General features: G+C 64.9%; 46 protein-coding genes. 26 read left to right on the top strand and 20 right to left on the bottom strand.

The genetic code is table 11. The features are described 5' to 3' along the window. Positions 1-169: 169 nt before the first annotated feature. The 3 genes from AC0L3C_RS32045 to AC0L3C_RS32035 all read right to left on the bottom strand — a co-directional run bounded on the left by AC0L3C_RS32045 (position 170) and on the right by AC0L3C_RS32035 (position 5,495). Positions 170-1,786, bottom strand: coding sequence for a phosphoenolpyruvate carboxykinase (locus AC0L3C_RS32045; protein WP_473409941.1), 1,617 nt, complete (start codon positions 1,784-1,786; stop codon positions 170-172). Positions 1,787-2,087: 301 nt separating this feature from the next. Continuing rightward, entirely contained in the window at positions 2,088-4,682 is a 2,595-nt protein-coding gene (locus tag AC0L3C_RS32040; RefSeq protein WP_473409940.1) for a CHAT domain-containing protein, read from the bottom strand. Between the two features lie 63 nt (positions 4,683-4,745). Further along, entirely contained in the window at positions 4,746-5,495 is a 750-nt protein-coding gene (locus tag AC0L3C_RS32035) for a HugZ family pyridoxamine 5'-phosphate oxidase (protein ID WP_473409939.1), read from the bottom strand. Positions 5,496-5,737: 242 nt separating this feature from the next. Between AC0L3C_RS32035 and AC0L3C_RS32030 the strand changes: the two genes are divergently transcribed. From AC0L3C_RS32030 to AC0L3C_RS32010, 5 genes are all read left to right on the top strand, one after another. After that, positions 5,738-6,439, top strand: coding sequence for a response regulator transcription factor (locus AC0L3C_RS32030; protein ID WP_007597749.1), 702 nt, complete (start codon positions 5,738-5,740; stop codon positions 6,437-6,439). Between the two features lie 116 nt (positions 6,440-6,555). Beyond that, positions 6,556-8,361 carry a stimulus-sensing domain-containing protein gene (locus tag AC0L3C_RS32025; protein WP_473409938.1) on the top strand — a complete coding sequence of 602 codons (1,806 nt, stop codon included), beginning with the start codon at positions 6,556-6,558 and terminating at the stop codon, positions 8,359-8,361. Next, positions 8,358-8,882, top strand: a complete 525-nt coding sequence (locus AC0L3C_RS32020) for an HPr kinase/phosphorylase (RefSeq protein WP_473409937.1) — start codon at positions 8,358-8,360, stop codon at positions 8,880-8,882. The genes AC0L3C_RS32025 and AC0L3C_RS32020 overlap by 4 nt, the downstream gene beginning before the upstream one ends. 133 nt (positions 8,883-9,015) lie before the next feature. Beyond that, entirely contained in the window at positions 9,016-9,417 is a 402-nt protein-coding gene (locus AC0L3C_RS32015; RefSeq protein WP_007597752.1) for a PTS sugar transporter subunit IIA, read from the top strand. Further along, on the top strand, positions 9,414-9,731 hold the full coding sequence (locus AC0L3C_RS32010; protein ID WP_007604995.1) for an HPr family phosphocarrier protein: 318 nt from the start codon (positions 9,414-9,416) through the stop codon (positions 9,729-9,731). Before AC0L3C_RS32015 ends, AC0L3C_RS32010 begins: the two co-directional genes overlap by 4 nt. A gap of 15 nt (positions 9,732-9,746) precedes the next feature. Here the strand turns inward: AC0L3C_RS32010 and AC0L3C_RS32005 are convergent, their stop codons facing one another. The 3 genes from AC0L3C_RS32005 to AC0L3C_RS31995 form a co-directional block, all read right to left on the bottom strand. Then, positions 9,747-11,372 (bottom strand): glycosyltransferase family 39 protein, encoded by a 1,626-nt coding sequence (locus tag AC0L3C_RS32005; protein ID WP_473409936.1) that lies wholly within the window; start codon positions 11,370-11,372, stop codon positions 9,747-9,749. 86 nt (positions 11,373-11,458) lie between these two features. Further along, a complete protein-coding gene (locus tag AC0L3C_RS32000) occupies positions 11,459-12,229 on the bottom strand; it encodes a M15 family metallopeptidase (protein ID WP_473265106.1) in 771 nt (256 codons plus the stop codon). After that, on the bottom strand, positions 12,226-13,584 hold the full coding sequence (locus AC0L3C_RS31995; protein WP_473409935.1) for a caspase family protein: 1,359 nt from the start codon (positions 13,582-13,584) through the stop codon (positions 12,226-12,228). The genes AC0L3C_RS32000 and AC0L3C_RS31995 overlap by 4 nt, the downstream gene beginning before the upstream one ends. A 240-nt stretch (positions 13,585-13,824) precedes the next feature. On the opposite strand from AC0L3C_RS31995, the gene lepA reads away from it, so the two are divergent. Next, positions 13,825-15,636, top strand: a complete 1,812-nt coding sequence (gene lepA, locus AC0L3C_RS31990) for a translation elongation factor 4 (RefSeq protein ID WP_473282149.1) — start codon at positions 13,825-13,827, stop codon at positions 15,634-15,636. A 266-nt stretch (positions 15,637-15,902) separates the two neighbouring features. On the opposite strand, the gene AC0L3C_RS31985 is transcribed toward lepA, so the two are convergent. After that, positions 15,903-16,676 (bottom strand): SDR family NAD(P)-dependent oxidoreductase, encoded by a 774-nt coding sequence (locus AC0L3C_RS31985; protein ID WP_473409934.1) that lies wholly within the window; start codon positions 16,674-16,676, stop codon positions 15,903-15,905. A 167-nt stretch (positions 16,677-16,843) separates the two neighbouring features. On the opposite strand from AC0L3C_RS31985, the gene AC0L3C_RS31980 reads away from it, so the two are divergent. Beyond that, on the top strand, positions 16,844-17,182 hold the full coding sequence (locus AC0L3C_RS31980) for a response regulator (protein WP_473282145.1): 339 nt from the start codon (positions 16,844-16,846) through the stop codon (positions 17,180-17,182). A gap of 20 nt (positions 17,183-17,202) precedes the next feature. Here the strand turns inward: AC0L3C_RS31980 and AC0L3C_RS31975 are convergent, their stop codons facing one another. Continuing rightward, positions 17,203-17,412: a hypothetical protein gene (locus AC0L3C_RS31975; protein ID WP_027514367.1), complete on the bottom strand. Its 210-nt coding sequence runs from the start codon at positions 17,410-17,412 to the stop codon at positions 17,203-17,205. 14 nt (positions 17,413-17,426) lie between these two features. Further along, entirely contained in the window at positions 17,427-17,600 is a 174-nt protein-coding gene (locus AC0L3C_RS31970) for a hypothetical protein (protein WP_219679146.1), read from the bottom strand. A gap of 470 nt (positions 17,601-18,070) precedes the next feature. Between AC0L3C_RS31970 and AC0L3C_RS31965 the strand changes: the two genes are divergently transcribed. The 4 genes from AC0L3C_RS31965 (at position 18,071) to AC0L3C_RS31950 (ending at position 22,240) form a co-directional block, all read left to right on the top strand. After that, positions 18,071-18,577 (top strand): GNAT family N-acetyltransferase, encoded by a 507-nt coding sequence (locus tag AC0L3C_RS31965; RefSeq protein ID WP_473409933.1) that lies wholly within the window; start codon positions 18,071-18,073, stop codon positions 18,575-18,577. 305 nt (positions 18,578-18,882) lie between these two features. After that, positions 18,883-20,118: an MFS transporter gene (locus AC0L3C_RS31960; RefSeq protein ID WP_473409932.1), complete on the top strand. Its 1,236-nt coding sequence runs from the start codon at positions 18,883-18,885 to the stop codon at positions 20,116-20,118. Further along, a complete protein-coding gene (locus tag AC0L3C_RS31955; protein WP_473265099.1) occupies positions 20,115-21,281 on the top strand; it encodes an acyl-CoA dehydrogenase family protein in 1,167 nt (388 codons plus the stop codon). Before AC0L3C_RS31960 ends, AC0L3C_RS31955 begins: the two co-directional genes overlap by 4 nt. 206 nt (positions 21,282-21,487) lie before the next feature. Then, entirely contained in the window at positions 21,488-22,240 is a 753-nt protein-coding gene (locus AC0L3C_RS31950) for a hypothetical protein (protein ID WP_473409931.1), read from the top strand. A 46-nt stretch (positions 22,241-22,286) separates the two neighbouring features. On the opposite strand, the gene AC0L3C_RS31945 is transcribed toward AC0L3C_RS31950, so the two are convergent. Continuing rightward, on the bottom strand, positions 22,287-24,446 hold the full coding sequence (locus AC0L3C_RS31945) for a putative bifunctional diguanylate cyclase/phosphodiesterase (RefSeq protein ID WP_473409949.1): 2,160 nt from the start codon (positions 24,444-24,446) through the stop codon (positions 22,287-22,289). Positions 24,447-24,914: 468 nt separating this feature from the next. On the opposite strand from AC0L3C_RS31945, the gene mepA reads away from it, so the two are divergent. The 4 genes from mepA to modC all read left to right on the top strand — a co-directional run bounded on the left by mepA (position 24,915) and on the right by modC (position 28,232). Continuing rightward, entirely contained in the window at positions 24,915-25,859 is a 945-nt protein-coding gene (mepA, locus tag AC0L3C_RS31940; RefSeq protein ID WP_473409930.1) for a penicillin-insensitive murein endopeptidase, read from the top strand. Between the two features lie 217 nt (positions 25,860-26,076). Further along, positions 26,077-26,859, top strand: coding sequence for a molybdate ABC transporter substrate-binding protein (gene modA / locus AC0L3C_RS31935; RefSeq protein WP_473409929.1), 783 nt, complete (start codon positions 26,077-26,079; stop codon positions 26,857-26,859). Between the two features lie 12 nt (positions 26,860-26,871). Continuing rightward, complete coding sequence (gene modB, locus AC0L3C_RS31930) at positions 26,872-27,567, top strand: molybdate ABC transporter permease subunit (protein ID WP_473265094.1); 696 nt, start codon at positions 26,872-26,874, stop codon at positions 27,565-27,567. A 2-nt stretch (positions 27,568-27,569) separates the two neighbouring features. Continuing rightward, positions 27,570-28,232: a molybdenum ABC transporter ATP-binding protein gene (gene modC / locus AC0L3C_RS31925; protein WP_473265093.1), complete on the top strand. Its 663-nt coding sequence runs from the start codon at positions 27,570-27,572 to the stop codon at positions 28,230-28,232. Between the two features lie 154 nt (positions 28,233-28,386). Here the strand turns inward: modC and AC0L3C_RS31920 are convergent, their stop codons facing one another. Then, entirely contained in the window at positions 28,387-29,142 is a 756-nt protein-coding gene (locus AC0L3C_RS31920) for a GntR family transcriptional regulator (RefSeq protein ID WP_473265092.1), read from the bottom strand. 207 nt (positions 29,143-29,349) lie between these two features. Here AC0L3C_RS31920 and AC0L3C_RS31915 point away from each other — a divergent pair, with 207 nt between their 5' ends. From AC0L3C_RS31915 to AC0L3C_RS31895, 5 genes are read left to right on the top strand one after another with little or no spacing between them, the layout of a single operon-like run. Continuing rightward, on the top strand, positions 29,350-30,384 hold the full coding sequence (locus AC0L3C_RS31915; protein ID WP_473409928.1) for an extracellular solute-binding protein: 1,035 nt from the start codon (positions 29,350-29,352) through the stop codon (positions 30,382-30,384). After that, positions 30,381-31,460: an ABC transporter ATP-binding protein gene (locus AC0L3C_RS31910; RefSeq protein ID WP_473282133.1), complete on the top strand. Its 1,080-nt coding sequence runs from the start codon at positions 30,381-30,383 to the stop codon at positions 31,458-31,460. Before AC0L3C_RS31915 ends, AC0L3C_RS31910 begins: the two co-directional genes overlap by 4 nt. After that, on the top strand, positions 31,457-32,320 hold the full coding sequence (locus AC0L3C_RS31905; RefSeq protein WP_473282131.1) for an ABC transporter permease: 864 nt from the start codon (positions 31,457-31,459) through the stop codon (positions 32,318-32,320). The genes AC0L3C_RS31910 and AC0L3C_RS31905 overlap by 4 nt, the downstream gene beginning before the upstream one ends. Then, a complete protein-coding gene (locus AC0L3C_RS31900; RefSeq protein WP_473409927.1) occupies positions 32,317-33,117 on the top strand; it encodes an ABC transporter permease in 801 nt (266 codons plus the stop codon). Before AC0L3C_RS31905 ends, AC0L3C_RS31900 begins: the two co-directional genes overlap by 4 nt. A gap of 4 nt (positions 33,118-33,121) precedes the next feature. Further along, complete coding sequence (locus tag AC0L3C_RS31895) at positions 33,122-34,030, top strand: polysaccharide deacetylase family protein (RefSeq protein ID WP_473282127.1); 909 nt, start codon at positions 33,122-33,124, stop codon at positions 34,028-34,030. A 31-nt stretch (positions 34,031-34,061) separates the two neighbouring features. On the opposite strand, the gene AC0L3C_RS31890 is transcribed toward AC0L3C_RS31895, so the two are convergent. Further along, on the bottom strand, positions 34,062-34,322 hold the full coding sequence (locus AC0L3C_RS31890) for a PepSY domain-containing protein (RefSeq protein ID WP_473265086.1): 261 nt from the start codon (positions 34,320-34,322) through the stop codon (positions 34,062-34,064). Between the two features lie 324 nt (positions 34,323-34,646). After that, on the bottom strand, positions 34,647-36,440 hold the full coding sequence (locus AC0L3C_RS31885; protein WP_473409926.1) for a potassium/proton antiporter: 1,794 nt from the start codon (positions 36,438-36,440) through the stop codon (positions 34,647-34,649). A gap of 211 nt (positions 36,441-36,651) precedes the next feature. Between AC0L3C_RS31885 and AC0L3C_RS31880 the strand changes: the two genes are divergently transcribed. From AC0L3C_RS31880 to radC, 3 genes are all read left to right on the top strand, one after another. Further along, positions 36,652-37,968, top strand: coding sequence for a mechanosensitive ion channel family protein (locus tag AC0L3C_RS31880; protein ID WP_473265084.1), 1,317 nt, complete (start codon positions 36,652-36,654; stop codon positions 37,966-37,968). A 128-nt stretch (positions 37,969-38,096) separates the two neighbouring features. Next, positions 38,097-38,915, top strand: a complete 819-nt coding sequence (map, locus tag AC0L3C_RS31875) for a type I methionyl aminopeptidase (protein WP_007597786.1) — start codon at positions 38,097-38,099, stop codon at positions 38,913-38,915. 104 nt (positions 38,916-39,019) lie between these two features. Next, positions 39,020-39,733 carry a RadC family protein gene (gene radC / locus AC0L3C_RS31870; RefSeq protein WP_473265083.1) on the top strand — a complete coding sequence of 238 codons (714 nt, stop codon included), beginning with the start codon at positions 39,020-39,022 and terminating at the stop codon, positions 39,731-39,733. Here radC and AC0L3C_RS31865 read toward each other — a convergent pair. Together AC0L3C_RS31865 and AC0L3C_RS31860 are read right to left on the bottom strand one after the other, a co-directional pair. Continuing rightward, positions 39,730-40,047 (bottom strand): glycine zipper domain-containing protein, encoded by a 318-nt coding sequence (locus AC0L3C_RS31865; RefSeq protein WP_473265082.1) that lies wholly within the window; start codon positions 40,045-40,047, stop codon positions 39,730-39,732. The two genes, radC and AC0L3C_RS31865, sit on opposite strands and share 4 nt — an antisense overlap. Positions 40,048-40,210: 163 nt before the next feature. Beyond that, complete coding sequence (locus tag AC0L3C_RS31860) at positions 40,211-40,585, bottom strand: hypothetical protein (protein ID WP_204513176.1); 375 nt, start codon at positions 40,583-40,585, stop codon at positions 40,211-40,213. Positions 40,586-40,837: 252 nt separating this feature from the next. Here AC0L3C_RS31860 and AC0L3C_RS31855 point away from each other — a divergent pair, with 252 nt between their 5' ends. After that, positions 40,838-42,241: a peptidoglycan-binding protein gene (locus AC0L3C_RS31855; RefSeq protein WP_473409925.1), complete on the top strand. Its 1,404-nt coding sequence runs from the start codon at positions 40,838-40,840 to the stop codon at positions 42,239-42,241. Positions 42,242-42,308: 67 nt separating this feature from the next. On the opposite strand, the gene AC0L3C_RS31850 is transcribed toward AC0L3C_RS31855, so the two are convergent. The 5 genes from AC0L3C_RS31850 to AC0L3C_RS31830 are packed head-to-tail and all read right to left on the bottom strand — an operon-like array spanning position 42,309 to position 46,683. Further along, positions 42,309-43,001 carry an AprI/Inh family metalloprotease inhibitor gene (locus tag AC0L3C_RS31850; protein WP_473282119.1) on the bottom strand — a complete coding sequence of 231 codons (693 nt, stop codon included), beginning with the start codon at positions 42,999-43,001 and terminating at the stop codon, positions 42,309-42,311. Then, positions 43,001-43,990 carry a 2-hydroxyacid dehydrogenase gene (locus AC0L3C_RS31845; RefSeq protein WP_473265079.1) on the bottom strand — a complete coding sequence of 330 codons (990 nt, stop codon included), beginning with the start codon at positions 43,988-43,990 and terminating at the stop codon, positions 43,001-43,003. The genes AC0L3C_RS31850 and AC0L3C_RS31845 overlap by 1 nt, the downstream gene beginning before the upstream one ends. Further along, the gene (locus tag AC0L3C_RS31840; RefSeq protein WP_473409924.1) at positions 43,990-44,808 is read right to left on the bottom strand and encodes an ABC transporter permease; all 819 of its coding nucleotides are present in this window, start codon (positions 44,806-44,808) and stop codon (positions 43,990-43,992) included. Before AC0L3C_RS31840 ends, AC0L3C_RS31845 begins: the two co-directional genes overlap by 1 nt. Beyond that, on the bottom strand, positions 44,805-45,650 hold the full coding sequence (locus AC0L3C_RS31835) for an ABC transporter ATP-binding protein (protein WP_473409923.1): 846 nt from the start codon (positions 45,648-45,650) through the stop codon (positions 44,805-44,807). Before AC0L3C_RS31835 ends, AC0L3C_RS31840 begins: the two co-directional genes overlap by 4 nt. Positions 45,651-45,660: 10 nt before the next feature. After that, positions 45,661-46,683, bottom strand: a complete 1,023-nt coding sequence (locus AC0L3C_RS31830) for an ABC transporter substrate-binding protein (protein WP_473265076.1) — start codon at positions 46,681-46,683, stop codon at positions 45,661-45,663. A gap of 138 nt (positions 46,684-46,821) precedes the next feature. On the opposite strand from AC0L3C_RS31830, the gene AC0L3C_RS31825 reads away from it, so the two are divergent. Next, positions 46,822-47,628 (top strand): creatininase family protein, encoded by an 807-nt coding sequence (locus AC0L3C_RS31825; protein WP_473409922.1) that lies wholly within the window; start codon positions 46,822-46,824, stop codon positions 47,626-47,628. A gap of 139 nt (positions 47,629-47,767) precedes the next feature. Continuing rightward, positions 47,768-48,031 carry a hypothetical protein gene (locus AC0L3C_RS31820; protein ID WP_473282109.1) on the top strand — a complete coding sequence of 88 codons (264 nt, stop codon included), beginning with the start codon at positions 47,768-47,770 and terminating at the stop codon, positions 48,029-48,031. The last annotated feature ends 182 nt before the right edge of the window (positions 48,032-48,213 follow it).

The following is a 48,213-nucleotide window of genomic DNA, read 5'->3' as shown; positions in this document are numbered from 1 at the left end:
CCCCCCCCGCCGCCTTTTCCCGGGGGCTCTCGACCCCCCCCCGCGCCCCCCCCCCGGGCCCCCCGCGCCCCCCGGGGGCGGGCACGACACTGAGGGTATGGTTACACTCGCGCAAAAACAAAAAAGAGCGGCCTCACGGCCGCCCCTTTACATTCCAGCCAGAGAGAAACTACTCCGCCGCGAGCTTCACGTCCGGCGCGGCCGCGCGCACTTCGGCGTCGACCTGGGCTTCGAACTTGGCAAAGTTCTTCTGGAACATGCCGACCAGCGCGCGGGCGGTCTTGTCGAACTCGTCCTTGTCCTTCCAGGTGTTGACCGGGTTGAGTATCTCGCTCGGCACGCCCGGCAGCGCGGTCGGGACCGCGAAACCGAAATATTTATCGGTGCGGAATTCGACGTTGCGAAGCGAGCCGTCGAGCGCAGCGGTGAGCAGCGCGCGCGTCACCTTGATCGGCATGCGCGAGCCGGTGCCGTACTTGCCGCCGGTCCACCCCGTGTTGACCAGCCAGCAGTCGACATTGTGCTGGGCGATCAGGTCGCGCAGCATGTTGCCGTAGACGCTGGGGTCGAGCGGCAGGAAGGGCGAACCGAAGCAGGTCGAGAATTCCGGCTGCGGCTCGTTGCCGAGACCGCGCTCGGTGCCCGCGACCTTGGCGGTGTAGCCCGACAGGAAGTGATACATCGCCTGCGCCGGCGAGAGCTTGGCGATCGGCGGCAGCACGCCGAAGGCGTCGGCGGCGAGCATCACCACGTTCTTCGGCTGCGGGGCGCGGCCGGTGCGCGAGGCGTTCGGGATGAATTCGAGCGGATAGGCCGAGCGGGTGTTCTCGGTCTTGGAGCCGTCGTCGAAGTCGACCACGCGGGTGTCTTCGTCCAGCACGCAATTCTCGAGCACCGCGCCGAAGCGGGTCGAGGCGGCATAGATCTCGGGCTCGGCTTCCTGCGACAGCTTGATGCACTTGGCGTAGCAGCCGCCTTCGAAGTTGAAGACGCCGTTCGGGCCCCAGCCGTGCTCGTCATCACCGATCAGCGTGCGGTTCGGATCGGCGGACAGCGTGGTCTTGCCGGTGCCGGACAGGCCGAAGAAGATCGCGGCATCACCCTTGGCGCCGACATTGGCCGAGCAATGCATCGGCATCACGCCGCGCTCGGGCAGATAGTAGTTCAGCGTGGTGAAGACCGACTTCTTCATCTCGCCGGCATAATAAGACCCACCGATCAGCACGATCTTGCGGGCGAAATCGATCGCGACGACGTTCTCCGACTTGCAGCCATGGCGCTTCGGATCGGCGCGGAAGCTCGGCATGTCGATGATGGTGAGCTCGGGCACGAATGCCGAGAGCTCGACCGCCTCGGGACGGATCAGCAGCGTGCGGATGAACAGCGAGTGCCAGGCGAGCTCGGTGAAGACGCGGGTCTTGATGCGATAAGCCGGATCGGCGCCGCCATACAGGTCCTGTGCGAACAGCGACTTGCCTTCGGCGTGCTTGAGGAAGTCCTGGTAGAGCGTCTCGAACTGCTCTGCGGTGATCGACTGGTTGCCGGCCCACCACATCTTCTTGTCGGTGGCGGCGTCACGCACCGTGAATTTGTCCTTGGGGCTGCGGCCGGTGAACTCGCCGGTGTCGGCGCAGAGCGCGCCATCGGCCGACAGTACCGTCTCGCCCGCAGAGAGCGAGTATTGATAGAGTTGCGGCGCACCGAGGTTCCAGTGAACCCGCTTGAGATTCTTTAAGCCGAATTTGTCGGCACCGAAGGCACCGTTGCGCACGCCCGTCTCTTGCACGAAAAATCCTCCTAGAACCCACTCAGCGCGATCATGCTTGGCGCCGCCGCGGTCACCGTGATTACAGGCCGTTCGGCCTCGGTTGGAACGACCTAATACTGATGAACGCTGGCGTTGCCAAGCTGATCCCTTAGGATTTGGTTTATTCAAGGACCGCGCCAAACGTCGCGCATGTCAGCTCTGAGCAGGCGCATCAAAAAATCAACAATGATCGCGCAACCAAATAGGCGTTTCGGCGTTTCCCAAGGTTATTGCGACGCACAACGCCGAATACGGTCTCGATGAAATTTCCAAGCCCACCCTATCGTACCGCGCCTTCGCCGATCAGCGCGAAGGGCCCCCACATCGCAGGATAGGCGTTGCGCGGTGACGAGGTGTCGTCAACATAGGTTAACATCGCGCGGCGCAAGGCCTCGGCACGGCCGATTTTTGGTTCGCTTTTGAGCAGCTCGAAAGTCATCGTGGTCAGGCGGGTGGCAGCCTCCGAATCCACGGCCCAATGCGAGACCAGGAGTGCGCGCGCGCCGGCATAGAAGAACGAGCGCGCCAGTCCGGACAGGGCCTCGGCGCCCGGCTTGTCGCCCGCGATGGTGTTGCAGGCCGACAGCACAACCCAATCCGCATTAAGCTTGAGCAGAGCGACTTCACTCGCGGTGAGCAGACCGTCGTCGAACTCAGTCGGCTGATCGGGAATGGAGAGCGCGAGCGAGGGCTCACCCAGTCCCTTGATGTCCCCGGCAACGAGGCCGTGGGTGGCAAAGTAGATGATGCCGTATTGAGCAAGCGCTGCACGCTTGAGCGTCGTCTCGCTGGCGTCGCGGCCGAGATGGATATCGGCCTCAGCAGCCCCGACATCCCTGGCCACCGCGTTCAACTCATCGGCGGTATCAGGCAGTTGCGGCAGCGCCTGCGCAAGCCGTGCGCGATCGACGCCGGCACCGCGCCAGAAATCACTATAGGCGATGGTCGCGATGCTGCGCGCGGCGACCTTGCCGTTCGCCGCGCGCCGCTCGGCGGTCCCTTCCAGTGCAGGATTGAACACGGGATCGCCGAAGCCGGTCATCGGCTTCACGCTTTGGTCCCGGCGCGCGAAGGCGCGCAGCGATTTCAGACTGACCACCGAGGGCAGCACCGAGACGGCCTGACGCCGCAGCAGCCAGGCAGCGCCGCGATAGCCTTCGAGCGTGTCCGGGATCGCAGCCTGCGGCTTCTCGGTGACGAGCAGATGAAACGGCAATGCGGTCAGCGCAGCCGACGGCACCACCAGCAGGCTGCGCTTGTCCTTTGTCAACGCCTCGACCGGACCGAGCAGCGCGACATGGAGCTCGTTGGCGAGCGCGAGATCGAACAATCCGGATTTGCCGGAGGCATCGCGCGCTTTGCCGACGTCGAGTCCCTTGCGGAATGCCGTCACCTTCTGCGTCAGCGCATCCGCGCCGAGTGGAATCGCCTTCCAGTCGACGCCCTCGCGCGTGATCGCGATGACATAGCTCTGCTTGTCGACGACGGAGTAGAGCACCATCGCCTCGTCGGCCGACAGCAGCAGCTGAATGTCCTTTGCCGTCAACGGCAGGGGATTGGAGAGCGACGCGTAGTCGGGAAACTCGACCGCGAGCGTCTTCTGCAAGCCCGCACGCTCGTTGGTAATCGTTGCAATCCGCGCGCGGCTGCGCTGCTCGCTTGCGAGATCGCGCTGCGCGGATTGCTTCGAGACCGCGGTGACGATCGCCTTGTCGAGCGCCTCGGACTCAGCCGCGAGATCCTGGTCCCGGCGCACCAACTCGGCGAGCCGGTCGCTGCCGGCGGCAAGCCGAACCGCGAGCTTGTTCACGGCGGATGCGGCGGAGGATTGCGTGCCGCGCTGGATCGCGGCGAGGGCCTCGTCCAGCGCCTTGTCGCCGGCCAGCAGATCCTGTTGCCGTGCGGCGAACAGGACCGGCAACACGACGCGCAACTGGGCGCGATCGCCCCGAAGTGTCCTTTCTGCGAACGGCAATGCGTCCGCGGCGCGCCCGGCCACGTAGAGGAAATAAGCGAGATTGCTGGTCGACGTCATGACGTCAGGATGATCGGGCCCGAGCGCATTTTCGCGGATGACCAGCGCGCGGCGATAGAGCGGCTCGGCGTCGCCGTAGCGCTGCTGGTGCTCGTAGAGGCCGGCGAGATTGTTCAGCGAGCGGGCAACATCGGGATGATCCGGTCCCAGCACTTTCTCCCGGATCGCCAGCGAGCGCTTGATCGGCGCTTCCGCGTCCGCATCGCGGTTGAGATCGCGATAGACCTGGCCGAGATTGTTCAGGACCGTGGCTACTGCCGGATGCTCGGGGCCGCCGGCCTTCTGATAGATCGCGAGCGCCCGCTGAAACAACGGTTCCGCGTCGGCATAGTGCTGCTGTTTCACATAGAGCGTGGCGAGATTATTGAGCGACTGCCCGACATCGGGATGCTCCCGCGACAATCCCTTCTCGCGAACGGCGAGCGCGCGCCTGAACAGCGGTTCGGCCTCAGCGTAGCGGCTCTGCCGCTGGTAAAGCGCGGCGAGATTGCTCAGTTCGGCTCCAATCAGCGGGGTTTCGAGACCGAGCGACTTTTCCATCAGCATGATGGCGCGCTTGTAGAGCGGCTCGGCCAGATCGTCGTGGCCCTGACCGGCATGAACCTGGCCGAGGTTGTTCAGCGCCGCGGCGAGCTCGCGACCGGTGTCGCTCTTCTCCAGGTTCGCGACCATGCCTTGCGCCAAAGGCAGTGCTTCCGAATATCTGCCGGCGCTCATCAGTGCGTTGATTCGCGCGCTCTCCGCGGCGAGACCTTTTTGGGCAACGCCAGGCGTGACTAGCGATGCGGTGATCGCGAGCGCCAAACCCGCAACCAGCGTCAGTCTCTTCCATTCTGCCATGACGCTCTCGCCGCCGCCTTCAGACCGGTAACGAACTTGGGTCGCGGCGATGGGCAGCAGCGTTCAATGTGTTGCGCTCTCGTCCATCCTGGTGCGCGCTTCGCCGGCGAGTCGAACCAGCATCTTGCGCAGCGCGGTGCCATCAGCCACGCGCTCCGGGAAGTCCAGCCGCAAGGCGGTCTGGCCGTCCTGCATGTCGAGGCCCTCCGGATCGCAGCCGGTGCAGCGCCAGTCGCCTGCGGCAGCGCCGAGCAGCTTTGTTGCATAGAGGCCCATGGCGTCGCGGTGGTCGGCATTCATGTGCTCGACCGCCCCCTCCTCCGCCGCCAGCAATTCCTCAGCCCCCGTGAGGTCGGTCAGGAATTGCTCCGGCTTGAGGTCGACGATCCGGCCGAAGCCGGCGACCAGATGGGTTCCCGTGGGCCGAGTCCGGAAGAAGGAGAAATCCTTAAACGAAACAAAGGCCTCCGCGGAGGGATGGGCATTGAGGTACCGTCGCCGGAGCAGATCCTTGTCCGCATCGGCCGGCTCGGCATGGCCGGACAGCATGATCCGGGCGCCCTCCAGCGGATCACCCGCCGCCCGCTCGTCCAGCATCAGGGACACCCGGCTGTCGGCCAGGATGTTTTTGGTGTGCACGGCCAATCCCGAGATCAGCAGGATCGGAGAGCCATCCGGGTGGCTGGCCAGATTGACCAGGGAACAATAGGGATCGCCGCTGCCGGCCATCAATGTCGCCAAGGCCCCCTGCCGTGACCGCCGCAGCAGCGATTTGGCGAGCTTTCCGGGGTCGAAATCGGGGGTCGGTTGCATCGGCTTTCTCGGGTCAGGTGGTTGCATGGAGGGCCTTTTTTCGGGTAAACCGGGGCCTGATTATGGGTCGAGACGCGGCGAATCTGCCGTGTTTCGTGGAACTTGGTCACACTTCAGCCTAGCTTGCATTGCTCGGTGACAAGGTTCGAATGCCAACATCGGCACCCATGTATGCGGCGCATCAGTGGATTGCTCGCCGTTTTCAAGCCACGACCCAAACGGAAAGCAGAAAGCAGAGGCTCATGCCCACAATCGCTTTGGTCGACGACGACCGCAACATTCTCACATCCGTCTCGATCGCGCTGGAGGCCGAAGGCTATCGCATCATGACCTATACCGACGGCGCCTCCGCGCTCGACGGTTTCCGCACCACCCAGCCCGATCTTGCCATCCTCGACATCAAGATGCCGCGCATGGACGGCATGGAGACCTTGCGCCGGCTGCGGCAGAAATCCGACCTGCCCGTGATCTTCCTGACCTCCAAGGACGAAGAGATCGACGAGCTGTTCGGCCTCAAGATGGGCGCCGACGACTTCATCCGCAAACCGTTCTCGCAGCGCCTGCTGGTCGAGCGCGTCAAGGCGGTGCTGCGCCGTTCGGCGCCGAAGGACCCGACCGTCACGCCGAAGGAGAACGACGCCAAGGCGCTCGACCGCGGCCTGCTGCGCATGGATCCTGAACGGCACACCTGCACCTGGAAGAACGAGCCGGTGACGCTGACCGTCACCGAATTCCTGATCCTGCAGGCGCTCGCGACCCGGCCCGGCGTGGTGAAGAGCCGCAACGCGCTGATGGACGCCGCCTATGACGACCAGGTCTATGTCGACGACCGCACCATCGACAGCCACATCAAGCGGCTGCGCAAGAAGTTCAAGGTGGTCGACAACGAGTTCGAGATGATCGAGACGCTCTACGGCGTCGGCTACCGCTTCAAGGAAGCCTGAGGCGCACGCGCCTCCACGAAAGACCGAGAGCATCGCCGGTTCTGATTCCATCGGCACCGGGATGGCTCTAGGATGCGGGGACCTTCGCACGAGCTGTCCTAACGCGGGCGTGAGCATTGCTTGACCGAACGCAGCCTGACGAGAACCAGAACGCCGAGGACGCCAGCGCCCACGGCGCTCCGGATCAATTGGCCGAGGACAAGCCGGCCGTGCAGGGCTGGCGTCCGCTGAACTGGCTGAAGCGCGCCGGGCAGTTCTTCTTCGCGCTGTCCTTCTCGAGCCTGACCCGCCGCATCGTCTCGCTCAACCTCGCCGGCCTCGTCGCGCTGGTGGCGAGCATCCTCTATCTGTCGCAATTCCGCGCCGGCCTGATCGACGCGCGCGCGCAGAGCCTGCTGGTGCAGGCGGAGATCATCGCCGGCGCCATCGCGGCCTCCGCGACGGTGCAGACCAACGCCATCACCATCGACCCCGACCGGTTGCTCGACCTCAAGCCGGGCGAGACCTATGGCGGGTCGGACGAGTATTCCCCGCTGGATTTTCCGATCAATCCGGAGCGCGTGGCGCCGGTGCTGCGCACGCTGATCTCGCCGACCAAGACGCGCGCCCGCATCTACGACCCGAACGGCAGCCTGCTGGTCGACAGCCGCAGCCTCGATACCGTGGTGCGCTTCCCCCTGCCTTCGGTCTCCGCCGAGAAGCCGGGCGTGGTCGAACGCGGCATGGTCGCGGTGCGTACCTGGCTCAATCGCGGCGACCTGCCGCTCTATCGCGAGCTCGGCCCCGAGAACGGCAATGGCTATGCGGAGGTCGGCGACGCGCTCCAGGGCCAGAAGCGCTCGATGGTGCGGGTCAATGCGCGCGGCGAGGTGATCGTCTCGGTCGCGGTCCCCGTACTGCGCTCGCGCGCCATCCACGGCGCGCTGATGCTGTCGACGCAGGGCGACGACATCGACCAGATGGTCACCGCCGAGCGCCTCGCCATCCTCAAAGTGGGCGGCGTCGCCGCCGCCGTCATGATCATGCTGTCGCTGCTGCTCGCCAGCACGATCGCAGGTCCGGTCCGCCGGCTCGCCGACAGCGCCGAGCTGATCCGTCGCCGCATCAGGACCCGGGTCGAGATTCCCGACTTCACCCGTCGTCGCGACGAGATCGGCCATCTCTCCGGTGCGCTGCGCGACATGACCAGTGCACTCTACAGCCGCATCGAAGCGATCGAGATGTTCGCCGCCGACGTCGCGCACGAATTGAAGAACCCGTTGACATCCTTGCGCTCCGCGGTCGAGACGTTGCCGCTGGCGCGCAACGAGAACAGCCGCGCGCGCCTGCTCGAGGTGATCGAGCATGACGTCAAACGGCTCGACCGGCTGATCTCGGACATCTCCGATGCCAGCCGTCTCGATGCCGAACTGCAGCGCCAGGATGCGATCCCGGTCGATTTGCGCCGCCTGCTGACGACGCTCGTCTCCGTCGCCAATGAAACCAAGCTCGGCCATGACGTCGCGGTCGAAATGCGTTTCGAGGGCCGCAGCCCGACCGACAATTTCGCCGTGACCGGCCACGATTCGCGGCTCGGACAGGTGGTCTCCAACCTGCTGTCCAACGCACAGTCCTTCTCCGAGCCCGGCAACAAGGTGCGCCTCACCTGCCGCCGCGTGCGCGGAGAGATCGAGATCGTGATCGACGACGACGGCCCCGGAATCCGCGACGACGCGCTGGAGCGCATCTTCGAGCGCTTCTACACCGACCGACCTCATCAGGGCTTTGGCCAGAATTCCGGCCTCGGCCTTTCGATCTCCAAGCAGATCGTCGACGCGCATGGCGGACGCATCTGGGCCGAGAACCGCCCCGGCCCGGCGGACGAGGACGGAGCGCCCAGTGTTGTCGGCGCGCGCTTCGTGGTGAGGCTGCCGGCGCTATGAGCGACGGCGGCCCCAGCATTCACGCCTCGGCGGTCAAGGTTGGAGATCTGGCGGTGCTGATCCGCGGGCCCTCGGGCTCCGGCAAGTCGCGCCTTGCCTTCGATTTGATCATGGCGGGACGTAGCGGCGTGATCGAAAGGGCCGTTCTGGTCGGTGATGACCGTGTCCATCTGGCGACAGTCGGCCGCGAAATTGAGGTCCGCCCCGCTCCGGTCCTGGCCGGCATGATCGAGATCCGGGGGCTGGGAATCCGCCGCTGCGACTTTGTGGAGCATGCGACCGTCGGCCTCGTGGTCGATCTGGACGCGGCGGATGCGGAGCGGCTGCCGCCGGCCGAATCCCTGAAAACAGCCATTTTAGGTGTCGAAATACCGCGAATCCCTGTGGGCCGCGACTATTTGCCCCTCCCTCTGGTTGTCGCGGCCTTGACCACTACCAAGAGTTCATCTTCCGTTAACCCTTCCGGCGATTGTTTGAAGGGAAATGGTAACCATATGAACCCCACACTCGCGACCGAATAGACCGGCGCAGCTCCCCTTATCCATCCGTCTAGATTCAGGGAGATACGCAACATCCCCTCTTGCGCGGGGGCTCTGGATGGTCAAAGTGGCGCGTTCGTGCGGTGCACCAAAAGCGCCCGCGAGGAGTTTTCCGATGATTGGTCTAGTACTTGTGACCCACGGGCGCCTTGCCGACGAATTCAAGGCAGCGCTTGAACATGTCATGGGCCCACAAAAGCAAATCGAAGCGATCACGATCGGCGCCGAAGATGATTCCGATCTCTGTCGAAGCGACATCATCGAGGCGGTTAACCGCGTCGATTCCGGCGATGGCGTCGCGATCCTCACCGACATGTTCGGCGGCACGCCATCCAACCTGGCAATATCCTGCATGAGCCGGCCGAAGGTCGAAGTGCTCGCGGGGATCAACCTTCCCATGCTGGTGAAGCTGGCCAAGGTGCGCGAGGAGCGTCCACTCCCGGACGCGATCGCGATGGCCCAGGAAGCCGGCCGCAAATACGTCACCATCGCCAGCCGCGTCCTCGCCGGCAAATGAGCGACGAGGCGCCGCAAGCCGGGACGGGCGTGCCCGCGGGCGCGATCTCCAAGGACCTCCTGATCATCAACAAGCGCGGCCTGCACGCGCGGGCCTCCGCCAAGTTCGTCCAGGCCGTCGAGCGCTTCAGCGCGCAGGTCTGGGTGACGCGCGGCGGCGAAACCGTCGGCGGCACCTCGATCATGGGCCTGATGATGCTCGCCGCCGGTCCCGGCACCACCATCACGGTCGCCGCTGCCGGCGACGATGCCGAAGCCGCGCTGGCGGCGATCACCGAACTCGTTGAAAGCAAATTCAACGAGGAAGGGATTTAGGCGGCTTCGCCTCGATCATTTCCCCGGCGGCGCGATGTAGATGTTCCAGCTCATCGACGGACCGGCCTTGCCGTGAGTGAAACGGCGTGTCGTCATCACGATGCGCTCGGCGTTGGGCGCAACCTCGGACACCCATTTCTCGAACGCTGGCAGGCGACCGTCGGCCGGGTCGAACACGCCGATGAAGCCGTATCGCCTGACGTCATCGGGCGAAATCAATCCGGACCCCCAGGCTTCGAGCGGCGTGAACGCGGCCGGATGATCCGGGCTGTAGAACACCATCGGCTGGATCGACTCCATGGTGCCGGCGACGACCGCCCAGCGCGAGGCGAAGCGCGCGTGCCAGGCCTGCGTCAGCTCGCGCGCGAGATCCGAGCGCGCGCCATAGGTCGCCGTGTTGCCGGCATTGGCCGCCATCTCCCGCGCGGCGATCCAGGGCGAGGCAATGAGCGTGGCGACGCTGAGCACCAGCCAGATCGCGACAATGTTGAACAGCGCCGCACTCTGCACCCGCAAGGCCGGGATCGCGACCAGCGCGAGCGGCACCAGAAAGAACAGCGAGATGCCCCAATCGGTCTTCATGTAGATGCTGAACGCCAGCGCGCCGAGCGCGGGGCCGACCGCGACGATGATCTGGATGATCCAGACGTTGCGCGCCTGCGAAAGGTTCACGCTGGAATTCGCGCCGCGCGCCCAGGCCCGCGTGACGATGCGCGCGGGCGCATGCAGGAGCAGCCTGAACCAGGGCGGCACCAGCGCCATCGCCAGCGCGGCCAGCGCCACCGGCAATGCCAGCAGCGCGACATTATGCAGGGCATAGCCGGCCACGAGCTGATGCACCTGGCCGCTGTCCTCGAGGCTGTAGGTGTCGCCCGCATAGGTCAGCGGCACGAAATGCGCGTCCGCCAGCCAGACGATGTGCGGGATCATCGCCGCCGCCATCGTCGCGATCGCAATCCACGGCGCCGGCGACCACAGGAACTTCAATCGCTCCGGATGGATCAGCGCGGCAAGCCCGATGGCGCCGATCATGGTCAGCACCCAGTACTTGGTCATCAGCGCCAGCGCGCCGGCAAGGCCGAGCAAGGCTCCGGATTGCCAGCTACGCTTCTCGAACGCATTGAGATAAGCGAGCACGAGGAGCGGCAAGGTGACGAGCTGGAGCAGGTCGGGATTGTACTTGAAGCCCTTGAAATTGAAGATCGGGTAGAGCGCGACCATCACCACGACCAGGAACGCGCGCCGCGCATCCACCACGCGCAACGCGATGAGCCAGCAGATCACCATACCGGTGCCGACGGTCGCCATCGCGAGCGCATAGGTCGCCCAGTCCGTCGGCGGGAACATTGTGAACCAGAGGCCGGCGACCCAGCCCGACAAGGGCGGGTGCTTGCCATAGCCCCAGAGGAATTTCTGGCCCCAGCCCCAGGCTTCCGCGACGTCCATGTGAACGTCTTGCGCGGCCTTGAGGTTGATCAGGATGAAGGTCCAGAGCACTGCATGCAGGATGGCGAGCTGGATCACCAGCCAGAGGCGCGCCTCGGGGCGGGTCGCGCTGGCAACTAGCCAGGCCCGGAAACGCTTGAAACTCACCCGGGCTTTTGCGCGTGGCCGGGTGGAGGGGATCGAGGTTGTAGACATCGCCGCTTGGGTAGCGCGTTTCGCGCTTGAGTGAAATCAGCTTGGCGTGAATGAATGACGGCCTGGAGCACGGAAACGATACGGAATCACCGGGCCAGTAGTTCCGGGCGATATTCAAAGTGCATCGTGTCGTAATGATACCATTTGCCTCCCCAGATGAACCCGTGGCGTTCGAAGATATCGACGATCTCCTGCGGCATCCTGTTCTTGTACGGGATCGACTTTCCGCGGCCCGCCCACAGCCAATAATCGGAATATCGCAGGTTCAGATCGATCGCGACGGCATAGCCATGCATGCTCATCTTACCGGTATCGGCGACCGGCCGGCACGACAGCACGCCGGCAATGGGAAAGGCTGCGGCCCTCAGCGCTGGTTCGAGCTTGTCGATTTCCGCCGACACCTCCTTGAGCCGATCCGCGACGCCATTGATCCGCGTCACCTGGACCGCCTTCCCCCATGATCGCGGCAACCAAGTGATGGTCACGAGATTCCGCTGCACCGCTCCAGCACGGCAGTCGCCATACATCTTCGTGAAGAACGCTTCGTTCCGGAATCTGCCGGGATCGGCGTTCAACGCGGGCGGCGCAGAAGCCCCTACGGGATAGGCCAACCGGAGCTGGTCGATGATCGAGGCATTGCGCAGCCGCTGGTCAAACGATTTGTCGTCGACACCATCGTCCACCGGCATCTTAGTGCCATCGCGCCACGAAATTTGCTTGCCATCGTGGCCGGTCAGGAAATCGGGATAGGCACGCACCAGCTGATCCAGAAGTTCGGTTCTGGTTTGAGCGTCCGCCGGCACGGACGCAGCCACCAAGGCGACGACTATCTGCGCTGCCCGCAATGCGATTGTCATCGACGCCTGCCGGCCTGATCGAGCAGCGCGGCATTCGTCTCCTCGATGGAATTGAGTTTCGGATTCCATGTGTTGGGGGCGTACCACGGGAAGCGTTCAAAACGGGCCTTGAGATCTGCCGCCTCGAAATATCGCCCCCGCCGCGCGTAGATCTCGTTGCGTGCGATACGGATTTCCTCGTTCGACAGCCCGCGCAGATCCGCCGGCGTGAGCAGGCGTCGATCTGAATCGGGAAAGATGAAGCTGCCTTGAACCGGGCCGCCGGATTCATAGCGGTCGATCAGGGCGACATTTGCCTTCTCGACGGCGTTCAGCGGCGGGTCCCAGGTGCGGGGTACATACCAGGAGAACTTGCTGAACCTCGCCGTCAGTTCGGGCGAGTTGAAGTAGCGCCCTCGCCGCGCAAAGATTTCGTTGCGGGCGAGGCGCAGCTCTTCCTTGCTCAGCGTCTTCAAATCGCCGTCGGCAAGCAGCCGGCTATCCGAATCCGGGAAAAGGAAATCCGATTGGGTTCTCGCAACCGGAGGTGTGGAAAGCGGAAGGTTCGCAGGGGGCGACGTGACCGTCGCCGGCACGTTGACCGGCGCGACCTGCGCTGCAGGCGCGCCTGAAAAGTAGAATGATCCATCGATCGGCGAGCTGGAGACCCAGGGCTGTTGCGAGCTACCGGTCGCGCGCTTGACGATGAGCCCCACCTGATTGAACGCCTGGAGCACGTCGAGCCCGGGTCTCTGCATCGTCTCGACCAGCGCCCGCGTGTAGGGGCTGTGTCCATCGGATCCGTCGAGCGCGACGTTGCCCGGTTGTGTGGCATAGGAGAGCAGCGTTCCCTCCGGCGCCCGGATTTGCGCCAAACCTCCGTCGGAGCCACGGAGGCCGCGACCACCGAACGGATTGTTCCTGCATGCATCGAGAATGACGATGTTCAGCTTGGTTCCTGCGCCGTCCATCTGCCGCAGCACCAGCGCGGCGTCGACCATCTGGAAATCCACATCGGACTCGCGTGTCGGATTCGCCGAGACCGGAACGAGATAGTTGGTGCCGCGGACCTGGATGCCGTGTCCGGCGTAGTAGAACAGGGCGACATCTGCGCCGATCAACTGGTTGCCGAAACGTTGGACCGCATTGTCGAAGCCTGCCTTGTCCAGCTCGACCTGGGCGCCGCCGCCGACCAGCGTGAAGCCGAGCCTATGCAAGGTATCGGCCACCAGCAGCGCGTCATTCCTGGGATTTTCCAGCCGCGACACGTTCTGGTAGGCGGAATTGCCTATGACGAGGGCCACGCGTTTTTCAGCAGCGGCCGGGAAGGCGAAACACGCCGCAAACAACAAAGCGGAAAGGCGCTTCCAATGCATTGCCTGTTTCCATGACAGAAAGCCGGAAAACTAGCAGAGGCGGTCGCTGAAATCGATGGCAGGGAGGCTGGAGATTGCAGCGGCTGGCGGATCGATGCCGTCCACCCTCCTGGTCCCGCGGGAGGCAGGGCCGGCTGCCCCGTCCCGGACGCGCAGGCGCACTGCCGGACGCGCCTTCCGGGACGCAGCAGGACCAAGTGAATGGTTGCCGCACGGGGATGTGAGTGGTATCCCGCGCCCATGACGACCGTCCCCATTTCCAACATCCGCAATTTCTCCATCGTCGCCCATATCGACCATGGCAAATCGACGCTGGCCGACCGCCTGATCCAGATGACCGGCGGCCTCACCGACCGGGAAATGGCGGGCAAGGAGCAGGTGCTCGATTCCATGGACATCGAGCGCGAGCGCGGCATCACCATCAAGGCGCAGACGGTCCGCCTCGCCTACCGCGCCAAGGACGGCAAGGATTACATCTTCAACCTGATGGACACGCCCGGCCATGTCGACTTCGCCTACGAAGTCTCGCGGTCGCTGGCGGCGTGCGAGGGTTCCCTGCTGGTGGTCGACGCCAGCCAGGGCGTCGAAGCCCAGACGCTCGCCAACGTCTACCAGGCACTCGACAACAACCACGAGATCGTCCCGGTCCTGAACAAGGTCGACCTTCCCGCCGCAGAGCCCGAGAAGGTCAAGCAGCAGATCGAGGACGTCATCGGCATCGACGCGTCGGACGCGGTGATGATCTCGGCCAAGACCGGCCTCGGCGTGGCCGATGTGCTGGAAGCCATCGTCACCCGCCTGCCGCCGCCGAAGGGCGATCGCGATGCGACGCTGAAGGCGCTGCTGGTCGACAGCTGGTACGACGTCTATCTCGGCGTGGTGGTGCTGATCCGCGTCGTCGACGGCGTCATGAAGAAGGGCAGCCGGGTTCGCATGATGGGCACGGGCGCTGCCTATGACATCGAGCGCGTCGGCTTCTTCACGCCGAAGATGACGCAGGTCGACGAGCTCGGCCCCGGCGAGATCGGCTTCATCACCGCCGCGATCAAGGAAGTCGCCGACACCCGCGTCGGCGACACCATCACCGACGACAGGAAGCCTGTCACCGAGATGCTGCCGGGCTTCAAGCCGGCGATCCCGGTGGTGTTCTGCGGCCTGTTCCCGGTCGATGCCGACGATTTCGAAACACTGCGCGCCGCGATGGGCAAGCTGCGTCTGAACGACGCCAGCTTCTCGTTCGAAATGGAAACCTCGGCCGCACTCGGCTTCGGCTTCCGCTGCGGCTTCCTCGGCCTGTTGCACCTCGAGATCATCCAGGAGCGGCTGTCGCGCGAGTTCGATCTCAATCTGATCGCGACCGCGCCGAGCGTCATCTACAAGATGAAACTCAACGACGGCACCGAGATCGAGATTCACAATCCCATCGACATGCCCGATGTGGTCAAGATCGCGGAGATCCAGGAGCCCTGGATCGAGGCCACGATCCTCACCCCCGACGAATATCTCGGCAGCGTGCTGAAGCTGTGCCAGGACCGGCGCGGCGCGCAGAAGGAACTGACTTACGTCGGCTCCCGCGCGATGGTGAAATACGATCTGCCGCTCAACGAGGTCGTGTTCGACTTCTACGACCGTCTGAAGTCGGTCTCCAAGGGCTACGCCTCGTTCGACTATCATCTCACCGACTACAAGCCGGCCGACCTGGTGAAGATGCAGATCCTCGTCAACAACGAGCCGGTCGACGCGCTCTCGATGCTGGTCCACCGCACCCGCGCGGAGGGGCGCGGCCGCGCCATGGTCGAGAAGATGAAGGATTTGATCCCGCCGCACATGTTCCAGATCCCGATCCAGGCGGCGATCGGCGGCAAGGTGATCGCGCGCGAAACCGTCCGCGCGCTGCGCAAGGACGTCACCGCAAAGTGCTACGGCGGCGACATCACGCGCAAACGCAAACTTCTGGAGAAGCAGAAGGAAGGCAAGAAGAAGATGCGGCAGTTCGGCAAGGTCGACATCCCGCAGGAAGCTTTTATTGCCGCGCTGAAGGTGGACAGCTGAGGCGAGCGCCTCGCCCGCCTCGATCGAGACGAGACAAGTTCGGTCCGCGCTATTCGGGCCAGAAAATAAAAATCGCGAAAACAACCCCATGCACAGTAGCGAGGGGCTTGTTCGGATTGAACTTTTGATTTTCAGAATTTCGTTTGACCTGTCGGGCAAAACAGGGGCATAATGTCACCATGCAGCACGTGGCAATGCCGTGCGCATGAGACGCAGCATCGTCCTCCGAACGCTTTGGGAAGATGTGGACTTCAGCCGAATTGCTTCTACGTCGGAGGCAGCGTCACCCCCGTCAACTCGCCCAGTCTGTCCAGAAGCCGCTCCTGAAAATCGGGATCGGTCGCTTCGTGCGCCGGCTCCTGTTGGCGGATGTCATGCCAGTAGCGACCGCTGACCAGGGCGGCGGGATCATCGCTCACCGCCAGCCAGGTCTGCGTCCGTTGTCCGGTGACCACACCGACCGGCGCTCCGGCACCGCCCATTTTGGTGCGCGCCCAGCCGGGATCGACGGCGTTGCTCAGCACCTGCGGCCAACGCCGCGCCAAGGCAAAGGCCAGTGCGACCATGTGCAGCTTGCTCTCCGCGTACGCCTTGGCGGGATCCCAGGTTCGCCTCGTCCAGTCGAGATCGCCTAACGATCCCTCTCCGCCGCGATGAAGCCCGCTGCTGAGATACACCAGCCGATCGGGGCGCTTCATCAGAGCGGTGAGCAAATAGGGCGCGAGCGTGTTGACCGCCAGGGTGGAGGCGTGGCCTTCGGGCGTCGGGCCGCGGCTGCGCTCGGTATAGACCCCGGCGTTGTGAATGACCGCGTCCATTCGTCCGAGGGCGTTGACCTGATCTGCCACGTGCCTCGTCTGGGCGGCGCTCTTGAGATCGCCGATCACGACCCGTACGGAACGCGATTCAAGCTCGGAGATTGCCGCCGCACGTTCCGCCGATCGAGCGTGCAGGACGATTTGGTGGCCCTGTTCGAGGAGAGACTGGGCAGCTGCGCGGCCCAGACCGTCCGTGCTGCCCGTGATGAAGACGATTGCCATTGCCGCTCCTGTTCGATCCCCCCGCTTCGGTGCCTCCGTCGAAAGCTCAAGGAGAATGCAACATGTTCGACTGATCATGCCGCGCGCAGCTCGCTGCGAACGAAGACATCACAACCGAACAATCTTCCAGGATGCGCACTAACATCCGATAAGTTGGGAATGACCGCATGTCGAATTTCGTCATGCTGCTGGTCGAGGATGACTCGCTCCAGCGCGAAGTTCTATCCGACCTTCTCAAGGACGAAGGGTTTGAAGTCGTCGAATGTGCCACCGCGGAAGCGGCGGAGCTTATCGTGGCGTCGACGGGCACGGAGCTACGGGCGCTCATCACCGATCACAACCTCGCGGGCAGAATGACCGGGCTCGAACTCGCAGAGTACGCACGCAGTGCTCATCCGGGGCTCAACATCGTGCTGATGTCCGGGACAATGATGGCGCCGCTGCCGCCCAATACGATTTTTTTGCACAAGCCGTTTGCGCCCGCCCATTTGCTGGCGGCCGTGTAGAACCAGGATGCCCTCGAGGGTCATCCGCCCGAATTTTCCGCGCCGACGGCGTTCTCGCTCTCCGGCACCGTCAGCCGGACAGAGTGACCCTGCCGCATGGCGAGCGACGCAGCCGCGACAGCCGCCTCGAAAGCGGCTTCCTTGGTCTGGTAGGTGTTCCGGATTTCGCCATCGTGGTCGACGTGCCAGGCACCGTCCCTGCCAACGATATCATAGGCTGCGAGGCCCATCGTCTATCCCTCCATCATGCGTCCGGTGTTGCCTTGGACGCCTGGGTGCTGCTCACCGGGTCCGACGCCGGGAAACTGTCCTTCAAGCCCTTTTCCAACTCGTCGTCCTTGGCCTTATCGCGTCGGATGCCACGTTTGAGATCTTCCGCGTTCTTGTCCGGCGGTGCCGGATCGAATTTCTCGGTCATGCAAGAGTCCTTTCATGACCTAAAACGCGTTGAGCTGATGACCGTTCCTCTCAAGGAACTAACGCAATCGCGGCTTGCTGTCGGCGGGAAAACCAGAAAAGCGCCCGCAGCGCTCATTTATTCAGGTTGCGCCTACCGCTACAACACATCCTGGGATAGTATTGCGCATTCCTTCCAATCAGGGGAATGCGATGAAAGCTTCGGTTTTTGCGCCAGGGGGCTTGATCATTTTGTCGATCACCGGAGCGAACGCAGCTCCCAAGGCCACTGCTGCCCCGACCACGGCAGCCAGCCCGGTCGCATGTTCCACCTCGGGTGGCGGCTTCGGGAGCTACCCGTCGGGCTGCCGAAACGGAGCAAACTTCAAGACCTACAATGAATGCAAGGAATCAGGTGTCAAGCGCGGCTGGAGACACGAAGACATGGCGTGGTACTGCAGCGGGCTGGGACTGCAATAGCGAGCGGTCATTGTGCTTTTCACGGCCGCGAACCCGGCGCGACGACTGGAGCGACCCATGGAATGCACAATCCGGCCCGCACTCGCAGATGATGCCAATGAGATCAGCGCGGTCATCTTGCGGGCGCTGCGGGAAACGAACGCGAAGGACTATGCGGAAGGGATCATCGAAAGGATCGCGCATAGCTTCAGTCCCGAAGCCGTACGGCGGTTGATCGGACTACGCATCGTCTTTGTCGCCACGATCCGCAGCCGCATCGTTGCGACCGCAGGTCTCGACGGAAATGTGGTCCGCACCGTCTTCGTGGCTCCCGATGTTCAGGCCCGGGGTATCGGCAAGCTGCTGATGGCCGAGATTGAGCGCACGGCGCGCGCACGAAACGTCGCTTCGCTGACCGTCCCCTCTTCCGTCACCGCCGAGACTTTCTACGCGCGGCTCGGGTTCAAGGCGGTGCACGACAGCCATCATGGTGACGAACGCACGATCATCATGGAGCGCCTGCTAAAGGACCCGATCTAGATCCAGCTTGGGCCGTTCTCTGGGATTCAGCGGCCTGATGCTTGTTGTCTGCCAACCCGTGCGCGTGCGCAGGGACGTCGCCGCGAAACGCATCACGCGCACGCGCAAGCTTTCAGGTGAAGCAGCCCGCAGGATGGATTGAGCTCTTGCGAGACCCATCACCCGACGAGTGCAGTCTAGAAGTTTGTGGGTTTCGCTTCCGCTCTACTCCTAGGGGCTGACACCGCAGCCTTGCCCTCTCCCGGCAGATAGGTCACCATCCCTGCTGCGCACCATCAACAAGACCAAAAGCGCAGAGGAAACGGATGAGTAAGCCATCAGGCTTCAACTACGGCTGGGTCGTTGTCGCCGCGGGTGCGCTGATGACATGCGTCGGCTTCGGCACGATGCTGTCCCTTGCGGTCTTCCTGCAGCCGATCTCGGACTCGATGGGATGGTCGCGCGCCGGTGTGTCGGCGGCGGCGACGATCGATTTCCTCTGCATGGGTGCTGCCGCGTTTGTCTGGGGCACGCTGTCGGACCGGTTTGGCACCCGCATCGTGGTTCTTGCCGGAAGCGTTCTGTTGGGGCTCGGTCTCGTGGCCGCGAGCCAGGCCGCAAGCCTGTGGCAATTCCAGCTGTGCTTCGGCGTGCTGATCGGCGTTGCCGCCGGCAGCTTCTACGCGCCGATGATGGCGCTCGCGAGCGCCTGGATCGAGACCAACCGCAGCCTTGCGGTGGCGCTGGTCTCCGCCGGCATGGGCGTGTCGCCGGTGACGATCGCGCCGACCGCAAGCTGGCTGATCACCGCCTACGACTGGCGCACCGCGATGCTGGTGATCGGCATCGCGGCGTGGGCGCTGCTGATCCCCGCCAGCTTCCTGGTGCGCTCCGCGCCGGCAGCGACTGGGCCCACAACGGCGAATACCGCGCCGGAGATGGAGTTGACCGGGTCGCAGGCGCTGCGCACGCCGCAATTCATCGCGCTCGCGGCGGCGCATTTCGCCTGCTGCGCCGCGCATTCCGGCCCGATCTTCCACATGGTATCCTATGCGATGGTGTGCGGCATCGCCCCGCTCACGGCGGTGACGGTCTACAGTGTCGCCGGTGTCTCCGGGCTTGGCGGGCGCCTGCTGCTTGGCGCGGCTGCCGATCGCATCGGCGCCAAACCGGTGCTGGTCGCCGGGCTGTTCGTGCAGGCGATGTGCATCGCGACTTATCTCGCGGTGGCCCAGCTCGGCGAATTCTACGCGCTGTCCGTCGTGTTCGGTCTCGCCTATGGCGGGGTGATGCCGCTCTATGCGGTGCTGGTCCGCGAGTTCTTCGGCGCGCGCATCATGGGCACGGTGTTCGGCGCGGTGTCGGCCTTCGCGAGCCTCGGCATGGCAATCGGGCCGTGGGCCGGCGGTCTCGTGTTCGACAATTTCCAGCGCTACACATGGTTGCATGCGGGCTCCTTCGCCATCGGGCTCGCCGCCGTCGCGGTGGCACTGAGCTTCCCGACCAGACGCAAGGAAACGCTCGACCTTGGCCGCGCCGCGGCCTGGCGAGGTGGCTCATGAACAGGCCGCAAGTCTTCGATCAAGGCCATGATCTCGTCGAACGCGCCCGCGCCATCGCGCCACTGATCGCGGGCGAGGCCGACGAGATCGAGCGGTCGCGGCGGCTGACGCCGGCCGTCGTCTCTGCGCTGATCGAGAACGAGCTCTATCGCGCGCTGCTGCCGCAGAGTCTTGGCGGCGTCGAAGCCGCGCCGGAAGCCTTCATGCAGATGCTGGAGGAGATCGCGAAAGCGGATGCTTCCACCGCCTGGTGCCTCGGCCAATGCAGCGTCTGCGCGATGATCGCAGCTTCGCTCGACCACGACACCGCGCAGGAGATCTTCAACACGGCGCCGGGCATTCTCGCGTGGGGCGCGATCGCGCATGAGGCGCGCATCGTCGAGGGCGGCTATCGCGTCACGGCGCGCTGGGACTTTGCCTCGGGCTCGCGGCAGGCGAGCTGGCTCGGGGCGCATGTCCGCATCGTCGGGGCCGACGGCGCGCCGCGGAAAAATGCAGACGGCTCGGCGGAGGTGCGCACCATCCTGTTTCCGGTCGCGAGCGCCGTGCTGCACGACGTCTGGCAGGCGATCGGGCTCGCCGGCACCGGCACCGATTCCTACGAGGTCGCCGACCTGTTCATCCCCCAGCGCTTCACCGCGTTTCGCGACGTGCCGTCCGCGCTACGCGAGCAGGGTCCGGTTTACAGGATCGGCACCGGCTCGACGTTCAGCCTCGGCTTTGCCGCGGTGTCGCTCGGCGTGGCACGGGCCACGCTGGATGCCGCAATTGCACTGGCGCGCGGCAAGCATCAGTCGCTGGCGGCCAACGCCATGCACGACAACCAGGCGGTCCAGGGCCTGATCGGCCGCACCGAGGGGGACCTGCGGGCCGCGCGCGCTTATCTCTATGCGACGGCAAGTGCGATGTGGCGCGATCTCTGCGCGACCGGCGCGTACAGCGCGGCGCATCGGAGCTCGGTTCGCCTCGCCGCGACCTGGACCATCCACCAGTCGGCCAAGGTGGTCGACACCGCCTATCACATGTCCGGCGCCACGGCCGTATTCCGCAGCAATCCGTTCGAGCGACGGTTTCGCGACATGCACGCCATCGCCCAGCAGATCCAGGCGCGCGACACGCATTACGAGGATGTCGGTAAGATGATCCTTTCAGGGGACCGCTGACGTCGACCAGTTACGAAAGTGCACGCACGCTGACCTATATTGAGCTCACCATCCGGCGTCTTCGCCGCTGAACCTTTGCGGATTTCCTCGGACCAATTTCTATAGCTACAAAAACGACGGCTTTTCCGCCGTGACCGCGCCGACCATTTGGAAGTGATAATTCGAATTGTTTTTTGCGCGCTGCATTTGCGCAAGAGAGGTCCGTTATGGGCCGAACAGCTGGCAGGAAAGTCAGTTGCCATGCCATTCAGGGGCGTTCGCCGGGATGGCACCATGGTGGCATTCTCATTGTTGCCACCCTCTGCATCGCATGCACTCTCCTGTTTGCGAGCGAAGCCGTGGCTCAATGCTCGGCGCGAGACGTCCTGCGGAATCAGCTGAAGCTCAAGCAGGCGCCGTCTGATCGGCCGCAAGTCCCAATCAAATCCGCCGTCGATCTCCCCGCGTGGAAGACGATCCGGATCGGGACGTTTGCAAACTTCTTCGCCCTCAGCAACGCTTTGGATGCGGCAGGTTGCGGCATCGGAAACTCGGCTGGCGAAATTCTCGCGCGGCCGACGTTTACCGTTAGCGCCACGAAAACGAGCGTAGAGCTTTTCACGGTGTCGGCAGCCGAACTTGGCTTTCGGACCGACACGGCGTTGCTGGCGAACATCTACGCGCGCGCCAAACAGTTGGGTTTCGGCTTGGCGGCTGCAGAAGTCGGACCCCAACTGAGGCTTCAATATTTCGACCAGCCGATCGGTGAGTTTCTCATCATCGGAATGGAGCCAATCAGGACCTGGCAAGGCGCGCCCGTCATCTTGAATGTCGCCAATGGCGGCGCGGGACTCATCCTCATCGGCCAGGATGGCAGCGCCGACGCACAGATCCCCGCGGCATCCCGCTTCGTATTCGTGCGGAGCAACCAAACCGCTCCTGCCGAGGGGCATGAGGCCGTATCGCTTGTCGGCCACTGAACTTTCAACTGTGCGCAGCTCAAGACGCAAGCCGACATCCCGCAGCCTAGGCCACCAGCGCAGCGTCTTCCTCGCCTACTCCATCGATGCCCCGTTGCGCGGCGAGCAGGCTGATGATCTCCGCATTCGGCCGGGCCTTGCTGAACAGAAACCCCTGGCCTTCGTCGCAGCCCTCAGTGCGGAGGCAGCTCAGCTCGGCCTCGGTCTCGACGCCTTCGGCGGTGATGGTGACGCCGAGGCCTTTGCCGAGGCTGACGATGGAGCGGATGATCGCCTGAGCCTCGCGATTGGCGCCGAGATCGCGCACGAAGGACTGGTCGATCTTGATCTTGTCGAAGGGGAAGCTGCGCAGATAGCTCAGGCTGGAATAGCCGGTGCCGAAATCGTCCATCGAGATGCGCACGCCGAGCGCGCGCAGCGCATGCAACGTCGCCAGCACCTGGGCGCTCTTTTCCAGCAGCAGCGTCTCCGTGATCTCGAGCTCGAGCCGCCGCGGCGGCAGGCCGGAATGCTTCAGCGCATCCGTCACCACCGAAAGCAGATTGCCGCTGCGGAACTGGAGCGGCGACAGGTTGACGGCGACGCGGACGTCGTCCGGCCAGGTGGCGGCGTCGTGACAGGCTCGGCGCAGCATCAAACCGCCGAGCGGATTGATCAGCCCGGTTTCTTCCGCAACCGGAATGAACTCGGCCGGCGAGACCATGCCGCGCTCGGCATGCGGCCAGCGCACCAGCGCCTCGAAGCCGGTGATGCGGCCGCTCTGGAGGTCGATCAGCGGCTGGTAGTACGGCCGGAGCACGTCGTTCTGGATCGCGTCGCGCAGCTCGACCTCGATCTTGCGGCGGGTCTGCGCTTTCGCATCGAGCGCCGCCTCGAAGAACGCGAACGAGCCGCGCGCATCCAGCTTGGCACGCGACAGCGCCATGTCGGCACTCTTGAGCAGCTTTTCGGAATCGTCGCCGTCGCCCGGCGCCATCGCGATGCCGATGGAGGCGCTGATCACCACGGAATGGCCGTCGAGCAGATAGGGATCGGCGATGGCTTCGAGCAGGCGCTTGGCCAACAGCACCGCATCCTCGGGACGCGTCAGGCCGCTCTGCACGATCGCGAACTCGTCCGAGTTCAACCTCGCGAGCGCGTCCTCCTCGCGCAAGGTCGAACGCAGCCGCTTGGCGACGCCGCGCAGCAGCTTGTCGCCGACCGCGTGCCCCAGCGTGTCGTTGACCGCCTTGAAATTGTCGAGCCCCAGCATCAGCAGGGCGACCTTGTCGGTGCTGCGCCTCGTATGCAGCAGCATCTCGTCGACCTGCTGGCGCAGCAGATTGCGGTTTGGCAGACCGGTCAGCCCGTCATGCTGGGCCATGAAGGCGAGCCGCGCCTCGGCGCGCTTGCGCTCGGTGATGTCCATCAGCGCGAGCAGCACCGCGGGCCGCTCGGCATAGGTCAGTTCGCGGGAATAGATCGCAAGGTCGATCAACGCGCCGTCGGCCTTGACGTGCTTCCAGGTGCGTCCGGCCTGCTCCTCACCGGCCGAAGCGGCGGTCCAGGGCGGCTCACTGTCGAAAGCCTGAAGGGAGCGGATCGTCAGCCGCTCGAAGTCGGCGCGGCTGTAGCCGTAATGGGCGACCGCGGCATCGTTGACGCCGAGGATGCGCTCGTCGTCCAGCGCGCAGACGATCATGGGGACCGGATTGCCGTCGAACAGCAGGCGGAACGAGGCCTCGCGCTGCTTCAACTCGGTGATGTCGACGCGCAGGCCGACGACGCCGCCGTCGTCGGTCAGCCGCTCGTCGATCAGGATGACGCGGCCGTCCGCCAGCTTCTGCTCGTGGCGCGAGCCGGGCTGATAGAGCTTTTGCAGCCGCTCGGCGATCCATTCTTCCTCATGACCGGCGGCCTCGGGATAGTCGCCGCGGGCGACGCCGATGCGCAGCGTGTCCTCGAGGCGCGCGCCTTCCTCGAACAGATCGGCAGTCTTGCTGTAGATTTCCGCGTATTGCTTGTTCCAGAGGACGTAGCGGCCTTCGGCATCGAGAAACACGATGCCTTGCGGCAGAATGTCGATGGCCTGGCGCAGGCGCTCATGGGATTTGCGCGCTTCCGCGATCGCGGCCTCGGCACGGCCGCGCAGAACTTCGTCGCGTTCGGACGGAGGATGAGGGGCGCGCGCAAAGCGAGGCTTGCGCCGGTGCAGGCCGCCGAGCACGCTGCCCTTTCGCTTTTTCGGCTTTCGAAACCCCAAACTCAACTTCACTCGTCCCAGTCGCACCCAGCGACCGCAACTCTTGGGGCAAGTGTCTGAAAAAAAGGTAATCTTGGGTGGCATGGCGATGGGACGCACGGTCTGGCAGTCTCGAAAAAACAGCCCTCATTGCCCGTTTGCAAGGCGCGGCAGTGCCGATGGGCGCTCCAGGCCCATCGCATTGTCGTCATCGGAGAACGAGATGGCGCAAAATTGCGCGCTGCCTTGAATCATTTCCGGGATCGCGCGCGATTGCATGCAGAAGGGCGTGAGTACGCGTCCCGCGCACGAATTTTGGTCAATGCATGAGAGGGTTATCGCGTGGTTAAAAAACGGCCGGCCGACGCCGCGGAACTGCGACTTTTGAACGAAATTTCGGCGGAACGACTGTTTCTTAACCCTGACGCGGTGTTGGGCTATAAGAATGTCAGCATGAGTCCCCGCCGCCTCGCCCCTCTCCTGCTCGTCATGACGCTCCTGGCCGCCGGCGACGCGCTGGCCCAGGACAAGGGCAGCGTCAACCCAAAGCCGCTGCCGCCGCTCGCCAATCCGAACGATCCCAATATCGGCGCCAAGGAGCTGTTCGCGCGAAAGCTGCTGCCGTCGAAGGGACCGGCGCACGTCATCGGCTCCTATGTGAAGGGCTGCATCGGCGGCGCCGAGCAGATGCCGCTCAACGGCGACAACTGGCAGGTGATGCGGTTGTCGCGCAATCGCAGCTATGGTCACCCCGCGATGATCGCGCTGATCAAGCGGCTTGCGGCGAGGGCGCACAAGGACGCGGGATGGCCGGGCATCCTGGTCGGCGACATCGCCCAGCCGCGCGGCGGGCCAGCGCTGTCCGGCCATGCCAGCCACCAGATCGGCCTCGATGCCGACATCTGGCTGACGCCGATGCCTGACCATCGCTTGTCGCGCGAGGAGCGCGAGGACATGTCGGCGGTGATGATGGTGCGCCCGGACCGGCTCGACATCGATCCGAAGGTGTTCACGCCGGGCCATGTGCTGGTGCTGCGCGACGCGGCGCAGGAGCCGGCGGTGCAGCGGATCTTCGTCAATGCCGCGATCAAGAAGGCGCTGTGCCGCGAGGCCAAGGGCGACCGCTCCTGGCTGTCGAAGATCCGGCCGTGGTGGGGCCACGACTATCACTTCCACATCCGCATGCACTGCCCGGCGGGCGCGAGCGACTGCGAGGGCCAGCCGTCGCAATCCGAGGACGAAGGCTGCAAGCCCTCCGATCTCGCCTATTGGTTCAGCGAGGGCGTGCTGCACCCCAAACCCCCGCCGGAGCCGCCGAAGCCGAAACCGCCGATGACGCTGGCGCAGATGCCGGCGGCGTGCAAGGCCGTGCTGCACGCGGGCAACGCGAAGCCGTAAAACTCTCCGCCGGGATGACGAATTCCTGATTGGCGCCATGCGAACCGTCGCCTTTGACCTGTTCCGCCACCCTGTTATGATGACCCAGCGATCGCTTGCCGGACCGTAAGTCCGTCGGGCTTGCCGGAACAGCGCTTCCGCCGGTCGCAAGCCTCATTCAACCAACGCCGTGCGCGCGCCGCCTTGCGTGCCTGAGCGCGCGCATGGAGCGCTTCCGATGTCCCGCCTTTCCGTGCTTTTCTCGGCTTTGTTCGTTCTCGCCGCCGGCCTTTCGCCTGTCGCCGCCGAGGACAAGACCATCACCGTGTTCGCGGCAGCCTCGATGAAGAACGCGCTCGACGAGGTCGACGCGGCCTACACCGCCAGGACCGGCGTCAAGTTCAGCGTCAGCTACGCCGCAAGCTCCGTGCTCGCCAGGCAGATCGAGCAGGGCGCGCCGGCCGATGTGTTCGTCTCCGCCGACACCGACTGGATGGACTACGCGATCTCCAAGAAGACCATCAACGAGTCGACCCGGGTCAATCTGCTCGGCAACAGCATCGTGCTGATCGCGCCGAAGGATTCCAAGATCGACAACGTCGCCATCGCACACGGCTTCGACCTCGCAAAACTCGCCGGCGACGGCAGGATCGCGACCGGCGACGTCAAGTCCGTACCGGTTGGGAAGTACGCCAAGGCGGCGCTTACGAGCCTGGGCGCCTGGCAGGCGGCCGAGCCGAAATTCGCCATGGCCGAGAGCGTGCGTGCCGCGCTGACGCTGGTCGCGCGCGGCGAGGCCAATCTCGGCATCGTCTATTCCACCGATGCCAAGGTCGAGCCCGGTGTGAAGATCGTCGGCACCTTCCCGGCGGATTCGCATCCCGTGATCATCTATCCCGTCGCTGCGACCACGTCAGCAAAGGGCGAGACCAGCGACTATCTCGCCTTCCTGCGCTCGACCGCCGCCAAGACCATTCTGGAAAAATACGGTTTCAAGTTCCTGATCAGCCCCTCCACTTGATTTTGCGATTTGATGCTCGACATCTCTCCCGCCGAATGGACGGCGATCCTGCTCTCGCTCAGGGTTGCCGTGATCGCGACGCTGGTGGCAACGCCGTTCGGCATTGCGCTGGCATGGTTGCTCGCGCGGCGTGATTTCTGGGGCAAGTCGGTGCTCGATGCGCTGATGCATCTGCCGCTGGTGCTGCCGCCCGTCGTCACCGGCTATCTGCTGCTGCTGACCTTCGGCCGCCGCGGCCTCGTCGGCGGCTTTCTGGCGGACCATCTCGGCATCGTCTTCGCCTTCCGCTGGACCGGTGCTGCGCTTGCCTGCGGCCTGATGGCGTTTCCGCTGCTGGTGCGCCCGATGCGGTTGTCGATCGAGGCGATCGACCGCCGGCTCGAGCAGGCCGCCGAGACGCTCGGCGCCACTCCTTTCAAAGTGTTCTTCACGGTGACGTTGCCCTTGGCGCTGCCTGGCGTGCTCGCCGGCATGGTGCTGGGTTTTGCCAAAGCGATCGGCGAGTTCGGCGCCACTATCACCTTCGTGTCCAACATTCCCGGAGAGACCCAGACGATTTCGTCCGCGATCTATTCGCTGATCCAGACCCCCGATGGCGACGCCGCCGCGGGACGGCTCGTGATCGTCTCGATCGTGCTCGCGCTCGGTGCGCTGATCGCCGCCGAATGGTTCGCCCGCCGCGCCACCGCGCGCCTGCACGGGAATTGACCATGCTGCGCGTCGACATCGAAAAGAAGCTCGGCGAGTTTTCGCTGTCCGCCGCCTTCGAAAGCGAGGGCCGCGTCATCGGCCTGTTCGGAGCGTCGGGCGCCGGCAAGACCTCGCTGGTCAACATGATCGCGGGGCTGCTGCGGCCCGACCGCGGCACCATCGTGATCGACGGCGAGACTGTCGACGACAGCGCGGCCGGCATTCATGTCCCGACCTGGCGCCGCCGCATCGGCTATGTGTTCCAGGATGCGCGGCTGTTTCCGCATCTCAACGTCGCGCAAAATCTCGACTATGGCAGGCGGATGAACGGCCTCGCGCCCGATCCGGCGCAGCACAAGCGCGTCATCGAGCTGCTCGACATCGGCGCGCTGCAGGGGCGCCGCCCCGGAAAGCTCTCCGGCGGCGAGCGCCAGCGCGTCGCGCTCGGCCGCGCACTGCTGTCGAGGCCGCGCCTGCTGCTGCTCGACGAGCCGCTCGGCGCGCTCGACGAGGGCCGCAAGCTGGAGATCCTGCCCTATCTGGTGCGGCTGCGCGACGAGGCCAAGGTCCCCATGGTCTATGTCAGCCACGACGTCGCCGAGCTGCGCCAGCTCGCGACGCAGATCGTGATGCTGAAGCAGGGCCGGGTGACGTCGTTCGGCGGGGTGAAGGTGCTGACGTGAGGGAGGTGGCGGCTTGCCGGAACACGCTTCCGCTCCGCGCCCGCTGTCATGCCCCGCGAAGGCGGGGCATCCAGTACGCCGCGGCCCCTCGATTCAATCACGACCGCCTCTGGAATACTGGATTGCCCGCCTTCGCGGGCAATGACAGCGGGGGCTAACGCCCCTTCCGCCGCTTCGGCTTCAGTGCGCTAAACACGCTTTCCAAATCCTCGCTCGCCGGCGCCGCATCGTCATCCAGATGCAGCCGGCTCTCGACATGCAAAAAATGCTCGCGCGAAACCGCGATGGCACGCGCGACGTCGCGGGCGCGAAGGGCTTCGACGATGGCGCCGTGCTCGTCCACCGCGCAGATCGAATCACTGGCGGGTTCGTAGACCGAGACCATCACCGAGGACCGGCTGAGCAGATCGGCGAGGAAGTACGACAGCTCCGCGTTGCCGAGCGCTTCCACCAGATGAACGTGGAACGCGCCCGACAGCCGCACCGAGGCGGCGCGGTCGCCGCGCGTGGCGGCGGCGCGCTCCTCGGCGAGATGCGCCGTCAGCCGCTCGATCAGGGCATCGTCGACACGACGCACGAGCTGCGTCAGCACGCCGGCCTCGAGCACGCGATGCGCCTCGTAGACGCTGCGGACGTCGTCGAGCGTCGGACGCGGCACGCGAGCGCCGCGGTTGGGGATCATCTCCAGCCGCCGCTCGGCGCCGAGCCGATGCAGCACCTTGCGGATGCGCTCGCGCGAGACGCCGAAGATCTCGGCCAGCGGCGGCTCGGCGAGCTTGGCGCCGGCCTTCAGCTTGCCTTCCAGCAGCGCGTGCAGGATGGCCTGATAGACCGCCTCGTCCTCCGCCGGATTGGCCTTGCCGTTCCTCTTGCCGCTTCCCTTGTCGTCTCGCCTACGCTGCGTCGCCATGGTGGTAGCTAGGCCCAAAGACTGCGCAGCGTCACCTCCAAAAAATGTGCACATTTGCCTTGTCGGCATGCAGGCGCCGCGCAGGGGACAGGATCACCATCCGCTCAGCCCATTGATACAACTCATAATTAATAAAATGTGCACATTTGGCACGGCGCTTGCTGCGTCCTCGCTGCAAGCTTTACGCACAACAAACGGGACATGCCCATGCACACCCCCTCCCGACGCAGCGTTTTGACCTCCGGCGCGGCCCTGGCCGCGATCATCGCCGCCCCGGCGCGGCTGCGCGCCGCGCCCAGGGAGATCGTCATCGGCGGCCCCGCGGGCGCCGCGAAATATTTCAATGCCGATTTGTTTCCCGTGCTGGAGAAGAAGCTCGACTGCAAGGTGCTCTATGAGGGCACCAACTCGCTGACCAATCTCCAGAAGATGCAGGCTGACAAGGCCGCGCCGAAAATCTCCGTCGTCATCATGGACGATCCGGTGATGCTGCCGGCAGCCAGCGACGGCCTGATCACCAAGATGTCGGCATCGTCGATCGCCAACCTGGGCAAGCTGGTCGACGGCTCGGTGCATCAGGACGGAATGTGGGCGAACTATCAGCGGCCCTGGGCCGGCATCGCCTATTCGACCAAGCGCATGAAGACGGCGCCAGCAAAGTGGTCCGACCTGTGGGACGCGAAATATGCCTCCAAGGTGATCGTGCCGTCGCTGTCGAACACCGAAGGATTCTGGACGCTGCTCGCGGCCGCCCATCTCGAGACCGGCAAGCCCTACAATGAGGCGCAGTACGAGATCGACGCCGCCTTCAAGAAGGTGAAGGAGCTGAGGGCCAACCTCTTGAATGTCTACACCAACGCGCCGCAGGCCATCAATCTGATGGAGCAGGGCGAGGCGTGGATGATCGGCGGCCAATTCTCGGCCTACACGCTGATCCGCAAGGCGGAAGGATCACCGGTCGATCTCGCCGTTCCGCAGGACGGCGGCTTTGCGATGCCGTCGGGCATCGCGAAGGTGAACGGCGCACCGGCCGGCGATCTCGCCGATGCCGTGATCGACTTCTTTCTGAGCCCGGAAGCGCAGATCATCCTCGCCGACAAGGCTTTCGTCGCGCCCACCAACAAGGGCACGCCGACGCCGGCGGGCTTCCCGGACCCGGCTTCGCTGTTCGCGCCGGACTGGGCATTCGTGGCCAAAAACCGCGCCTCCTGGGTCGACCGCTGGAGCAAGGAGATGACATGAGCGAGGCCGCCCCGCATCTCGTCGTTCGCGGCGTCTCCAAGACATACGGACCCACGACAGTCCTCGACCACATCGACCTGACCATCCGGCGCGGCGAGCTGGTCACGCTGCTCGGCCCGTCCGGTTGCGGCAAGACCACGCTGCTCCGTGCCATCGCCGGCCTGGCGCAACCAGACACCGGCAAGGTCGAGCTCGCCGGGCGCGACGTCACCCACGTGCCCCCGCACAAGCGCAATGTCGGCGTGGTGTTCCAGAGCTACGCGCTGTTTCCGCATCTCACCGTCGCCGGCAACATCGCATTCGGGCTGAAGGTGCGCGGCGCGGCCAGGCGCGAGATCGATGCTGCAGTGGAACGCGCGCTGTCACTGGTCAAGCTCGGCCATCTCGCCGGTCGACGCATCACGGCGCTGTCGGGCGGCCAGCAGCAGCGCGTGGCCCTGGCGCGCGCCATCGCTGTCGAGCCCGATGTGCTGCTGTTCGACGAAGCGCTGTCGGCGCTCGATCGGAAGTTGCGCGAGGAGATGCAGGTCGAGCTGCGCCGCCTGCTCCAGGACGTGAAGGCCACCGCGATCTTCGTGACGCATGACCAGGACGAAGCGCTGACCATGTCCGACCGCGTCGCGGTCATGAACAAGGGACGCATCGAGCAGCTCGCCGAGCCGCGCGAACTGTATCTGCGTCCCGCAAGCCTGTTCGCACTCAACTTCGTCGGCCTCTCGACGCGAATTGCCGGCACGGTGCTAGCGGCTGGCAACGGCCAGGTCGAGGTCGAGACCAAGGTCGGCCGCTTGTCCGCGCTCGGCAACTTCCAGGCGGGTTCGCCCGTCATCGTCGCAGCGCGCCCCGAGCAGTTGCGGATCGGCGAGCAGGGCGATGCGAATACGGCCGCGGGCCGGGTCCGCTCCGTGGTATTCCAGGGCTCGCGCACGCTGGTCGAGGTCGATGCCGGGGCCGGTGAAAGCCTGCTCGCAGAGCTCTCCGGGCGCGACGGCGCGATCCCCGCTGTGCATGACGAGATCCGCCTGAGCTGGCCGGTGACCGAGACCTTTGCATTTCCGATGGAGGCGCAGGCATGACCGAGGCGGCCCTTCCGGCACCTTTGGCCGCGCCTTCGGTCGACCGCGAGCGGCTCGCCGCGATCGGATTCGTGCTGCCGTCCTTCGTCATCATCGCCGGCGTTTTCGCGCTGCCGCTGGTGCTGCTGCTCGGCGTCAGCATCGTCGATGCCAACGGGCTGACCTTCGCCAACTACAAGCGCCTGCTCGGCACGCCCTATTATCTCGGCGTGGTCTGGAATTCCCTGCGGCTCGGGCTGCTGACGACGCTGATCGCTTTCCTGATCAGCTATCCCGCCGCCTTTGCGCTCGCCCGCGCCCGCGGGCCGTTGCGCTCCGTGCTGCTGGCGACGCTGTTTCTGCCCTTGGCGGCCAGCGTCATCGTCAAGGCGTTTGCCTGGACGATCCTGTTGCGCAGCGACGGCATCGTCAACGAGACGCTGATCGCGCTCGGCATCATCGAAGACCCGATCCGGATGATTTTCACCGAGACGGCGCTGATCGTTGGCGCTGTCAACATCTTCCTACCGTTCATGATCCTGCCGATCTATGCGATCGTGGCGCAGCTCGATCCGCGCTATGCCGAAGCCGCCGCCACGCTCGGCGCCTCGCCGGTCGTGACGTTCTTTCGCGTGATCCTGCCGTTGACCTTGCCCGGCATCGTCGCTGGCGTGGCGCTGGTGTTCTCGCTCTCGGTCTCCGCCTATGTGGTGCCAACGCTCCTGATTGGCGAAAAATACCCGACGCTCGCGACTGCCATTGCAAAAGCCTATCTGCTGGCGCGCGAACCCGGCTTCGGTGCCGCCGCCGGCGTCGTGCTGCTGGCGATCGCGATCGCGATCGTTGCGCTCAGTGCGCGCCTGTCGCGGGAGCCGAAATGATGAGGCGCGCCGCAATCATCGTCTGCTGGGTGATGGCGATCGGGCTGGCCCTGTTCCTGATCGCGCCGCTGCTGGTGATCGCCGCCGCGAGCTTCTCGCCGACACCGGTGTTCGACCTGCCGCTGACCGGCGCATCGACGCGCTGGTACGGCAAGATCGGCCGGCTCGACGGCTTCTGGCCGTCGCTGCTGCTGTCGCTTCAGATCGCGCTGCTGTCGACGGCGATCTCGCTGATATCAGGCACGCTCGCGGCGATCGCGATCGCGCGCGGAAAGCTGCCGGGCGCCGGCATCTTTGCGACCGCGCTGGTTTCGCCGCTGATGATGCCGGGCCTCGTGCTCGGCATCGCGCTGCTGCAGGGCTTTCGCGCCGTCGGTTTCACCGCGCCCTGGGCGACGCTGCTGGTCGCACATCTCGTCATCACGCTACCCTATGTCGCGCGCACGATGATCGCGGGTCTCGCGCGGTTCGACTTCACGTTGATCGAGGCGGCGCGAACGCTCGGCTGCACCTATCCCGGCAGCGTATTGCGGGTGATGGTGCCCGCGCTGGCGCCGTCATTCCTGATCGCGGGAATCTTCTCGTTCCTGGCCTCGTTCGACAATTATCCGGTATCGATCTTCCTCGCCGACGTCCGCACCAAGACGCTGCCGATCCGCATGCTGCAATATATCGAGGAGGCGCCCGACCCGACGCTCGCGGCGCTCTCCACCCTCATCCTCGCGGGCACGGTGATCCTGCTGTTCGTCAGCGACCGCGTCGTCGGCCTGCATCGCATGGCCGGAACCACGGACTGATTCCATGAGCGAAGCAAAGCAACCCGTCTCACATCGCGACTTCGTCGGCTATCGCGGCAAGCTGCCGAACCCGCACTGGCCGAACGGCGCGCGCGTCGCGGTGTCGCTGGTGGTGAATTTCGAGGAGGGCTCGGAGTTTTCCGTCAACGACGGCGATGTGGCCAACGAGGCGATCTACGAAGTGGTCCACAAGCTCGACGGCCCGGATTCCTGCATCGACAGTCATTTCGAATACGGCACGCGCGCTGCATGGTGGCGCATCATGGACCTGTTCGACGCCTACGGCGTCAAGGCGACAGTGAGCTCCTGCGGCCGTGCGGTCGAACGCTCGCCGGAGCTGGCGCGCGATGCCATTGCCCGCGGCCACGAGGTCTCGGCCCATGGCTGGCGCTGGCAGAGCCACGCCGACATGGATGAAGCGAGCGAGCGCGAAATCATTGCCAGGACCGTGGCGGCGATCGAGCGCGCCACCGGGCAGCGCCCGGTTGGCTGGCACACGCGCTCGGCGACCTCACCGAACACGCGGCGGCTCCTGGTCGAGGACGGCGGCTTCCTCTACGACAGTGACGCCTATAACGACGACTTGCCCTACTACAAGGAGGTCGCCGGCAAGCAGCATCTGGTGCTGCCCTACGCTTTCGACACCAACGACATGCAGTATTACAACGCCGCGCGTTTCAGCGGAAACGACTTCGCCGACTATGTCATCGACGCCTTCGAATGGCTCAAGCGCGAAGGCGAGACGGCACCAAAGATGATGTCGATCGGGTTGCATCTGCGCATGATCGGCCGCCCCGGCCGGATCGGCGCGCTGGAGCGCATTCTCACGCATATCACGAAGAGCGGCGCCGCCTGGGTCGCGCCGCGAGCGGCGATCGCGCGGCATTGGATGGTAGCGGTGCCGGCCGAGTGATCCTCGCCGACACCGCTACCGAGACCCGCCACTACCAGCCGCGATCGACGTTGCGCACCTCTCCCGTTCGCGCGTCCACGTCGACCTCCATCCAGCGGCCGGCGCGATCACGACCATCGATCTGCCATTCATCGCCGAGGAACTCGGTGTGCGAGACGGTCATGACGCCGATATCGGTGGCGACGTCGAGCGCGACCTGCATCGAGATCTGATCGCCGGTGTCATAGGCCATCGCGGGCGCGGCCGATCCGAGGCCGATCGCGACGATCGCGGGCAAGATGAGCTTTCGCATGGGTTACTCCTGTCGGAAGCGTATACGCCGCTAAGAACGACCGGCATCACGGAGCGTTCCGGGAGCAGCGGTCACGAAGACGCGCAAATCTTCGGCGGTTGCGGCGATTTGGTGGCGGTTCCCGCGCTGTCGCCATCGCTCTCCGCCGTCGTCCTGGCGAAAGCCAGGACCAATTACCCCAGGGAGGAGTGGTGGGGGGCAGATCGTCACCACCAGCACTCGCAAAACAGCTGACGGTGGCTATGGGTCCTGGCCTTCGCCAGGACGACATCGGGGAGGCATATCGCTTCAACGATTCTCACGGCCACGACGCGCGAAACGCTGCTAAACCCCGGCCACCGACGTCCACAGATCCGCAAGCTTGCGCCGCAGGACCTGCCTGCGCGTCAATGGCGCGGGCGTTTCCTCGTCTTCCGGCAGGCGCAGACCGACGACGTTGACGCGGCCACCGGAGATCGAGCGCGCCACGAGCACGATCGGGTCCAGCACGAGCTCCGCCCCCTCTTTCGGCGCGCGGTCGAGATGGACGTCGAAATAATCAGCGAGCGTGTGCCCGCTCTCATCCTCGCTCACCTTCACGCCGTAAATCTCCGCGAGCTCGGCCAGCGTGTGCTCGCCGGAGACCATGAAGTCGCCCAGCAGATGCGGGTCCGGCGCCGAGCTCGGCTGCATGTCGACGAAGAAGCGGTCGAGCGATTCGGCCTTTTCCGGCGGCGCCAGCAGATAGATGTAATCGCCGGCCGCGATCGGCTCCGCTTCCGTCGGCGTCAAGATGTTCTCGTTGCGGATCACCAGTGTCGGTTTGGACCAGGACGGGATCAACCCGCGACGGAAATACAGGCTCTTGGGCCGCACCGGATAGCCGACGAGCTGCTGCTCGAGCTGGCCGGGCAGGTCCAATTCGACACGGCGCGGGCCACGCTCGGCGCGCGGCAGCGCCACGTGCAACTTGCGCGCGGCCGGCGCCAGGGTCCAGCCTTGCAGCAGGAGCGAGATGATGACGACGACGAAGGCGACGTCGAAATAGAGATAGGCCTTCGACAGCCCGACCAGCATCGGGATCGAGGCCAGGAAGATCGCGACCGCGCCGCGCAGACCGGTCCAGGCGATGAATATCTTTTCGCGCCAGTTGAAGCGGAACGGTGCGAGGCACACGAACACGGCGATCGGCCGCGCCACCAGCATCAGGACGAATGCGATCCCGACCGCCGGCACCACGCTGCCGCCGAGCCGGCGCGGCGAGACCAGCAGGCCGAGCAGCACGAACATCACGATCTGGGCCAGCCAGGTCGCGGCGTCCAGGAAGGCCACCACCGAATTATGCGCGCGCGTCGGGCGGTTGCCGATGATGATACCGGCGAGATAGACCGCGAGGAATCCCGAGGCATGCATGATCTGCGAGCCGCCGAAGATGACGAGCGCGGCGGTGGTGACAAACGGCGCGTGGAGGCCCTGCGGCAGCGCGACCTTGTTGAGCGCGATGACGACCAGACGCCCGCCGATCACCCCGACGACGGCGCCCAGCACGGCCTCCTGGGCGAACTCCATCAGCACGTGCGCGGCCGTGCCCGTTCCGAGCGAGATGTATTCGACCAGCATCAGGGTCAGGAAGATCGCGAAGGGATCGTTGGTGCCGGATTCCACCTCCAGCGTCGCGCCGACGCGCGGGCGCAGGCGCAGACCCTGGGTATGCACCAGCAGGAACACTGCGGCCGCGTCAGTCGAGGCCACCACGGCGCCGACCAGCAGCGACTCCGTCCAGTTGAGATCGAGCGCATATTTCGCGAACGGTGCCGTGATCAGCGCGGTCAGCAGCACGCCGACGGTCGCGAGCACCATGGAAGGCGCGAGCACGGTGCGGATGCTGGCAAAGCGGGTCCGCAGGCCGCCGTCGAACAGGATCAGTGCGAGCGCGACTGAGCCGACCAGATAGGTGGTGCGGACGTCGTCGAACTGCAGCTGCCCGGGACCGGAATCGCCCGCGAGCATGCCGATCGCGAGGAAGACGAGCAGAAGGGGCGCGCCGAAGCGCAGCGCAAGCAGGCTTGACAGGATCCCGGCCAACACCAGGACGGCGCCGAGCAATATGGCGAGGCTGACAGTGTCGAGGGAAGCCATCCACCTTCCGGGTACGAAATCGCTGGAATTGCATCCTTATCGTCGGCGGACTCTCACGCCAACCCATTTTCTCCCGCTCGCGGCAATCTGCCCGCATTTTGCGGCCTTAACGCACTTCACCTAGCGGTGTATCGGTGGTCCCGCCGGGCCCTTTGTGGGATTCTCCGGCGCGCTCGAATCAATGCCTCCCGACGACTTCCCCACGAGACCGATGGACATGGACCTCAAAGACTTCATGGAGTTCGTGCAGACCACCGCGCGCAGCGTCGGGGCGGAAATCTCCTCGCCCTGGTTCTACCTGCAATTCGGGCTCATTCTGGCCGCGGCCGGCATCGCCTATGCAACGGAAGCCGCCGTTCGCAGCCGGGTCGACATGACCTCGCTGGCGATGCGCTGGCCGCTGCCGCTCCGGCACTTCGCCCGGGTGATGGTCTCCAGCGCCTCGACGGCGGCGTTCACCCTGCTCGTGATCGTCTCGCGCGTGGTCATGTACCACGCGACCTGGCCGAGCCGCAGCTATCTCCTGATGGTCGCCGCCAAGCTCGGCCTGGCCTGGCTCGCGGTCCGGCTGGTGACCTCGGTGCTGCGCAACGCCTTCATCGTCAAGCTGGTGTCGATCACGGCCTGGTTCGTCGCGGCGCTCTCCATCGTGGGCCAGCTCGATGCGACGGTCGACCTGCTCGACTCCTTCGCCATCGTGCTCGGCGGGCTGCGGCTGACGCCGCTGCTCGTGATCAAGGCCGGCGCGCTGCTGCTCATCGCGCTCTGGCTCACCAACATCGCCAGCAATTTCGCCGAGAGCCGGATCAACTCGACCACAGATCTGACGCCATCGGTGCAGGTGCTGCTGGTCAAGATCATCCGCATCGGCCTGCTTGCGGTCGCGATCGTGATCGCGCTCGGCACGGTCGGCATCGATCTCTCGGCACTCGCGGTGTTCTCCGGCGCGGTCGGCGTCGGCATCGGTATCGGCCTGCAGAAGATCGTCGCCAATTTCATCTCGGGCATCATCCTGCTCGCCGACAAATCGGTGAAGCCCGGCGACCTCGTCACCATCGGCGACAACACCGGGCGGATCAGCGCGATGAAGACGCGCTATATCTCCGTCGCCGCCGGCGATGGCCGCGAATTCCTGGTGCCGAACGAGGATCTGGTGACGCAGAAGGTCGTCAACTGGACCTACACCGACAAGAACACGCTTGTGAAGATCGCCTTCGGCACCAATTACGACGCGGACCCGCGGCTGGTCTGCAAGCTCGCCGCCGAGACCGCGGCCGCGCATCCGCGCGCGCAGAAGGGCAAGCCGCCGAATTGCATCCTGACCGAATTCGCCGAAGCCGGGATGAAGTTCTCGCTGACCTTCTGGATCGCCGACCCCGACGGCATGGACAACGTCAAGAGCGACGTGATGCTGGCGCTGTGGGACGCCTTCAAGCGCGAGGGCATCCGGGTTCCCTACCCCGTCCGCGAAATCCGCGTCCGCGGCGGCGCCCTGCCGGTGGAAACCACCGTAGAAGTCCCGAATTGAGCCGGCTTTCGGGCGCATGCCCGCCAACCTTGGCTTGCATGAAGGCTCGCGATCATTAAATTAGGGCCTTAAATCAGACCCTTGCGCCCACCTCGATACCGGCCCCGTGCCGAGAAGACCGCATCCGCATGAGCTACGTTGAAGCCTCCGATACCTCGCTCCGCAAGACCGGACAGATCAAGCTGCATGGGCCAAGCGCCTTTGCCGGCATGCGCAAGGCGGGCGCGCTGGTGGCGAAGTGTCTCGACGAGCTCACCGACATCGTCGGGCCCGGCGTTCCGACCGAGCGCATCGACCAGTTCGTCCGCGACTTCGCCTTCAGCAACAATGCCTATCCGGCGACGCTGATGTATCGCGGCTACCGCTATTCGACCTGCACCTCGCTCAACCACGTGGTCTGCCACGGCATGCCGGGCGACCGTCCGCTGAAAGAGGGCGACATCGTCAACATCGACGTCACCTTCATCGTCGACGGCTGGTACGGCGATTCCAGCCGGATGTATGCGGTCGGCCCGATCGCGCGCAAGGCCGAGCGGCTGATCGAGGTGACCTATGAGGCGATGATGCGCGGCATCGCCGCGGTGAAGCCCGGCGCCACCACCGGTGACATCGGCCACGCCATCCAGAGTTTCGTCGAGCCGCAGGCCATGAGCGTGGTGCGCGATTTCTGCGGCCATGGCCTCGGGCGCATGTTCCACGACGAGCCGAACATCATCCATATCGGCCGGCCCGGCGAAGGCGTGCAGCTCAAGCCCGGCATGTTCTTCACCATCGAGCCGATGATCAATCTCGGCAAGCCGCATGTGAAGATCCTCTCCGACGGCTGGACCGCCGTGACCCGCGACCGCTCGCTGTCGGCGCAGTTCGAGCATTCGGTCGGCGTCACCGCCACCGGCGTCGAGATCTTCACGCTGTCGGAGCGGCACGGCGAGAAGCAGATCGGGTGATGGCGGCTGACGGCTGACCTTCGGGTCGCCGGCTGGCGTGAACCGGGTTCGCCGCCGCAATTGACGGTTGCAAAAACGATTGCCCGCGGCAATGCTGGCGGCCGATGCCCGCCAAGCCTGACCACGACAAGAGCAAGCCCGAAGAGGCGCCGCACTATCTTGGCCATCGCGAGCGGCTGCGCGAGCGCTTCTACAGCGCGGGTGCGGACGCGCTCAGCGACTACGAGCTGCTGGAGATGGCGCTGTTTCCGGCACTGCCCCGACGCGACACCAAGCCGCTGGCGAAGACGCTGATCAAGATTTTTGGCTCATTTGCCGAGGTCGTGCACGCGCCGGTGGCGCGCCTGCGCGAGGTGGACGGCATCGGCGAATCCGCGATCCACCAGCTCAAGCTGCTCGCGGCGGCGTCGCATCGCGTCGCCAAGGGCGGGGTCAACAGCCGCAACGCGCTGTCGTCCTGGAACGAGGTGATCGACTATTGCCGCACCAGCATGGCGTTCGCCGACAAGGAGCAGTTTCGGCTGCTGTTCCTCGACAAGCGCAACCAGCTCATCGCCGACGAGGTGCAGCAGACCGGCACCGTCGATCACACCCCGGTCTATCCGCGCGAGGTGATCAAGCGCGCGCTGGAATTGTCCGCGACCGCGCTGATCCTGGTGCACAACCATCCCTCAGGCGATCCCTCGCCGTCACAGGCCGACATCCAGATGACCAAGGCGATCATCGACATCGCAAAGCCGCTCGGCATCGCCGTGCACGACCACATCATCGTCGGCAAGAGCGGCCATGCGAGTTTGCGCGGGATGCGGTTGATCTAGTAGCAATATCTCGGATCGACCGGGACGTAGGAGCCGTCCCGGCGCTGCATGTAGCAGCCGCGCTGATAGGCGTAATAGCCGGAGCGGCGGCGCTCGCCTTCCGAGGCGATCGCGGCGCCCGTGCCGGCACCGACGACGGCGCCGATCGCGGCGCCGCGGCCTCCGCCGATGGCGCCACCCACGATCGCTCCACCGACGCCGCCGAGGATGGCACCGCCAATTGCGTCTTGCGCCGCTGCCTCATGAGGCATCGCCATCACAACTGCCAGACATGCCGCGACAGCGAAACTTCCAATGCGAAGACCTCGAAGCATGCTCGCCCTCCCCTGTGGTCAGACGACTCATAGCGCCGCAGCCGGATTCGGACCAGACAAATCACCATGCCGGGGCCCGGCACGTCTCGCGATGGCGCCGGAGGCTCGGCTCGAAGGCGGCTCAGGCCATGCCGCGCGCGCAGCGCGGGCCGGCCGCGTCATCTCATGCATCGACCCAACGCTGCACGGCCTCGGCGGTGTCGGCCGGCGTGGTGTTGAAGCAGATCGCGGCGTCGGGTGCCAGGCGGTGGACGAGGTTGAGCACCTTCTCGAACAGCAGCAGGCGCTCCCTGGGCTCGCGCAGGCCCGCGCCGATCACGATGCAGTCGAAATTCTCCTCGCGCAACGCCGCCGTGACGGCGGCTTCCGCCGCGGCATCGAGATCGATCAGGCAACTCGTGACCTCGTAACCGAGATCGCGCAGGCGCAGCAGTTGCGCATCGATATAGTTGCGCACGAGCTCCGGCGTGAGCTGCGGGAATGCGCTGTAGTCCGCATTGCCGGGTTCGATGCCGATCGCGAGGACGCGCGTGGTCATGCAGGGCTCCTTGGCCAGACTGCCTCGCGTCGCTAACGGGGCAGCGGTCCTGCCGGTTCCCTCGCCGGCGGCCGCCCTGATCACGGTCCTGCCGCTCATTTTCCCGGCGAGGTTGTAACCCACTTCACACGCGGCGCCGCGGCGGCCTGCCAGACTTGCGGGAGATCACGCTGGCCTCGCGCCCTGATCACGGCACTGGTCCATTTCGACTGACGCGCAGTTGCGAAAATTCATTCATTGCGGGAGCGGAAAATGATTTCATTCGAGAGTCTGAAAAGCGAATACGAGGGCAATTGGTCCAATCTCGAGATCCGGCCTTCACGCCTGTCCGACGCGAACGCGGTCGCGCGCAAGGCCATCAACGGCAAGGCGACCTATCAGCAGATCGAACGGCTGACCGGCGTCCCCTGGTATTTCGCTGCCCTCTGCCACTACCGCGAGTCCAATTTCGATTTCGACACCTACCTCGGCAACGGCGAAACGCTTCATCGCGCGACGACGCTTGTTCCGAAGGGGCGCGGTCCGTTTGCCACGTTCGTGGACGGCGCCGTGGACGCTTTCAGAATCGAGAATTTCGTCGGCGCTCACGACTGGGGGATCGCGCGGATTCTGTTCCGGCTCGAAGCGTTCAACGGCTTCGGCTATCACGCCAAGGGCTGCAATTCGCCCTATCTCTATGGCGGTTCGACGCTGTATGGCCCGCCTGAGGCAAGGGCCGGCAAATTCGTCCGCGATCACGTGTTCGATTCGAACCACGTCGATTCCCAGCTCGGCACCGCGGTGATCCTGCATGCCATGATGTCGCTGGATTCCTCGATCACCCTCGACGACAGCGCGCAATTCGCGAGCCGCGCGGAGCCGGAAGACGACGCGGCGTCGACGATCGTTCTCATGCAGCAGGCGCTCAACAAGCTCGGCGCCAATCCGCCGCTCGCCGAGGACGGCATCAGCGGACCGAAGACCAGGGCCGCGGTCTCGCAGTTTCAGCAGCAGAACGGCCTGAGAGATACCGGACTTCTCGACGGCGCCACGGTCGCCGCCCTCACGCGCGCGACGCAGTCGGGTCCCACAGGAGCGACCGGCGATGTGTCCCGGATCATGAAGCGGCTGGAGGACCTCGCGCAATTGCTGCGGCCGCCGGTCGGCGGTGTGACGCCGCCAACGACGACACCGGCAACGACGACATCGGGCAATACGCTGCCCGCCACCACGGATCCGATCAGCCTGCTCGAACGGCTCTTTTCCCTCGTCAACAAGACAGCCCCCATGCCAGGACCCCTCACCCCGACCAGTTCCGCCCCCGTCGATCAATTGAAGCAGGTCGTCGACCTGCTCGGCACCTTGCTCAACGGGGACGGCAAGCCCGTCCTCGGCCAGGTCAATGGCGCGCTCGGCGACACCATCGGCAAGATGCTCGACGGCAAGAAAACTGCGCTCGGCATCGGCGGTTCGCTGATCACGGCGCTGCTCTCGTCAGTGACCGCGAGCCCCAACGCAGGCGGCCTTGCCGGGTTGCTCGGGACGCTCGTCTCGGCGGTGCCGGGCCTCGGCCAGTTCGCAATGCCGATCTCGCTGGCGCTCACGGCCTGGGGCGTGCTCGGCAAAATGGAGAAGTGGGCCCAAGGCACCGCGCCGCCGCCCAGGCCGACGACCTAGCCTGAGGTCATCCTTCGAGACGCCGGCCTATGGCGGGCCCTCAGGATGAGGTCGGGTTTCGCGGCGCCTACTGACGCAGCATGATCAGGGGATCGGCGGTGTCGGGGACGCGCCGCCATTGCGCGTTGTCGTCGGCCTCGAACTGCCAGGCCTCGCCGGCCTTCGACAGCAGGATGATCTGGCCGCGCTCGAGCCGCCATTGCGTCGGGTTGAACTGCGCGATGGCCGCGTCGCATTTCGGCTTGAGGAAGACCTGGAAATTGTCCGGTCCGGCTTCCGTGTTGGTCAGCGTCAGCCCGCAGACCGGCTGGCCGTTGCCGCGCACGATCGACCAGTCGCCGATCATCTGGTCCATCGACTTCGCCATCGAGCGGGCGGCGGCGAGGTCTTGCAGGATGTAGACGCCCTCGCCTTGCCGCAGGCCCTCGAAGATGCCGGCCTCGACCTCGGTGAAGTCGATCACGGCTTCACCGCTCGAATCCTGCAAGCGGACGATGTCGAGACCCCTGACGCTCCAGGCGACGATGTCCTTGGTGAAGGGCAGCGCGGCCTTGCAGGCCGGCTCCAGCTCGAGCTTGAAGCCTTGAGCCGCAGTGTCGGCCTTGAGCGTGACGACGCAGGTCTTGCTGCGCTCGGTGGTCGAGAGCTCCCACTGCCCGGGCATCTCCTTCTTCAGGGTCGTCGTATCCTGCGCCTGCGCAATGCCGATCGCGGCCAAGGAGGCCGCGACGGCGAATGCAACGACCCGAAGAACTCTCATCAGCGCCCCTTGAAAGGCGTTTCCGCAACCGGCGTCAACGGCGCCTTGCCGGCGAACCAGGACTTGAGATTGTCGACCACGAGCTGATCCATCGCGTTGCGCGTCACCACCGAGGCCGAGCCGATATGCGGCAGCAGCACGACGTTCTGCATGGCCTTGAGCTCGTCCGGCACGTTCGGCTCGGCCGCGAACACGTCGAGGCCGGCCGCGAGGATGGTGCCCGACTTGAGCGCCTGGACCAGCGCCGGTTCGTCGATCACCGAGCCGCGCGCGACGTTGACCAGCACACCGCGCGGGCCGAGCGCCTTCAGCACCTCGGCGTTGATCATCTTGTTGGTCGAGGCGCCACCGGGCACGATCACCATCAGCGTGTCCACCGCCTTCGCCATCTCGATCAGGTCGGGGTAGTGCTTGTAGGAGACGTCCTTGGACGGATTGCGGGTGTGATAGACTACCGGCACCAGCGAGGCATCGAGCCGGCGCGCGATCGCCTGTCCGATCCTGCCCATGCCGACGATCCCGACCTTGCGATCGCGCAGCGAGCCGACGCTGAGCGGATAGTTCTGGGTCTGCCAGAGACCGGAGCGCACATAACGATCGGCCTTGATGAACTCACGCACCGTGGAGATCAGAAGGCCCATTGCGACGTCGGCGACCTCCTCGGTCAGCACGTCTGGCGTGTTGGTGACGATGATGTTGTGCTCGGCGGCGTATTTGGCGTCGACGTGGTCGTAGCCGACGCCGAAGCTCGCCACCATCTCGATCTTGGGCAATTGCGACAGCGAATCCCTGTCGGCGCGCACGGTGTGATAGGTCACCGCCACGCCGCGGATCTTTTCGCGGATTGCCGGCGTCAGCCGCTCGAGATCGCCCCGCGTCTCGGCCTTGTGCACGACGAAATGATCGGAAAACCCGTTCTCGAGGATCGGCCGGACCGGCCCATAAATCAGAAGGTCGATCTTTTCGGACGAAATCGAACCGGTGGTCATCAGTTGTCCTTTCCAAGCGCGCTCTCGTGCCAGCGCCGTAAAACGAGGTGGGAAACTAGCGCCAGCACCCCATAGATGACAATCCCGGCCAGCGACAACAGCAGCAGCGCTGCGAACATGCGGGGTATGTTCAAGCGGTAGCCGGATTCCGCGATCCTGTAGGCGAGCCCGGAGCCGGCGCCGGCCGTTCCCGCCGCGATCTCGGCCACGACCGCGCCGATCAGCGACAGGCCGCCGGCAATGCGGAGGCCGCCGAGAATATAAGGCAGCGCCGCCGGCAGCTTGAGAAAGCGCAGGGTCTGCTGCGGCGAGGCGCCATAGAGCTGGAACAGGCCAGCGAGGTTGCGATCGACCGAATTGAGTCCGAGCGTGGTGTTCGACAGCACCGGGAAAAAGGCGACGATGAAGGCGCAGACCACGACCGCGGTCTGCTGCTCCAGATAGATCAGCAGCAGCGGCGCGATCGCGATGACCGGCGTGACCTGAAGCACCACGGCATAGGGGAATAGCGATGCTTCCACCCATTTGGACTGATTGAACAGCAACGCCAGCGCGATGCCGCCGATGCTGGCCGCGACAAAACCTTCAAGCGTGGTCAGCAGGGTCGCGGCGAGCGACTGTGACAGCACCGCCCAATCCTTGATCAGTGTCACGAATATGACGGAGGGCGCCGGCAGCACGTAAGGCGGGATGTCCTTGATGCGGACCACGAGCTCCCAGGCGAGCAGGCCCGCCGCGAACACGATGACGGGCAGCACGAAGCGCACCGCGCGTTGCGCGCCGGACGGCTTGGCAGTGACGGAAGTTTGCGCGTTCATAGCGTCGACTGCCCTGCATAGGACGGCGCCAGCGCCGCCGACACTTTCCGGCAATAATCGGAATAGGCGACTGAAGTGCGAAACTCCTGGCCGCGCGGCTCGACCGTCTCGATGCGGAAGTCGGCCTGGATGCGACCCGGCCGCGCCGTCATGACCACCACGCGCTGCGACAGATAGACGGATTCGAACACCGAATGCGTGACGAAGATGACGGTCTTGCCTAGCCTGCGCCACAGCGCGAGCAAGTCGTCGTTGAGGCGGAAGCGCGTGATTTCGTCGAGCGCCGCGAACGGCTCATCCATCAGGAGGATGTCAGGGTCGGTGACGAGCGCGCGCGCCAGCGACACCCGCATCTTCATGCCGCCGGAGAGCTCGCGGGGGAAAGCCTCGGCGAAATCGGCAAGCCCGACGCTCGCCAGCGCCTCGTCGGCACGCCCGCGCGATTCCGCCTTCGGAACGCCTGCGAGCTTCAGCGGCAGTCGCACGTTTTCGCGCACGCTGGTCCAGGGCATCAGGGTCGGCTCCTGAAACACGAAGCCGATGCCATGACCTGGTTGAATATGACCTGGTTGAACAAGACCTGGCTGGGGTCCGCCCTCGCGACGCGCCAGCCTCACGATTCCCGACGACGGTGCGCTGAGTTCGGCGATCAGCCGCAGCGCGGTGGATTTGCCGCAGCCTGACGGGCCCAGCAGCGAGATGAACTCGCCCTTGCGCACCGCAAGGTCGAGCGGGCCGAGTGCCATCACGCCGTTGTCATAGGTCTTCGTCACGCCGCGCAGGCTGACAGCCAGGGCCGTCAGGCCGGCCTCAGCCCCCGCCGACGTTTGGATTGATGACATCGGCCTTGCGCTACGGCTTGCTCGGGCGCAGCTCGGCGCCGACGCCCTTGTTGACGAAGCGCAGCGTATAGGATTTGCGGAAATCGAGGTCCGCCTTCACGACGCCCGCCTTCACCATCTTGTTGAAGAAGGAGGTGTAGCGCTCGTCGCTCATCGCGCCGATACCGTTCTTCAGCGAATCGCCGGAATCAACGATGCCGTACTCCTTCATCTTGGCCACGGAATAGGCGAGCAGCTCGTCCGTCATCTCCGGATTGAGCTTCTTGATCATGGCGTTGCCCGCGGAATTGTCGCGGTAGATGTAATTGTACCAACCGACCATGGAGGCATCGACGAAGCGCTGCACCAGGTCGGGCTTCTTCTCGACCACGTCGCGGCGGCTCTCGATCAGGGTCGAATAGGTGTTGAAGCCGTAATCGGCGAGCAGCAACACGTTGGGCTTGAAGCCGGCGGCCTTCTCGACCGCGAAGGGCTCGGAGGTGACGTAACCCTGCATCGCACTCTTGGGATTGGCGATGAAGGGCTGCGGATTGAAATTATAGGGGCGAACGTTCTTCTCGCTGAAACCGTATTCGGATTTCAGCCACTGGAAATAGCTGGTCATGCCCTCCTTGGAGACGAACAGCGTCAGCGGCTTGAGGTCCTCGATCTTGGTGACCTTGGCATCGGGCTGCGTCAGCATCACCTGCGGATCCTTCTGGAACACCGCGGCGATGGTGACGACCGGGACGTTATTGGCGACCGCGTCGAACGACATCAGCGTGTTCGCGGCCATGAAGAAATCGATCTTGCCGGCGATCAGCAGCATCCGGTTGTTCTCGTTGGGCCCACCGGGGACGATGGTGACGTCCAGCCCATATTTCTTGTAGGTGCCGTCTGCGACCGCCTGGAAGAAGCCGCCATGCTCGGCCTCGGCGACCCAATTGGTGCCGAACATGACCTTGTCCAGGGTCTCGGCGCGCGCCGGAACGACCGAGACGAAAGCGGCCATCAGGCCCGCCGTTAAGGCTCGCCGCAGATGAGAGGGGCTCATGATGGGACTCCGTCGATCGCTTCTAGCCGATGTCCAAGCAACGCGATAAAACCGCAAGACATTCAGGGACGCGAGCCGGCCTGGCCCGCGTCCCCAGATAACCCAAATTACGTGACAAATTCGGGCAAAGAAACCTTGATGACGCCTTCCCGCGACTGGACCGAGATCCGCTGGGCCGACACCAGCCCAGCTGAGGTTTCGCGCTGGATCGCGGTGCTGCCGCTGGCGGCGACCGAGCAGCACGGCCCGCATCTGCCGCTGGAGACCGACGCGCTGATCGCGGACGCCTATGTCGCGCGGGTGCGCGAGCTGCTGCCCGAGAGCGCTCCGGCCACTTTCCTGCCCGTTGAACCGATCGGGATTTCCACCGAGCATATCGACTATCCGGGCACGCAGACGCTGCCGACTGAAGTCGCGTTGAAAAAATGGACCGCGATCGGCGAAGACGTCGCGCGCCGCGGATTGAAGAAGCTCGTCATCATCACCAGCCATGGCGGCAACAGCGCGGCCATGATGCTGATCGCGCAAGATCTTCGCGCGCATCAGAAGCTGTTCGTGGTGACCACGTCGTGGTCGCGGCTGTCGGGCGCGGACCAGCTGTTCCCGGCCGACGAAGTACGGCACGGCATCCACGGCGGTGCAGTCGAGACCTCAATCATGCTGGCCCGCTATCCCGATCAGGTGCGCGTTGATGCGATCGCGGATTTTCCCGCGAGCAGCATCGCGATGGAGCAGCAATATCGCTGGCTGTCGACGCAGCGACCCGCACCGTTCGCCTGGCAGGCGCAGGATCTCAACCCAAGTGGCGCTATCGGCAATGCGACGCTGGCCGTCGCCGCGAAAGGCGAGCGGCTGATCGACCAGGGCGCCCGCGCTTTTTGCGAGCTGCTTGCCGAGGTTGATAACTTCGACGTGAAGAGGCTCGCCAAAGGCCCTCTCGGCTAGCGCTTATCCTCCTGGAATCATTCGGGAAAGAGCCAGACTCGACCTCCGTTTTTGCCGGTTTCGAACCGGACGCGCGGAGCCTCCGTCCAACTCGGTACGCGGGCCACAACGGACCGCCTCAACCCGGATGGAGTTTCACATGTCGATCAAGACCAAGATTTTTGCAGTTGCCCTCACCGCGCTCACCCTGACTGGCAGCGTCGTCGCCACCACCTCGCAGGCGCAAGCCAAGCCGCTCGGCTGGGGCGTCGGCGTCGGCCTGGGCATCGCCACCGCCGCCGTCGTCGGCTCCGCGATCGCCGCCAGCAACGACCCCTATTACAACGGCTATCACCGCTGCGGCTGGACCGCCCAGTACAACGCCTTCGGCCAGTACGTCGGCCGCGTTCGCACCTGCTTCTGATTTGAGGCCCTGCGGCCGATCTCACGTGGATCCTGCGTCCGACACGGGCGCCTCATCCACCCCGTGTCGAGCCCCCGCCCCCCCCCGGGGGGGCCGCCCGGCGGGGGGCCCCGGTGTTGCGCCCGGCCCGGGCGGGGGCGGGGGGGCCCCGCCGGGCCAGGCGCGGTGCCGGGTGGGGGGGG

This window comes from Bradyrhizobium sp. WSM4872 (genome assembly GCF_055811715.1).
Note: the sequence above shows the minus strand (reverse complement) of the source record. Positions and strands in the feature narration are given on the sequence as shown.

Excerpts from the sequence above, each read along its gene's own strand:
- AC0L3C_RS32040 (WP_473409940.1), bottom strand. The coding sequence starts at position 4,682 with ATGGCAGAATGGAAGAGACTGACGCTGGTTGCGGGTTTGGCGCTCGCG.
- AC0L3C_RS32035 (WP_473409939.1), bottom strand. The coding sequence starts at position 5,495 with ATGCAACCGACCCCCGATTTCGACCCCGGAAAGCTCGCCAAATCGCTG.
- AC0L3C_RS32030 (WP_007597749.1), top strand. The coding sequence starts at position 5,738 with ATGCCCACAATCGCTTTGGTCGACGACGACCGCAACATTCTCACATCC.
- AC0L3C_RS32020 (WP_473409937.1), top strand. The coding sequence starts at position 8,358 with ATGAGCGACGGCGGCCCCAGCATTCACGCCTCGGCGGTCAAGGTTGGA.
- AC0L3C_RS32015 (WP_007597752.1), top strand. The coding sequence starts at position 9,016 with ATGATTGGTCTAGTACTTGTGACCCACGGGCGCCTTGCCGACGAATTC.
- AC0L3C_RS32010 (WP_007604995.1), top strand. The coding sequence starts at position 9,414 with ATGAGCGACGAGGCGCCGCAAGCCGGGACGGGCGTGCCCGCGGGCGCG.
- AC0L3C_RS32005 (WP_473409936.1), bottom strand. The coding sequence starts at position 11,372 with ATGTCTACAACCTCGATCCCCTCCACCCGGCCACGCGCAAAAGCCCGG.
- AC0L3C_RS32000 (WP_473265106.1), bottom strand. The coding sequence starts at position 12,229 with ATGACAATCGCATTGCGGGCAGCGCAGATAGTCGTCGCCTTGGTGGCT.
- AC0L3C_RS31995 (WP_473409935.1), bottom strand. The coding sequence starts at position 13,584 with ATGCATTGGAAGCGCCTTTCCGCTTTGTTGTTTGCGGCGTGTTTCGCC.
- lepA (WP_473282149.1), top strand. The coding sequence starts at position 13,825 with ATGACGACCGTCCCCATTTCCAACATCCGCAATTTCTCCATCGTCGCC.
- AC0L3C_RS31985 (WP_473409934.1), bottom strand. The coding sequence starts at position 16,676 with ATGGCAATCGTCTTCATCACGGGCAGCACGGACGGTCTGGGCCGCGCA.
- AC0L3C_RS31980 (WP_473282145.1), top strand. The coding sequence starts at position 16,844 with ATGTCGAATTTCGTCATGCTGCTGGTCGAGGATGACTCGCTCCAGCGC.
- AC0L3C_RS31975 (WP_027514367.1), bottom strand. The coding sequence starts at position 17,412 with ATGGGCCTCGCAGCCTATGATATCGTTGGCAGGGACGGTGCCTGGCAC.
- AC0L3C_RS31970 (WP_219679146.1), bottom strand. The coding sequence starts at position 17,600 with ATGACCGAGAAATTCGATCCGGCACCGCCGGACAAGAACGCGGAAGAT.
- AC0L3C_RS31960 (WP_473409932.1), top strand. The coding sequence starts at position 18,883 with ATGAGTAAGCCATCAGGCTTCAACTACGGCTGGGTCGTTGTCGCCGCG.
- AC0L3C_RS31955 (WP_473265099.1), top strand. The coding sequence starts at position 20,115 with ATGAACAGGCCGCAAGTCTTCGATCAAGGCCATGATCTCGTCGAACGC.
- AC0L3C_RS31950 (WP_473409931.1), top strand. The coding sequence starts at position 21,488 with ATGGGCCGAACAGCTGGCAGGAAAGTCAGTTGCCATGCCATTCAGGGG.
- mepA (WP_473409930.1), top strand. The coding sequence starts at position 24,915 with ATGAGTCCCCGCCGCCTCGCCCCTCTCCTGCTCGTCATGACGCTCCTG.
- modA (WP_473409929.1), top strand. The coding sequence starts at position 26,077 with ATGTCCCGCCTTTCCGTGCTTTTCTCGGCTTTGTTCGTTCTCGCCGCC.
- modB (WP_473265094.1), top strand. The coding sequence starts at position 26,872 with ATGCTCGACATCTCTCCCGCCGAATGGACGGCGATCCTGCTCTCGCTC.
- modC (WP_473265093.1), top strand. The coding sequence starts at position 27,570 with ATGCTGCGCGTCGACATCGAAAAGAAGCTCGGCGAGTTTTCGCTGTCC.
- AC0L3C_RS31920 (WP_473265092.1), bottom strand. The coding sequence starts at position 29,142 with ATGGCGACGCAGCGTAGGCGAGACGACAAGGGAAGCGGCAAGAGGAAC.
- AC0L3C_RS31915 (WP_473409928.1), top strand. The coding sequence starts at position 29,350 with ATGCACACCCCCTCCCGACGCAGCGTTTTGACCTCCGGCGCGGCCCTG.
- AC0L3C_RS31910 (WP_473282133.1), top strand. The coding sequence starts at position 30,381 with ATGAGCGAGGCCGCCCCGCATCTCGTCGTTCGCGGCGTCTCCAAGACA.
- AC0L3C_RS31905 (WP_473282131.1), top strand. The coding sequence starts at position 31,457 with ATGACCGAGGCGGCCCTTCCGGCACCTTTGGCCGCGCCTTCGGTCGAC.
- AC0L3C_RS31900 (WP_473409927.1), top strand. The coding sequence starts at position 32,317 with ATGATGAGGCGCGCCGCAATCATCGTCTGCTGGGTGATGGCGATCGGG.
- AC0L3C_RS31895 (WP_473282127.1), top strand. The coding sequence starts at position 33,122 with ATGAGCGAAGCAAAGCAACCCGTCTCACATCGCGACTTCGTCGGCTAT.
- AC0L3C_RS31890 (WP_473265086.1), bottom strand. The coding sequence starts at position 34,322 with ATGCGAAAGCTCATCTTGCCCGCGATCGTCGCGATCGGCCTCGGATCG.
- AC0L3C_RS31885 (WP_473409926.1), bottom strand. The coding sequence starts at position 36,440 with ATGGCTTCCCTCGACACTGTCAGCCTCGCCATATTGCTCGGCGCCGTC.
- AC0L3C_RS31880 (WP_473265084.1), top strand. The coding sequence starts at position 36,652 with ATGGACATGGACCTCAAAGACTTCATGGAGTTCGTGCAGACCACCGCG.
- map (WP_007597786.1), top strand. The coding sequence starts at position 38,097 with ATGAGCTACGTTGAAGCCTCCGATACCTCGCTCCGCAAGACCGGACAG.
- radC (WP_473265083.1), top strand. The coding sequence starts at position 39,020 with ATGCCCGCCAAGCCTGACCACGACAAGAGCAAGCCCGAAGAGGCGCCG.
- AC0L3C_RS31865 (WP_473265082.1), bottom strand. The coding sequence starts at position 40,047 with ATGCTTCGAGGTCTTCGCATTGGAAGTTTCGCTGTCGCGGCATGTCTG.
- AC0L3C_RS31860 (WP_204513176.1), bottom strand. The coding sequence starts at position 40,585 with ATGACCACGCGCGTCCTCGCGATCGGCATCGAACCCGGCAATGCGGAC.
- AC0L3C_RS31855 (WP_473409925.1), top strand. The coding sequence starts at position 40,838 with ATGATTTCATTCGAGAGTCTGAAAAGCGAATACGAGGGCAATTGGTCC.
- AC0L3C_RS31850 (WP_473282119.1), bottom strand. The coding sequence starts at position 43,001 with ATGAGAGTTCTTCGGGTCGTTGCATTCGCCGTCGCGGCCTCCTTGGCC.
- AC0L3C_RS31845 (WP_473265079.1), bottom strand. The coding sequence starts at position 43,990 with ATGACCACCGGTTCGATTTCGTCCGAAAAGATCGACCTTCTGATTTAT.
- AC0L3C_RS31840 (WP_473409924.1), bottom strand. The coding sequence starts at position 44,808 with ATGAACGCGCAAACTTCCGTCACTGCCAAGCCGTCCGGCGCGCAACGC.
- AC0L3C_RS31835 (WP_473409923.1), bottom strand. The coding sequence starts at position 45,650 with ATGTCATCAATCCAAACGTCGGCGGGGGCTGAGGCCGGCCTGACGGCC.
- AC0L3C_RS31830 (WP_473265076.1), bottom strand. The coding sequence starts at position 46,683 with ATGAGCCCCTCTCATCTGCGGCGAGCCTTAACGGCGGGCCTGATGGCC.
- AC0L3C_RS31825 (WP_473409922.1), top strand. The coding sequence starts at position 46,822 with ATGACGCCTTCCCGCGACTGGACCGAGATCCGCTGGGCCGACACCAGC.
- AC0L3C_RS31820 (WP_473282109.1), top strand. The coding sequence starts at position 47,768 with ATGTCGATCAAGACCAAGATTTTTGCAGTTGCCCTCACCGCGCTCACC.